Source organism: Thermostichus sp. MS-CIW-23 (assembly GCF_054059455.1).
Map to the genome: position 1 here is coordinate 1 of NZ_JBSSCC010000016.1, position 55,605 is coordinate 55,605.

At 58.9% G+C, this 55,605-nt stretch carries 52 protein-coding genes, 2 tRNA genes and 1 pseudogene (1 of these 55 only partly in view); 22 read left to right on the forward strand and 33 right to left on the reverse strand.

Annotated elements, in window-relative coordinates; translation table 11 throughout:
• Nucleotides 1–98 precede the first annotated feature (98 nt).
• Nucleotides 99–1,613 (reverse strand): glycoside hydrolase family 3 protein, encoded by a 1,515-nt coding sequence (locus ACVW0B_RS07330; RefSeq protein WP_457491327.1) that lies wholly within the window; start codon nucleotides 1,611–1,613, stop codon nucleotides 99–101.
• A gap of 575 nt (nucleotides 1,614–2,188) precedes the next feature.
• Between ACVW0B_RS07330 and ACVW0B_RS07335 the strand changes: the two genes are divergently transcribed.
• Nucleotides 2,189–3,088, forward strand: coding sequence for a hypothetical protein (locus ACVW0B_RS07335; RefSeq protein ID WP_457491328.1), 900 nt, complete (start codon nucleotides 2,189–2,191; stop codon nucleotides 3,086–3,088).
• Between the two features lie 35 nt (nucleotides 3,089–3,123).
• Here the strand turns inward: ACVW0B_RS07335 and ACVW0B_RS07340 are convergent, their stop codons facing one another.
• From ACVW0B_RS07340 to ACVW0B_RS07365, 6 genes are all read right to left on the reverse strand, one after another.
• Entirely contained in the window at nucleotides 3,124–4,407 is a 1,284-nt protein-coding gene (locus ACVW0B_RS07340) for a class I SAM-dependent methyltransferase (protein WP_457491329.1), read from the reverse strand.
• Nucleotides 4,408–4,414: 7 nt separating this feature from the next.
• Nucleotides 4,415–4,588, reverse strand: a complete 174-nt coding sequence (locus ACVW0B_RS07345; RefSeq protein WP_414344869.1) for a hypothetical protein — start codon at nucleotides 4,586–4,588, stop codon at nucleotides 4,415–4,417.
• 47 nt (nucleotides 4,589–4,635) lie between these two features.
• Nucleotides 4,636–5,187: an NAD(P)H-quinone oxidoreductase subunit J gene (locus tag ACVW0B_RS07350; protein ID WP_011433902.1), complete on the reverse strand. Its 552-nt coding sequence runs from the start codon at nucleotides 5,185–5,187 to the stop codon at nucleotides 4,636–4,638.
• A gap of 1 nt (nucleotide 5,188) precedes the next feature.
• The gene (locus tag ACVW0B_RS07355; RefSeq protein WP_457491330.1) at nucleotides 5,189–5,923 is read right to left on the reverse strand and encodes an NADH dehydrogenase subunit K; all 735 of its coding nucleotides are present in this window, start codon (nucleotides 5,921–5,923) and stop codon (nucleotides 5,189–5,191) included.
• Nucleotides 5,920–6,282, reverse strand: a complete 363-nt coding sequence (gene ndhC / locus ACVW0B_RS07360; protein WP_457384246.1) for a photosynthetic/respiratory NAD(P)H-quinone oxidoreductase subunit C — start codon at nucleotides 6,280–6,282, stop codon at nucleotides 5,920–5,922. Before ndhC ends, ACVW0B_RS07355 begins: the two co-directional genes overlap by 4 nt.
• Before the next feature lie 100 nt (nucleotides 6,283–6,382).
• Entirely contained in the window at nucleotides 6,383–6,631 is a 249-nt protein-coding gene (locus tag ACVW0B_RS07365) for a hypothetical protein (RefSeq protein ID WP_011433899.1), read from the reverse strand.
• A 403-nt stretch (nucleotides 6,632–7,034) separates the two neighbouring features.
• On the opposite strand from ACVW0B_RS07365, the gene ACVW0B_RS07370 reads away from it, so the two are divergent.
• The 3 genes from ACVW0B_RS07370 (at nucleotide 7,035) to ACVW0B_RS07380 (ending at nucleotide 9,305) form a co-directional block, all read left to right on the forward strand.
• Entirely contained in the window at nucleotides 7,035–7,694 is a 660-nt protein-coding gene (locus ACVW0B_RS07370; protein WP_457491331.1) for an XRE family transcriptional regulator, read from the forward strand.
• A 151-nt stretch (nucleotides 7,695–7,845) separates the two neighbouring features.
• Nucleotides 7,846–8,673 carry an OmpA family protein gene (locus tag ACVW0B_RS07375; protein WP_457491332.1) on the forward strand — a complete coding sequence of 276 codons (828 nt, stop codon included), beginning with the start codon at nucleotides 7,846–7,848 and terminating at the stop codon, nucleotides 8,671–8,673.
• A 119-nt stretch (nucleotides 8,674–8,792) separates the two neighbouring features.
• Nucleotides 8,793–9,305: an ATP-binding protein gene (locus ACVW0B_RS07380; RefSeq protein ID WP_414421911.1), complete on the forward strand. Its 513-nt coding sequence runs from the start codon at nucleotides 8,793–8,795 to the stop codon at nucleotides 9,303–9,305.
• On the opposite strand, the gene ACVW0B_RS07385 is transcribed toward ACVW0B_RS07380, so the two are convergent.
• A complete protein-coding gene (locus ACVW0B_RS07385) occupies nucleotides 9,282–10,412 on the reverse strand; it encodes a geranylgeranyl reductase family protein (protein ID WP_011433895.1) in 1,131 nt (376 codons plus the stop codon). The two genes, ACVW0B_RS07380 and ACVW0B_RS07385, sit on opposite strands and share 24 nt — an antisense overlap.
• A 110-nt stretch (nucleotides 10,413–10,522) precedes the next feature.
• Here ACVW0B_RS07385 and ACVW0B_RS07390 point away from each other — a divergent pair, with 110 nt between their 5' ends.
• The 3 genes from ACVW0B_RS07390 to ACVW0B_RS07400 all read left to right on the forward strand — a co-directional run bounded on the left by ACVW0B_RS07390 (nucleotide 10,523) and on the right by ACVW0B_RS07400 (nucleotide 11,736).
• Nucleotides 10,523–10,843 carry a hypothetical protein gene (locus ACVW0B_RS07390; RefSeq protein WP_457491333.1) on the forward strand — a complete coding sequence of 107 codons (321 nt, stop codon included), beginning with the start codon at nucleotides 10,523–10,525 and terminating at the stop codon, nucleotides 10,841–10,843.
• Nucleotides 10,844–10,954: 111 nt separating this feature from the next.
• The gene (locus ACVW0B_RS07395; RefSeq protein WP_011433893.1) at nucleotides 10,955–11,242 is read left to right on the forward strand and encodes a hypothetical protein; all 288 of its coding nucleotides are present in this window, start codon (nucleotides 10,955–10,957) and stop codon (nucleotides 11,240–11,242) included.
• Between the two features lie 182 nt (nucleotides 11,243–11,424).
• On the forward strand, nucleotides 11,425–11,736 hold the full coding sequence (locus tag ACVW0B_RS07400; RefSeq protein WP_414399467.1) for a hypothetical protein: 312 nt from the start codon (nucleotides 11,425–11,427) through the stop codon (nucleotides 11,734–11,736).
• 91 nt (nucleotides 11,737–11,827) lie between these two features.
• Here ACVW0B_RS07400 and ACVW0B_RS07405 read toward each other — a convergent pair.
• From ACVW0B_RS07405 to ACVW0B_RS07415, 3 genes and pseudogenes are all read right to left on the reverse strand, one after another.
• Nucleotides 11,828–12,011: pseudogene (locus tag ACVW0B_RS07405) on the reverse strand (hypothetical protein); the annotation flags it as partial.
• A 227-nt stretch (nucleotides 12,012–12,238) separates the two neighbouring features.
• Nucleotides 12,239–12,329, reverse strand: a tRNA-Ser gene (locus ACVW0B_RS07410).
• Nucleotides 12,330–12,484: 155 nt separating this feature from the next.
• Nucleotides 12,485–13,033 carry a hypothetical protein gene (locus ACVW0B_RS07415; RefSeq protein WP_011433891.1) on the reverse strand — a complete coding sequence of 183 codons (549 nt, stop codon included), beginning with the start codon at nucleotides 13,031–13,033 and terminating at the stop codon, nucleotides 12,485–12,487.
• A gap of 836 nt (nucleotides 13,034–13,869) precedes the next feature.
• Here ACVW0B_RS07415 and ACVW0B_RS07420 point away from each other — a divergent pair.
• A complete protein-coding gene (locus tag ACVW0B_RS07420; RefSeq protein WP_011433889.1) occupies nucleotides 13,870–14,853 on the forward strand; it encodes a PhoH family protein in 984 nt (327 codons plus the stop codon).
• Nucleotides 14,850–15,575 (forward strand): HAD-IA family hydrolase, encoded by a 726-nt coding sequence (locus tag ACVW0B_RS07425; RefSeq protein ID WP_457491334.1) that lies wholly within the window; start codon nucleotides 14,850–14,852, stop codon nucleotides 15,573–15,575. The genes ACVW0B_RS07420 and ACVW0B_RS07425 overlap by 4 nt, the downstream gene beginning before the upstream one ends.
• Here ACVW0B_RS07425 and ACVW0B_RS07430 read toward each other — a convergent pair.
• Genes ACVW0B_RS07430 through ACVW0B_RS07440 form a run of 3 tightly spaced genes read right to left on the reverse strand, consistent with a single transcriptional unit; the run spans nucleotide 15,553 to nucleotide 18,247 of the window.
• Complete coding sequence (locus tag ACVW0B_RS07430) at nucleotides 15,553–16,368, reverse strand: alpha/beta fold hydrolase (RefSeq protein ID WP_457491335.1); 816 nt, start codon at nucleotides 16,366–16,368, stop codon at nucleotides 15,553–15,555. The two genes, ACVW0B_RS07425 and ACVW0B_RS07430, sit on opposite strands and share 23 nt — an antisense overlap.
• Nucleotides 16,365–17,114, reverse strand: a complete 750-nt coding sequence (locus ACVW0B_RS07435; protein ID WP_457491336.1) for a lysophospholipid acyltransferase family protein — start codon at nucleotides 17,112–17,114, stop codon at nucleotides 16,365–16,367. The genes ACVW0B_RS07430 and ACVW0B_RS07435 overlap by 4 nt, the downstream gene beginning before the upstream one ends.
• Nucleotides 17,114–18,247, reverse strand: coding sequence for a cob(I)yrinic acid a,c-diamide adenosyltransferase (locus ACVW0B_RS07440; RefSeq protein WP_011433885.1), 1,134 nt, complete (start codon nucleotides 18,245–18,247; stop codon nucleotides 17,114–17,116). Before ACVW0B_RS07440 ends, ACVW0B_RS07435 begins: the two co-directional genes overlap by 1 nt.
• Before the next feature lie 215 nt (nucleotides 18,248–18,462).
• Here ACVW0B_RS07440 and ACVW0B_RS07445 point away from each other — a divergent pair, with 215 nt between their 5' ends.
• From ACVW0B_RS07445 to ACVW0B_RS07465, 5 genes are all read left to right on the forward strand, one after another.
• A complete protein-coding gene (locus tag ACVW0B_RS07445; RefSeq protein ID WP_011433884.1) occupies nucleotides 18,463–19,365 on the forward strand; it encodes a PLP-dependent cysteine synthase family protein in 903 nt (300 codons plus the stop codon).
• Between the two features lie 168 nt (nucleotides 19,366–19,533).
• Nucleotides 19,534–20,304 carry a hypothetical protein gene (locus tag ACVW0B_RS07450; protein WP_457473593.1) on the forward strand — a complete coding sequence of 257 codons (771 nt, stop codon included), beginning with the start codon at nucleotides 19,534–19,536 and terminating at the stop codon, nucleotides 20,302–20,304.
• 436 nt (nucleotides 20,305–20,740) lie between these two features.
• On the forward strand, nucleotides 20,741–21,859 hold the full coding sequence (cax, locus tag ACVW0B_RS07455; RefSeq protein ID WP_457491358.1) for a calcium/proton exchanger: 1,119 nt from the start codon (nucleotides 20,741–20,743) through the stop codon (nucleotides 21,857–21,859).
• Between the two features lie 38 nt (nucleotides 21,860–21,897).
• The gene (locus tag ACVW0B_RS07460; RefSeq protein ID WP_457491337.1) at nucleotides 21,898–23,139 is read left to right on the forward strand and encodes a hypothetical protein; all 1,242 of its coding nucleotides are present in this window, start codon (nucleotides 21,898–21,900) and stop codon (nucleotides 23,137–23,139) included.
• 130 nt (nucleotides 23,140–23,269) lie between these two features.
• Nucleotides 23,270–23,779, forward strand: coding sequence for a mechanosensitive ion channel family protein (locus ACVW0B_RS07465; RefSeq protein ID WP_414522167.1), 510 nt, complete (start codon nucleotides 23,270–23,272; stop codon nucleotides 23,777–23,779).
• A gap of 96 nt (nucleotides 23,780–23,875) precedes the next feature.
• On the opposite strand, the gene ACVW0B_RS07470 is transcribed toward ACVW0B_RS07465, so the two are convergent.
• Nucleotides 23,876–24,115 carry a DNA-directed RNA polymerase subunit omega gene (locus ACVW0B_RS07470; RefSeq protein ID WP_011433877.1) on the reverse strand — a complete coding sequence of 80 codons (240 nt, stop codon included), beginning with the start codon at nucleotides 24,113–24,115 and terminating at the stop codon, nucleotides 23,876–23,878.
• Between the two features lie 242 nt (nucleotides 24,116–24,357).
• Nucleotides 24,358–25,041: a DUF2232 domain-containing protein gene (locus ACVW0B_RS07475; protein ID WP_011433876.1), complete on the reverse strand. Its 684-nt coding sequence runs from the start codon at nucleotides 25,039–25,041 to the stop codon at nucleotides 24,358–24,360.
• Between the two features lie 226 nt (nucleotides 25,042–25,267).
• Between ACVW0B_RS07475 and ACVW0B_RS07480 the strand changes: the two genes are divergently transcribed.
• The 3 genes from ACVW0B_RS07480 (at nucleotide 25,268) to ACVW0B_RS07490 (ending at nucleotide 29,629) form a co-directional block, all read left to right on the forward strand.
• A complete protein-coding gene (locus ACVW0B_RS07480) occupies nucleotides 25,268–26,278 on the forward strand; it encodes an ArsJ-associated glyceraldehyde-3-phosphate dehydrogenase (protein ID WP_457491338.1) in 1,011 nt (336 codons plus the stop codon).
• 25 nt (nucleotides 26,279–26,303) lie between these two features.
• Nucleotides 26,304–27,590 carry an organoarsenical effux MFS transporter ArsJ gene (gene arsJ, locus ACVW0B_RS07485; protein ID WP_457491339.1) on the forward strand — a complete coding sequence of 429 codons (1,287 nt, stop codon included), beginning with the start codon at nucleotides 26,304–26,306 and terminating at the stop codon, nucleotides 27,588–27,590.
• A 407-nt stretch (nucleotides 27,591–27,997) separates the two neighbouring features.
• Nucleotides 27,998–29,629, forward strand: coding sequence for an alpha-D-glucose phosphate-specific phosphoglucomutase (locus tag ACVW0B_RS07490; RefSeq protein ID WP_457491340.1), 1,632 nt, complete (start codon nucleotides 27,998–28,000; stop codon nucleotides 29,627–29,629).
• 44 nt (nucleotides 29,630–29,673) lie between these two features.
• Here the strand turns inward: ACVW0B_RS07490 and ACVW0B_RS07495 are convergent, their stop codons facing one another.
• The 4 genes from ACVW0B_RS07495 to menA all read right to left on the reverse strand — a co-directional run bounded on the left by ACVW0B_RS07495 (nucleotide 29,674) and on the right by menA (nucleotide 37,283).
• Complete coding sequence (locus ACVW0B_RS07495; RefSeq protein ID WP_457491341.1) at nucleotides 29,674–33,156, reverse strand: hypothetical protein; 3,483 nt, start codon at nucleotides 33,154–33,156, stop codon at nucleotides 29,674–29,676.
• Nucleotides 33,138–34,316 (reverse strand): LptF/LptG family permease, encoded by a 1,179-nt coding sequence (locus ACVW0B_RS07500; RefSeq protein WP_457491342.1) that lies wholly within the window; start codon nucleotides 34,314–34,316, stop codon nucleotides 33,138–33,140. Before ACVW0B_RS07500 ends, ACVW0B_RS07495 begins: the two co-directional genes overlap by 19 nt.
• Nucleotides 34,317–34,393: 77 nt before the next feature.
• Nucleotides 34,394–36,187: an LptA/OstA family protein gene (locus tag ACVW0B_RS07505; RefSeq protein WP_457491343.1), complete on the reverse strand. Its 1,794-nt coding sequence runs from the start codon at nucleotides 36,185–36,187 to the stop codon at nucleotides 34,394–34,396.
• Between the two features lie 154 nt (nucleotides 36,188–36,341).
• The gene (menA, locus tag ACVW0B_RS07510) at nucleotides 36,342–37,283 is read right to left on the reverse strand and encodes a 2-carboxy-1,4-naphthoquinone phytyltransferase (RefSeq protein ID WP_457491344.1); all 942 of its coding nucleotides are present in this window, start codon (nucleotides 37,281–37,283) and stop codon (nucleotides 36,342–36,344) included.
• A 343-nt stretch (nucleotides 37,284–37,626) separates the two neighbouring features.
• On the opposite strand from menA, the gene ACVW0B_RS07515 reads away from it, so the two are divergent.
• Together ACVW0B_RS07515 and thrC are read left to right on the forward strand one after the other, a co-directional pair.
• Entirely contained in the window at nucleotides 37,627–39,198 is a 1,572-nt protein-coding gene (locus tag ACVW0B_RS07515) for an isochorismate synthase (RefSeq protein WP_457491345.1), read from the forward strand.
• A 116-nt stretch (nucleotides 39,199–39,314) separates the two neighbouring features.
• A complete protein-coding gene (gene thrC / locus ACVW0B_RS07520; RefSeq protein WP_457384265.1) occupies nucleotides 39,315–40,427 on the forward strand; it encodes a threonine synthase in 1,113 nt (370 codons plus the stop codon).
• Nucleotides 40,428–40,544: 117 nt separating this feature from the next.
• Here thrC and ACVW0B_RS07525 read toward each other — a convergent pair whose 3' ends face one another.
• From ACVW0B_RS07525 to ACVW0B_RS07570, 10 genes are all read right to left on the reverse strand, one after another.
• On the reverse strand, nucleotides 40,545–41,459 hold the full coding sequence (locus ACVW0B_RS07525) for an alpha/beta fold hydrolase (protein ID WP_457491346.1): 915 nt from the start codon (nucleotides 41,457–41,459) through the stop codon (nucleotides 40,545–40,547).
• A 184-nt stretch (nucleotides 41,460–41,643) separates the two neighbouring features.
• Complete coding sequence (locus ACVW0B_RS07530) at nucleotides 41,644–42,594, reverse strand: LysR substrate-binding domain-containing protein (protein ID WP_414383566.1); 951 nt, start codon at nucleotides 42,592–42,594, stop codon at nucleotides 41,644–41,646.
• 597 nt (nucleotides 42,595–43,191) lie between these two features.
• A complete protein-coding gene (locus tag ACVW0B_RS07535) occupies nucleotides 43,192–43,839 on the reverse strand; it encodes a thermonuclease family protein (protein WP_457491347.1) in 648 nt (215 codons plus the stop codon).
• A gap of 450 nt (nucleotides 43,840–44,289) precedes the next feature.
• Complete coding sequence (locus ACVW0B_RS07540; RefSeq protein WP_414329713.1) at nucleotides 44,290–44,763, reverse strand: YqeG family HAD IIIA-type phosphatase; 474 nt, start codon at nucleotides 44,761–44,763, stop codon at nucleotides 44,290–44,292.
• Between the two features lie 24 nt (nucleotides 44,764–44,787).
• Complete coding sequence (locus tag ACVW0B_RS07545; protein ID WP_457491359.1) at nucleotides 44,788–46,017, reverse strand: RNA-guided endonuclease InsQ/TnpB family protein; 1,230 nt, start codon at nucleotides 46,015–46,017, stop codon at nucleotides 44,788–44,790.
• Between the two features lie 132 nt (nucleotides 46,018–46,149).
• Nucleotides 46,150–47,292: an endolytic transglycosylase MltG gene (gene mltG, locus ACVW0B_RS07550; protein ID WP_457491348.1), complete on the reverse strand. Its 1,143-nt coding sequence runs from the start codon at nucleotides 47,290–47,292 to the stop codon at nucleotides 46,150–46,152.
• Between the two features lie 361 nt (nucleotides 47,293–47,653).
• Entirely contained in the window at nucleotides 47,654–48,415 is a 762-nt protein-coding gene (gene pyrH, locus ACVW0B_RS07555; RefSeq protein WP_011433861.1) for a UMP kinase, read from the reverse strand.
• 98 nt (nucleotides 48,416–48,513) lie between these two features.
• Nucleotides 48,514–48,663: a hypothetical protein gene (locus ACVW0B_RS07560; protein WP_011433860.1), complete on the reverse strand. Its 150-nt coding sequence runs from the start codon at nucleotides 48,661–48,663 to the stop codon at nucleotides 48,514–48,516.
• A 115-nt stretch (nucleotides 48,664–48,778) separates the two neighbouring features.
• A complete protein-coding gene (locus tag ACVW0B_RS07565) occupies nucleotides 48,779–49,114 on the reverse strand; it encodes a TMEM165/GDT1 family protein (protein WP_011433859.1) in 336 nt (111 codons plus the stop codon).
• 57 nt (nucleotides 49,115–49,171) lie between these two features.
• Nucleotides 49,172–49,711 carry a TMEM165/GDT1 family protein gene (locus ACVW0B_RS07570; protein ID WP_457491349.1) on the reverse strand — a complete coding sequence of 180 codons (540 nt, stop codon included), beginning with the start codon at nucleotides 49,709–49,711 and terminating at the stop codon, nucleotides 49,172–49,174.
• Nucleotides 49,712–49,809: 98 nt separating this feature from the next.
• Between ACVW0B_RS07570 and ACVW0B_RS07575 the strand changes: the two genes are divergently transcribed.
• Nucleotides 49,810–49,882 (forward strand) — tRNA-Ile (locus ACVW0B_RS07575).
• A gap of 154 nt (nucleotides 49,883–50,036) precedes the next feature.
• Here ACVW0B_RS07575 and ACVW0B_RS07580 read toward each other — a convergent pair.
• Both ACVW0B_RS07580 and ACVW0B_RS07585 read right to left on the reverse strand, forming a co-directional pair.
• Nucleotides 50,037–51,371 (reverse strand): D-alanyl-D-alanine carboxypeptidase, encoded by a 1,335-nt coding sequence (locus tag ACVW0B_RS07580; protein ID WP_457491350.1) that lies wholly within the window; start codon nucleotides 51,369–51,371, stop codon nucleotides 50,037–50,039.
• 45 nt (nucleotides 51,372–51,416) lie between these two features.
• Nucleotides 51,417–51,797 (reverse strand): hypothetical protein, encoded by a 381-nt coding sequence (locus tag ACVW0B_RS07585; protein WP_457491351.1) that lies wholly within the window; start codon nucleotides 51,795–51,797, stop codon nucleotides 51,417–51,419.
• Nucleotides 51,798–52,183: 386 nt separating this feature from the next.
• On the opposite strand from ACVW0B_RS07585, the gene ACVW0B_RS07590 reads away from it, so the two are divergent.
• Together ACVW0B_RS07590 and ACVW0B_RS07595 are read left to right on the forward strand one after the other, a co-directional pair.
• Nucleotides 52,184–52,630, forward strand: coding sequence for a Fur family transcriptional regulator (locus ACVW0B_RS07590; protein ID WP_011433855.1), 447 nt, complete (start codon nucleotides 52,184–52,186; stop codon nucleotides 52,628–52,630).
• Nucleotides 52,631–52,807: 177 nt separating this feature from the next.
• The gene (locus tag ACVW0B_RS07595) at nucleotides 52,808–55,189 is read left to right on the forward strand and encodes a M48 family metalloprotease (RefSeq protein ID WP_457491352.1); all 2,382 of its coding nucleotides are present in this window, start codon (nucleotides 52,808–52,810) and stop codon (nucleotides 55,187–55,189) included.
• Nucleotides 55,190–55,239: 50 nt separating this feature from the next.
• Here the strand turns inward: ACVW0B_RS07595 and ACVW0B_RS07600 are convergent, their stop codons facing one another.
• Nucleotides 55,240–55,605: the 3' portion of a phosphomannose isomerase type II C-terminal cupin domain gene (locus ACVW0B_RS07600; protein WP_011433853.1), read on the reverse strand. It continues 78 nt past the right edge of the window; 366 of the gene's 444 nt are visible here — the last part of the coding sequence; its start codon lies beyond the right edge, outside the window; its stop codon occupies nucleotides 55,240–55,242.

Consider the following 55,605-nt stretch of genomic DNA (forward strand, 5'->3'; position numbering starts at 1 on the left):
CGGGATACCGCCATTCTGGTTGGAAACAAACAGAATGCTATCGCTGCATAGTTGAACAGTGATGTTCAGCAGTGTTCAGCGTAAATGTATCAGCTCCGCTAACGCGACCAGGATCCCTCCAAGTGGGATCCAACCGGCAAGCGACCCTGGGCCGGGATCTGTCCCAACAACACCTGCAGCAACGCCTGTAGAGAGACGGGGGTAGTGCCGTAGCAGGCCAAATAGACCGGGATCTGGGGCAGGGCAAAGGCGTCGTAGGGGGATCCCAAGGCCAACCCAATCACCTTTTCCGGCGGAAGGGATCCCAGTAAGTCCGCCAGCAACTCCTTCTGAAGCGGGTAACGAAACAGATCAAGGGATCCCACCAGCACTTGGTCAGCTCTTGACGCCCCTTGCAGGGTTGTTTGCAAATCCTCAGGGGTAGGCTCTGGGCTGATCTTGAGAACCTGAGCACCGGGCCAGACATTTTGGAAAAGATCCCCCAGAAGAGGTACAGGGGTGATAAGCAGCGGGTCAGGGGCCAAGGGAGGTAGGGATCCCCGTACTAGGGTGATGCTGTCTTGGGCGATTTGGCGGGCCAGTGCCCGGTGGTTTTCCAAGCCGGCAGGGGGGAAAGGGGGGCAGGGGGATCCCAATCCGTAGCGCCGCTTCAAGGTCAAAATTCGCTCCACTGACCGATCCAACTGCTCAACCGACAAACGACCGGCACGGAACTCCCGCAGCAGATGGGCATAGGCTTCTTTTTGGATGGCCGGGCTAAAGCCGGGATCTGCCCCAAACACCAGCACATCGGCTCCTGCCCTAAAGGCCAGTTCTGCCGCTTCGGGAATGCCGTAGGTGCGGGCAATGGCCCCCATGGTCAGGGAATCCGTCAGGACAAGACCCTGGAAACCCAGCTTCTGCCGCAGCCAGCCGGACACCACCTCAGGGGCCAGCGTTGCCGGTTGCACGGATCCCAGAGCCGGCATCACCACATGCGCCGTCATCATCGCCTCTGCCCCTGCCCGGATCAAAGCCTGAAACGGGCGCAATTCCGTGGTCTGTAGCGCCTCCAGAGGGCGATCCACCCGCGGCAACCCCAGGTGGGAATCCATATCGGTGTCCCCATGGCCGGGAAAATGTTTGGGCGTACAGAGGATCCCGGCTTGCCGATAGCCGCGCCACAGGGCGAGGCCGTAATCTGTCACCTGTTTCGGGTCTGACCCAAAGGCTCGGATGCCGATGATGGGGTTGTGGGGGTTGCTGTTCACGTCCACAACAGGGGCGAAGTTGAGGTTAAACCCCAAACTTTTCAGCTCCGTTCCCACCGCACGGGCCATAGCTTCCGCCTTTGCCAGGGATCCCGCTGCTGCCACTGCCATGGCGCTGGGGAACACCGTCACCCCCTCGGTAAGGCGCACCACCGGCCCCCCCTCTTGATCAATGGCTATCCACAGGGGGACAAGGGCTTGTGCCTGAGCCGCGGCAATGAGCTGGGCCACCTGAGGCAACGTTTGAATGTTGCCGGCAATCGAATAGAAGATCAGCCCGCCCACGTGGTAGTCCCGGATCATCTCCTCGAGAGCGGAGGAAAACTCAGCTCCCTCAAAATAAACCAGAAACAGCTGCCCCACTTTCTCCTCAAGGCTCCAAGCCCTGGGATCCACTGCGGCAGCGGGACGGGGTCCTTTCGCGTCAGCGGGACGGAGTCCTATCGAGCATGTCAAAGCAGATGTCCTTGGGCGTCGCTGCCAAGAAAGCCGGTCAGGATGAGCGTAAACTACCCGACATCAACCGCTAGGCGGTACGGAGCGGGCTTTTAGTAGCCCTGCAGTTAGCAAGCCAACCACGAGCCTCTGGGGTGGTTTACAGCACCCCCAATCGACCGTTACCAGTGCCTTAAACAACCGTTTCTGATGTCCGCAGTATTATTATAGCATTCCTCCCGACACCGACCCTACGGGTACAGTGCGGGGCTCCTGCAATTTCTAGCTGAAGTGGCTCTTGCAGGTTTAGAGTGGCGATTGACTTGTAGTTGTGGCCATACTGGAGGGATGGCGTAAAGAACTGTAACCTCAGCAGTACACCAGAGTCATCTTGAAGTGCAGTGATGAAGTGCAGTGAAATAGTGCAGTAAAATTGTCTCTAAGGCGTTCTTTGTTCTTTGTGTTGGTTCTAGCTCCCCTTTCTCCTTAAAAAAAGAGGAGTTGTGAGTGAGAGAAAACCTACCCAAACATTACCTATGGTCAAAACAATCTTCAAGACAATCTCCTCTTCCACCCTGGGGTCGATGATGTTGCCTTTCTCCTGCCGCCAGCTTTGGATAACTGCCTTTCCCGCGTTGGCCGGAGTTACGGTGGCTATTGGCGGCCTTGGGGCGGGAGGATCCCTGTGGCAGGCAGGAGCAGCAGGTTTGGCTACGGGGATGACGGGCTATGTGGCTTCTGCTCTATCTGGGAGCGAGGCCAAAGCCAAAATCCAGCTTCTGCAGCACCTCGAAAATCGACAGAAGCAAAACGAAATCACTCCTTCAGACCTACAGCAACTGCAAAGCGAACTGGCCAACCTGCGTGCTGCCCTTGAAGATTGGGCAAAAGTCCAGCAGAAGGGGGTGGCTGCTGCCCAACCTTATGATGAGGCTCGTTCGCAAGCTCAAACTCCTCAGCTTCATTTTGAAACAGAGATCCAGATCCAATCTCAAGAAGAACGACTTCCTCAGTTACGCGCAGAAGAGCAAAGTCTGAAAGCCTCGATTGGAGATTTACAAGCCAAGAAAAAAAGGCCCATTCAGTCCCTCAAAGAGGGCATAGCCAAGGTAGAACAACTCCAATCAAAACAGAATCTCCTGAAGCAGGATACTGCCCGCTTAACCCAGGCTTGTCGGTCAACAGGCTCTAGTAACTCCATTAAACGGTCACCTATGCCCGCGAAAGGATCTTCAGACGTATCTCTTGGCTCGGCCCGCATGACCAAAACTGCCGCCGGCGTCGCATGGGCCGACAAATATGACGAAGTCTTTGCAACCCTCGAGGAGCGAATCGACAACCTGGAAGATAGCGCCAGAGCAATGGCAGAACTGGCATCGATGGAAGGCAACGGTAGCCGATAGGGGCAGACATCCCATCCCAATAGCACCGAAACGGTTCACAGCTCTGGCTCGCCAAAGCCCCGTAGAGGGTGAGCGTGTTCTGAGGGGATCAAGCCCTTGGCCTGCACCAATACCCCAAAGCCCCCCAACCCCATGGGATCCAGCAGCGCGTGAAGAGCGGATCGCCGCCGCAAAACCTGGCCCACATCCACAGCTTCGCCGCCAACCGGGTTCCCCATTTGGCTAAGGGCGGCCAGCCGCTCGGTCAATCCCAGGTTGACCAAAAAGCTGCTTTGCCGGGTGAACCCCAGACATTTTAGCCCCAGAGATTCTCCCACTTGCTCTAGGGTGGTAAAGTCCACATGAGCGGTGAGATCCTGGGATCCCACCCGAACATAGGGATCCGTGTAGCTGCCGTGCTGTCGGTAGGCCAAGAGCGTACCTTGGGCGCGGTGGGGGCTGTAGTAGCTCTGGGCGGTGTGGCCATAATCGATGGTGAGCACGTAGCCTCGCCGCAGCTTACGGGCCAGCAGCTGCAGCCACTCCAAGGCTTTTAGGTTCACCTCGGTTTGGTAGCCCGACGGATAGGTTTCTACAGGGATCCCCAAGCGGGCAAAATACTCCCTCAGCTCAGGAGTGGACAGATCCCCCAGCACTTCCCGGAAGTTGGCTTCTGCAGCCTCGCCGCAATCGACATAGATTTCCCGCAAAGCCCCATCCTGCACCTGCACCCGATGCACCGGAAAAGCATCCACCAGCTCATTGGAGAAGAAACAGCCTGTGACCGACTCATCCGGGATCCCGTCCCAATCCAACCAGCGCACCTTCTCCCCAAAAGGAGCCAATCGCTCCTGTTGGAGCCGCCGCAGGTGGGCAGAACGCTCCAGGATCCCATAGTCCAGTGCCTGCCAAAAAGAGGGCTGTTCGCGTAAGCGGGCCGCAGGCCTTGCAGAGCGCACGTAGGTCAGCCAATCCTGGGCCAAGCGACCGCTGCCCGCCCCCATCTCGATGACCGTGAAGGCAGAGGGGGATCCCAAAATGTGCCAGAACTGGTGGATTTGCTCCGCCAACAGTTGGGCAAAGTCCGCCGCCAGGTGGGGAGAGGTGAGGTAGTCGGGGCCAATCGGGGATCCCTGCTCGTAATAGCCCAACCCTGGCTCGTAGAGAGCCCACTCCATAAACTGGGCAAAGGTCACCGGTCCCTGAGCGCGAATGCGGCTGACAATCAACTCCCGCAACTTCTGCGTGGCCTGAGGTGTCGATAGAGAAAGACTCGGGTCGCGTAGGTGTTGCTCAGGAGCGATCACAGGTGAGGATTCCAGGGATCCAGACTTACTCAACTCAAACTTACTTGTTCAGGGGACGACGCCAATTTTGGCGAAACTGACGGTTCGAGACCAACAACACAGGCCAAAGGGCCGATACCACCCACTTCCCGGAGCCCGAATAGATGCGATCCGCCTTGCGGGCCGAGTACCAAACTCCACCTGCATAGATTGCCAAGAGCAAAAAAGGCCACATCTCAACCCATCCTGTTCAACGCTGCTCACCAGGTCAGGGATCCCCAATCAGTAGGCATCCTGCAGCTCATAGAAGTCAGGCGTGATGTAGTCCTTGCGCAGGGGCCACCCTATCCAGTCTTCCGGCATTAAAATCCGCTTCAGGTTCGGGTGTCCCTCGAAAACAATGCCGTACATGTCGTAGGTTTCCCGTTCCTGCCAATCCGCCGACTTCCAAATCCAGTATACGGAAGGCAGCCGTGGATCCTGGCGAGGCAACTTCACCTGGAGCCGCACCTCCTGAGGGCGATCCGCCCCGTCTGACAGCTTGATCAGGTGGTAAAGGCTGACCAGGGGCTGCCCTGCCCCCAGGTCATATCCGCACTGACACTCCAGGTAGTTAAAGCCGTAGGCATAGAGGGCGGTACACAGGGGCAGAAGAAAGTCCCGCTCCACCTCCAACAGCTCTACCCCCGCTGCGTCTCTCCCCAAATACTGGTGCTCGAAGCCGTTGTCGGCCAGAAACTGGGAAACCGGGCCCCGCTCCAACGTCACCAAGGGTTCCGACTGCTCGCCTGCGGATGGCGGCGCTTGTTTTTCCTGGGCATTTTCCTCTGCCATCTCACACTCCTCCCTGCAAGGCTTTGAGCTGCTGTTCCGCCTGCTTAAAGTCGGCAGTTTGCAAGGCCGGGGGCACCGGCAGGCCGATGGCAGCAGCCAGCTCTGGCGGGGGAGCTTGGCGGGTCTCGCTCTCCAGATACTTGCCGGTGATGATCTCCGGCACAGGCTTGAGGTTGTGCTTAACCGTGTAGTAGCGGTGGGTTTGCTGCAGACGGCCCCGCTCCCGCATGTCCTCGGCGGCGATCTTCTTGCGCAGCTTGACAATGGCATCCATGATCGCTTCTGGACGAGGAGGGCAGCCGGGAATGTACACATCCACCGGGATCAGCTTGTCCACCCCCCGCACTGCCGTGTAGGAATCGGAGCTGAACATGCCACCGCTGATGGTGCAGGCCCCCATGGCGATCACGTACTTCGGCTCAGCCATTTGCTGGTAGAGCTTGACCAACGCCGGCGCCATTTTCATGGTGACCGTACCTGCCGTGATGATCAAATCAGCCGTGCGCGGCGAACAACGAGGCAGCAGGCCAAAGCGGTCGAAGTCGAAGCGGGATCCCAGCATGGCGGCAAACTCGATGAAGCAGCAGGCGGTGCCGTAGAGCAGCGGCCAGAGGCTGGACATCTTAGCCCAGTTGTACAGGTCGTTCACCGTCGTCAGAACGACGTTGTTGGAGAGGTCGGTAGTCACCTGGGGGGCAGCCCCCGGAAACAAGACTTGCGATTTCTCAGACGTCATGACCATTCCAATGCTCCTTTTCTCCAGGCGTACACAAGACCCACCACAAGGATGGCGATGAAAATCAGGGCCTCCACAAAGGCCAACAGCCCCAAGCGGTGAAACGCCACTGCCCAGGGATAGAGGAACACCGTCTCTACATCGAAAATGACGAAGACCAGTGCGAACATGTAGTAGCGAATGTTGAACTGGATCCAGGCTTGCCCAAACGGCTCCATGCCCGACTCGTAAGTGCTGCGCCGCAGGGATCCCCGCCGCTTTGGCGCTAAGAGTGCGGAAGCCCCCAGAGCCAAAATCGGCAGCAGAGAGCAGAGGATCAGGAAAACCAGCAAATACTCGTAGCCGGACAGAACAAACACGACGCCAGACTGCCTCAGGTGCTCAACATTTAGATACGTTTCCAGTATAGAGCCAGTCTGGGGCTCCCCTGCGCCACGGGATCTTCAGTTCTATTGATGATCATGATTGTTGGGAGCGGCGTTTTTCCAGCCAGCCCCACACTCCGCTCACCACCGCCCCGGCCATCAGGATCCCCAAAGCCGGCTGAAACAAAGGCAGCCAGAGCCGCATCCAAAGTTTGTAGCCCAGTGGGATCCCAAGAAAAGCCCCGGTTACGGAAAAGACAAACCAGACAAACCCGGCGAACACCAGAAAGACAACGGCAATCAGGAAGTTATCCAGCCAGCGCTTGAGGTCAGAGGAAACCATAGGGATTGAGGCAGAACAGCTTGAAGTAGACCCAGAGGCAATCTGGGAACCGAACCTTTTGGGCCGCTAATGCCGATATCTCAGCATCTTTCACCCAGACAGACTGCCGGAATAAGTTCAACAGACAGGGTAGCTTACCCCAGCACTTGGTGAAGATCCCACGTGCACCTTTTTGGGTAGAGTAAGCTGTGCCGGCCCGCTGCTGACCCGCTGTGAACACAACCCAAAACCACGGTAGCGCCAGTAGGATTCCCCAGCCAGCCTGCTAACAATAAGTGAGATTTCCCTTCTGCCGCTTGGTCAGCTCAGGTTGAAGATTCTCCCCAAATGGCTGCACCGGTTGTTGACTTGTCAAGATATAGTGGTAAAAATCTGCTTATACACAATATGTAGCGTTAAGCCGATGTCCATCTCCTCTGGCTCTTCTTTTGCAGACCGCTTGCGATGGGTGATTGGCGATGAAGCCGTCTATGCGTTTGGGCGACGGGCCGGAATTAGCGATACGGCCTTGCGCAGCTACCTGAAGGGATCCGTGCCCAGCATTGACAAGGCCGTGAAAATTGCCCAAGTGGGCCAGGTCAACCTCAATTGGCTGATTACAGGGGAGGGATCCCCGCAGTTGCATCCCGACGCGAAAGCAGAGTATGTGTATGTGCCTTTTGTCGATGTAGCCGCCTCTGCCGGAGCGGGGGCGTTGGTGCGGGAAGAATCGATCGAATCGGTGGTTGCTTTTGAGCGAAACTGGCTGCGGACATACTTGAAGGGAAATCCTGCCGAGCTGAGCCTGATTCGGGTGCAGGGGGATAGCATGTCTCCCACGTTGGAGGATGGCGACTGGATCTTTGTGGAACGGCAAGAGGGCGGGGATCTAAGCTGTGAAGGCATTTACGTCTTTCAGATGGATGGGGATCTGTTGGTCAAACGACTGCAGCGCCTGCCTGGGTCCCAGGTGAAGGTGATCAGCGACAACCCCCGCTTTCCCCCCTTTGTGGCGGATTTGGCGGATCCCATCAACGGCCTAACCCTCATAGGGCGTTATCGAGGTCGCATCAGTTTTGATTAGCCTCTGGCAGCAGATGGCGGAAAGTGGCAGCTTGACCGACCGAGAATCCCCTTGGCGAGATCGGGTCGCCGGTTAGGATGGGTCTTGAGGGTTGAGTTGAGAGGAGTTCCTGCTCCTTGCCTGCGCCCATCCAGCCGGGGGTTTGCCTGCAATGGCTCGTTCGTCCCAGCTCCTAACAGTCGCTCTCCATTCCCTAAGCGGGATCCTCTTGGTCAGCAGCGGAATCTGGGTCGGGATGGTGCTTCCCCAGCAGGCCCAACCTCAGCCCCAGCCGGAGACCAACATCTCTCCCACTCAACCCGCTTCTCCCACACCACCGATCCTGCCCACCTTGGCCCCGCCCCAGGCCAATCCTCCGGTGGCCAGCCCAACAGCAGATGCAGATCCAGAGGAAAATCATGAGAGCCCCACGGATCTGGAGGCAGAGATTCGGGAGATCCGCCAGCAGGTGATCCAGCTCTTGATCAGAATTGAGGAATTGGAGTCGCGGCTGCAACGGCTGCGTTCTCAAACAGGCCCTGAGCCTATCAGGGAATCTTCCACTGCTGCTGAGATCGCTCCAGGGGCAGAAAGCGCCTCTGCGCCCACCCCGGCTCCGACCACAACGCCAACCTCCTTTCAGGTGGGAACCCAAACCATCAGCCTGCCGGGCGATTTGCTGTTCGATTTTGACAAAGCCGAGATTCGACCTGAAGCAGCCTCGCTGTTGGCCCAGGTGGCCAAGTCCTTGGAAGCTATGCCCGGCGCCCGCGTTCAAGTGAATGGCCACACCGATAACATCGGGCCCTTAAACTACAACTTGGCTCTTTCCCTGCGCCGCGCCAATGCGGTTAAGGACTATTTGACGAAGCTGCTGCCGGAAGGCCATCCCATCAGTTGGACAACCTCTGGCTTTGGTCCCACCTTGCCCGTTGCCGATAACGACACAGAAGCCGGACGGCAGCGGAACCGCCGTGTGGATTTGGTCATCGCTCCCTAGCTGCACCCCCCAAAGTGGGGGATGACACGTTCTAGCAGGGCTCTGGTCTAGAATCTAGTAGGGTCAATCCGGCCAGGATTGATGGGCTTGAGTTCAATCCTCATCGTTGGGGTTCGGTTTTGAACGCGGCAGGGATCCCTCTGGACAAGAGGCAAACGTTTGCGCTGAGGGTTGACACAACCCTGGACGCGCTTGACCAGGTTTTGACCTGGTTTGAGTCTTTCCGAAATGCGGGCATCCCGGATCCCATTTGGGCGGAATGTCAGTTGGCTTTGGTAGAGGGGTTTACCAACGCCGTTCGCCACGCCCACCGCGCTCTGCCGGAAAGTACGCCCATCGACATTGAGCTGCTGCTGATGCCGCAAGGGCTGGAGTTGCGCATCTGGGATCAGGGGCAGGAGTTTGATCTGGAGGGATTTGCTCGGAACTTGTCGGATCCCACATCGCCCAACGCCAATCTTGAGTCCGAGGGGGGACGGGGTATTTTGCTGATGAAAGCTCTCTCTACTCACCTCAGCTACAGCCGCCAAGCGGATGGTCGCAACTGCCTGGTGATCGGCAAGCGCTTCGACGATCCTGGATCTCGCCCGCGTCTGTCGGTGCCGGGCTTAGGCGAGCAGACCACCGCTTAACTTGCGAATAGCTGAGCTGGCCACATCGCTGTAGCGCAGTTCACCGGCCAAGATCTGGCCCATGCGCCGAGTGGCTCCCGGTCGTTTGACGCCCACCCTGTAGCCCACGCCCGGAAAGCGATAGAACAACGCCGCAATCCGCTTAGCCCAGCGCATTTCTGAGCCCCATTCCTGCTGCACGCGGGCAGAGTAGTTCGCCAGAGCTTCTGTATCCCCGCCTAGAGCTTGATCGATGGCCTGGGCCGCCAACATGCCGGTGAGAAGGGAAGGGCGGATCCCTTCAGCCGTAAACGGATCGATAACGCAGGCGGCATCTCCCACCAAGAGGGCATTTTGGGTGTGAAGCGGTTGATCTTCGTCCCAGAGGCAGATGGGATGGCCAAACGGCTTGACCGACTTCAAGTCTACGCCAAAGCTTTGGGCATATTGGGCGGCAATTTCCCGCAGGTTTTGTTTTTCTCCACCCCGAAAGGTGCCGGCTCCAATCGAGTAGCCATCAGCCTTGGGGAAGTTCCAAATGTAGCCATTGCTGACGGCGCCGAAGTCAAAATGGGCGGCTGCAGTTTGCGGCTGCAGGAGAGGCACTTCTGCTTCCAAGGCGGCAGCCAAGCGACGGCGGCGTTCCTGAAAGCCCAGCCACTTGGCCATTGAGCCTTTTGCCCCATCGGCCCCGATCACGTACCGACCCCAGACCGGGCCGGCGGTTGTCATCACTTGCCAGCGGTCGCTTTGCCACTCGAGGCCAGAGACAGGGCATTCTGCCTGGAGCGCTGCCCCTTGCTTTTGCGCTTGCTGAATCAGGTAGTGGTCGAAAACATCCCGCCGCACCATCCAAACGGGCTCTTTCAAATCCAAATCGACCACCACCGGATCGCCGCCGCGCCAGGTGTAGCGGATTTGCCGGATCTTGAGGGAAATGGCGGGGCCAAAGTCGAAGTCAAACCAAGCCGCCACCATAGGAGAAACGCCGCCCCCACAGGGTTTGTAGCGGGGCAAGGGATCCTTTTCCAGAACCAGCACCGAGCGTCCCCGCTTGGCCAGATGGTAGGCGGCAGATCCTCCAGCAGGGCCGGCGCCGACGATGACACAGTCGTAGAGTTGCGGCATGGTTTTCGATACTCCAGGCCCCCCCATCCTGGGTTCTGCTCACCAGCTTCTAGCCTATTATGGCTACAGCGAATTGCCTGCACGTTGCTTGCCTTTTTGTCGGGAAGACCATGCGAATTCGCTGGCAGCGCCTTGCCAACCAGCCCTCAACTTGCTACTGTGCCGCCTGCGGAAAGCGTTTTGCGGGCGGGAAGCGAGTTCGTCACCTATTCAACGATAAGGGGTTGGATCTCGGCCCCCTTTGCCCAGCGTGCTTTGCCCTTCCCCCAGAGCAGTTGCGAGAACAGATCCGCCGCTACGCCTATTTGATTCGCCTAAATCGTCTGCGGCATCCCGGCATCCAAGACCACGCCCATCATCTGGAGCAAGCGGCCCAGGAGCGCTCCATTCGGTATCCGGGCCTGTGGGGCTGGCTGCGGCAGTGGTGGTAGCGTTGGCAAGGGGATTGGGCATTCTGGAAAAGATGCAGGAAAATCAGGAGAGGTTGCCTTCGGGATCCCAGACCCGTTGGCTTGTTTGCTCTCGTTGATTGAGGAGCCCCCATGCACGACCTGGACAGTTTGCCAGAACCAGTAGCCGATGCCTTGATCAAAAGCCTGCTTACGGACGTGGAGCGGCTGATCAACCAGCACGGACTGTCAGAGGTTCTGGTGGGGTTGGCCATGTATTGCAACGTGCAGTTCAAGGCCAAGTTCAATAAGCCCAACCGCACGGAGAAGGATGAGGAGTTGGGGTTTTATTTCCGCGACGCCGCCAAAGCTCTAGAGGTGGCTGCCAGCCTCACCTATCGCACCATCGACCGCTCTCAATCTGCCCGGCCCAGCACCTAGCCACTGGGATCCCTTTTTGGCCTCCACCCCCAAGCCCCTCTCCCAGGGGGAGAGGGGGGCAGGCATTTAACCAGCAAGCCGTTTCACCGCAATGGGAAGGGAAGGAACGCGGCATCTTGGGGTGGCAAGGGATCCCCCTGGGTTTTTATGCTGGTGGGCAACAAGTTGCATTGAGGCTGAGCGTGAGAATTGTTTGGGAACGCAGCATTTACGCGGGCAATGGCCGAGTGCCCTGCATTATCTGCGGGGGATGGGCCAACCCCATCCAGAAAAAAGGGCACCAAGTGTTGCTGGCGGTGGTCTACAACGACCGCGGGCAAATCTACGGGGAAGTCTGCCGCAGTTGTCTCAGTTTGGGGGCCAAAGGCATCAAAGAGTGCCTGCAAGAGCGGATTGCCCGCCTGCGCAAGCAACTGGAAGATTTGGAAGAGCTGGAGCAGGGAGAGGTGCAACTGCCTACATTGGAGCAGGAGTTGAGCGCCTATTTGGATTGAGGACTACACCCCTCTGAAAAACTTACGAAACCCCAATAGGAGGTGACGTCTGATACATTTACGCTGAACACTGCTGAACATCACTGTTCAACTATGCAGCGATAGCATTCTGTTTGTTTCCAAACAGAATGGCGGTATCCCGCAAAGCTTTGAGTAGAATACCCAAAGCGCAGTTTCCGTGTCGTCTTACTACCAATTTTCTGCTTTGCTTTGGCTACCATGTTGGCAGACTCGAAAGTAAACAGAAAGATCAACTGGTAGTAATCCGTACTGAACATATTATACATTATTTTCAGTATAGTTGAGCTTATTATTGACTAGAGTCATGCTCTGATTTCTTCCTGCTTCCACGACCCATGACTGGTAGCGGAGTTGGCCTCTATGGTCGTTTCAGGTTAGTCTGAGACGCCCGAGCTACTGAGAAAAGCCCCGCCCTACCGCTATGGGGAAGTAAGCTAACGGCGCGCAGAGGACGTCAACAACCTTGGTCAGCAAATATGGACGGAGAGGGAGGGATTCGAACCCTCGACGGAGCTTTTGGGCCCCGTAACTTCTTAGCAGGAAGCCGCTTTCGACCACTCAGCCACCTCTCCAGGGCCAGGAAGGGCAATGGCAAGCTGGGATCCAGCCACCAGTTCACTCATTGTAGGGGATGGGATCCCACCCGGCAACTGCCCCCTGACCCGCCCTGCAAAGACTCCGTCCCGCTATCGCGATCAGCCGGGATCCCTCCTGGGGTTGGGTGAGTCTAGCTCACCACCTGCAGGTAAATATCGAAGCTGCCGCTATTGTCGCCGTAGCTGCCCTTGGCGTCATTGATGTTGAAGGCAATATCCAGGTTGGGATCCAGATCCACCTCCTGGGGCTGCTCTGGCGAGGACTCGAAAACCTGATGGGCCACCAGTTGGGCGTTGGGTTGAAACAGCACAATCCCGTAGCGGCAGAGGCCCGGGTAGCGCCACTCCTCAGGGGTCGGGATCCCTTTGCCAAGGGGCGAGCGGATGCTGGTGGAAAACGAGAAGCCATAGCGCCAAGCCACATTCCTGGGGAAAAAGCGGATACGGCTGGCCCGCAACGGACGCCCTTGCCAGCGTAAAATGTTGCCCGCCTCTTGGTTCACCCGCAGGTCACGGAAAGCCATCCAAGCCTGTAAAGCTTCTTCTTCAGGTTGGATCCCTTCGATGGCCAGGGCCTGGCTCCAATCCAAGTCACTGCCATCGCAGGTGATCTGCCGCGGAATTTGCGCCAAATCCAGTTGTGCCAACCCCAGAGTATCAGACGCAGATTGGGTAAACATCTATCTCTGATACATTTACGCTGAACACTGCTGAACATCACTGTTCAACTATGCAGCGATAGCATTCTGTTTGTTTCCAAACAGAATGGCGGTATCCCGCAAAGCTTTGAGTAGAATACCCAAAGCGCAGTTTCCGTGTCGTCTTACTACCAATTTTCTGCTTTGCTTTGGCTACCATGTTGGCAGACTCGAAAGTAAACAGAAAGATCAACTGGTAGTAATCCGTACTGAACATATTATACATTATTTTCAGTATAGTTGAGCTTATTATTGACTAGAGTCATGCTCCTTTTTCCATCTGATTTTTCAAAGTGACTCCAGAAGGGATGAGCCTCTTGCTCAGAAATTGAGGAGTCACAGGGATCCCAAAAATGTGTCTAGGGAAGGGTTGTAAGAGACCAACCTATCCACATCTCCCCTGCTGAGTAGAGAATGTCAGATGCACGATGCCCAACGGAGCTGAAAACCTCAAGCTCTTGCCCGACCGACGAGAGACTGGGAGTTCAAGCTCCTTTAGCAGATAGATCAACGTTACTTGATGAATAAAAGCTATTCCCGAAAAGATAGCCCTTTGCAATACTTTTTTAGGAAACCTTAGGGAGTTGTTAATTCCCTGTGACTCGGCTGCGAATGAAGGCCAGAACCCAAATCCAGGTTTGCTGCAGATCTTCCAGAAGCTTGTATTTTGGAACACATTAATGGTGTAATCGCCTGTTAAGCACTCTTGCGCTCGACCCCTGGGCTCTGCAGCGGCTTTCCACAGCCCAGAGCGCCCTGACAAGCGTTTTTGGTAAGATCACCCCTACAGGTCTCCCAGGGTGCCCGGCGCCCACGGCATGCACGACAACCCTACTTCCCTCTCTTCTGATTTCGAAGTCATCTCTCTGTCCAATCCTCAACAGGCCATGTCTTTGGCGGGCACTCAGGAGGCCAACCTGAGGTGGATCAGTCGCTCCAGCGGTGCTTCTGTAACGCTGCGCGGACAAGACCTGTACCTGAAAGGCACTCCCCAACAGCGGCAGCAGGTGCGGCAATGGCTAGAATTGCTGAGGCCGCTTTGGCAAACTGGGCACCCCGTCACTGTGATCGATGCAGAGCAAGCTTTTCGCGCCCTCTCCGGACAAGAGGTTGCCGCCTACCAGCAAGCACAAGCAGGGATTTTGGCCCGCACCCGCAAAGGGGAGCTTATCCGACCGAAAACGCCCCGCCAACAGGAGTACGTGCGAGCCATTCGCACCCACGACCTCTGCTTTGGCATTGGACCGGCGGGCACAGGAAAAACCTATCTGGCTGCCGTTGTGGCCATTGCTGCCCTACAAAACCGGGAGTACGAGCGTTTGATCTTGACTCGCCCGGCTGTGGAGGCGGGAGAAAAACTGGGGTTTTTGCCGGGGGATCTGGTGGAAAAGGTGGATCCCTATCTGCGGCCCCTTTACGATGCCCTGTTCGAGTTTATCGACCCGGCCAAGCTGCCGCAGTTGATGGAGCAGGGGGTGATCGAGGTGGCGCCGCTGGCCTATATGCGAGGCCGTACTTTGAGCAATGCCTTCATCATTTTGGACGAAGCCCAGAACACCACCCCCGAGCAGATGAAGATGGCCCTCACGCGGCTGGGATTCCGGTCGCGTATGGTGGTTACCGGGGATCTCACCCAAACGGATCTGGGCAAACATCGCATGTCCGGCCTGGCAGCGGCAGAGCGTATTCTGACAGGGGTAGAGGGGGTTGCCTTTTGCTACTTCGACCAGCGGGATGTGGTGCGCCACCCTCTGGTGCAGCGGATTGTCGATGCCTACGCCCGCTACGAGGGGCAGTCGTGAAGCTGAGGGTGCTCTTTTTCGACGCTGTGGGCACTTTGTTTCGGGTGCGGGGCAGCGTGGGCCAGGTTTACAGCCAGGTGGCAGCGGAGTACGGGGTGAGGGTGGATCCCCAGGCCTTGGATCGCGCTTTTGGCCGAGTTTTTGCCCAGGCTCCAGCCCCGGCCTGCCCAGGATTGACGGGATCCCCTTTGCGGGAGTGGGAGCGGACCTGGTGGCGCCAGGTGGTGCGGGAGACTTTTGCCCGGGTGGGATCCCTGGCTGCCTTCGGAGAGCACCGGTTTGAAGACTTTTTCGCCCAATTGTTTGAGCACTTTGCCGGGGCGGATCCCTGGGAGCTGTATCCCGAGACGCTGCCGGCTTTGCGGGCCCTGCAGCAGGAAGGGATCCGGCTGGGGGTGATCTCCAACTTCGACAGCCGCTTGCCCAGGGTGCTGCAGCAGTTGCAGTTGGATCCCTACTTTTCCACCCTCACCCTCTCCACCCAAGTGGGCTATGCCAAGCCCGATCCTCGCATCTTCCAAGCTGCCCTGGCAGCCCACGGGATCCCCCCCGAAGCTGCTGGCCACATTGGCGACAGCCGCCGCGACGATTATCAGGGGGCAAAAGCAGCAGGCTTGCGAGCCCTTTGGCTGGATCGAGAGGGGAAGGAGAGCTCCTGCCCAGAGCGGATAGAAGATCTGTGGGGATCCCTGTCCATGCTCAATGGGCCGAAGCAGAATTGAGCAGCAGAGGGGCAAAAAGGCCATCCGGCTTGAGCAGGTAACGCCGCAGGTTCATCCGCCGCTCCAGCAGACAAGCATGGCCGCTCTGGGGCGAGATTTCTACCTGCGCCTGGGGCAGCCGTTCCGCCAGCCAGCCCACCTCCTGCACCGAGGGCAACAGGCGATCCCGCCCCCCCGCCACCAGCAAAGTTGGCAGGGTCATCGACTCCAGGGGCAGCTTCTCCACAGCAAAGGATCCCAGCAAAGCCAAGCGCCGAGCAGCTACTGTGGGCTCAACACTGTGAACCGCCTGGCGCAGCCGCTCCCGATCCGGCGGCTCCATTTGGCTGAGCTCCGCCAAAACCCCCAACCCCCGCTCCGACAACTGGTGATAGAGCCCCGGTGGCAAAAAAGGCAGGAGAACATGCCCTGCCCACCACCAGGGCCTACGTTGCAGCGACGAGGCTGGATTGACCAAAATGAGGCCGCGGCACCGTTCCGGCCATTGGGCGGCCACCAACAAGGCCAGGCAGGCCCCAAAGGATTCTCCACACAAGTACGCCCCCGCTTCTAGCTGGGATCCCACCCAATCGGCCAGGGTTTCCCAGCTATCCCCCGCTTCCGGGTGGTTCAAACTCAGGGGGCGAATGCGAAACTCCCGCTGCAGAGCCTGCGCCTGCCGGTAAAACAACGTACCTGTGCCATCCATACCGGGCAAATACAGCAGCAGGGGCCGCTCCTGACCGACCGCTCCCGTTGCCGGGCTGACCAAGCTAGAGGCAGATGCTACCGGCTCGCCACTCAACTTTCTCATCTCTCTGCCAATCCCAATCGCACCTGTTCTCGGGCCGCTGCAGTTAGCTCTTGAATGACCTGCATTCGCTCGCGTCGGGATCCCTGGCGCTGCTTCCTGCCCACCCAAAGGGGGGATCCCACCCTGAGCACCACCCGCCGATACAACACCACCGGATGTCCCCCTTCCTGTTGAAATCGGGGTTCAGTGGGGTCAAACCAGCGGAAAAAAGCCATAGGAATATCTACTCCCCGCCATTCTTCCTGCGCCCACACCGCCACCGGCAGAATCGGCAAGGGATCCACCGCTGCCGCCAGCGCCAGGTGGGCAAAACCTGGCTGAAACCGCCCCACCTCCCCAGGCGAGGTCTCACGGGTGATCTGCTCCGCCCCTTCTGGGAAGATCCCCACACCCACCCCCGCTGCCAAACTGGCCTGCGCCTGGCGAAAAAAATGGATTTGCTGTCGGGATCCCTGCTTGAGGGGAATGCAGTCCAAAGCCAAGGCGATCTCCCGCAGCAGCGGCACCTGAGCCAGGTAGTAATGGCAGGCAAAGCGAATCGGTCGGCCCAACCCCGCGATCAGCACCGGTGCATCCAGAAAACTGCGGTGATTGCTCACCACCACCAGCGGGCCGGCGGGAACGTGCTCCTTGCCCTCCACCCACACTTCCGTCTGGAAAAGGGTAAGCAACAACTGGGCCAGCATCCTGGGATCCGGTGGCCAAGAGAGAGCAGAATTGGCTGAGAACGCTGCGAAGGATCCCATCAGTAGTCCACCCCGCGCCGCAGATCGGCCCCCTGCTCGGCATAGTGCTTGTGGCTCACCATTTCCGAGTGGACAGAGGCCAGCTCAAAGTAAGGTAAGGGGGCATGGCACCGCCCCGTGATGATGATCTCCGTGTCCCGCGGCTTGCGCAGCAAAGCCTGGACAATCGGCTCCACGTCCAGCAGCTCCAGATCCACCGTCGGGTTCAACTCATCCAAGATGATGGTTTTGTACAGGCCAGAAGCGATGGCTGCCCGTGCCAACTCCCAGCCCCGCTCCGCTTCTACATAGTCGATTTCCTGTTGTTTGCCCCGCCAGACAATGGCGTCCCGACCGCAACGCTGGTGATCCACCAAATCGGGGTAGCTTTCCCGCAGGGCCCGAATGGCTGCATCCTCGGTGTAGCCCGTTCCCCCCTTCAGCCATTGCATGATCAGTACACGATGGGAGAGATCCTTACTGATGCCGCGTCCAATGGCTTGCAGAGCCCGACCCAGAGCGCTGGTGGATTTTCCCTTGCCGTTGCCGGTGTAGATCTCGATGCCGCTGCAAGGGGGTTGGCCGTTTTGGGGATCCGTCGCCCGCCGGACACTGCGCATTTCCGAGTGCAAATCCGCCAGGTCGATAATTTCCTTGGGAGCGCCGCGCCCGGTGATGATCACCTCCATGGCCTCCGGCTTTTGCTTGAGGGTACTGACCACCTCCTCCACAGGCAACAGGCCCAGATCCAGCACCGGGTTGAGCTCATCCAGCACCACCACCGAGTAAAACCCCGACGCCAAAGCCCCTTTGGCCACATCCCAACCGCGGCGGGCCTCCTGACGGTCAAACTTGGTGATCTCGTCTGGGCCGAAAAACTCTCCCCGCCCGGTGCGCAATTGATCGATGAGATGGGGGAAGCCTCGCTGCAGAGCCGCAATGGCCGCATCCTCAGCATAGGTTCGGCCTGGCCCCTTGAGAAACCGCACCAGCAACACCCGGCTGGGGGCCGCCTTTTCGATCCCCAAGCCGATCGAACGCAGCACAACCCCCAGGGCCGCCTGAGACTTGCCTTTGCCCTCGCCGTCGTAGACATGGATCTGGCCCCGTCGCCGGTCGAACTGCTGGGCAGTCACAATCCCGATTTCTGCCATGCCCCTCCGCGTCACCCCGCTGTGGGAAGATCCCGCTCTTCTACCCCCATCTTAGAGCCTAGCCAGAGCTTGGGCAGGAAAGAGAAACCTAAAAAGCTCCCAAGAGGCCGGAAAGACCGGGGTAAGATGAGCAATGGTTGTCCAGCCGATGCCTGTCTAGCGAGGGATCCCCCTTGTATCCGACTGCATTTTCTTCTCGCCCGTTACTCCCTGCTGTGGATAGCCCTATTGAGCTGGTGGGGGGGACGCCGCTGATCCGTCTGCGGCGGGTTGCTGCCGATTTGCCGGAATCGGTACGGGTATATGGCAAGGCAGAGTGGTACAACCCTGGGGGTTCAGTCAAGGATCGCCCGGCCCTCAACATGATTCGCGCTGGCGAACGCCAGGGCAAGCTTACCCCCGGCAAGATCATCCTCGATGCCACCAGCGGTAACACCGGCATCGCCTATGCCTGGATCGGGGCGGCCTTGGGCTACAAAGTCAAGCTGGCCCTTCCCGCCAACGCCAGCCCGGAGCGCAAGAAGATCCTGGCTGCCTATGGCGTGGACTTGGTTCTGACGGATCCCGCTCTGGGATCCGATGGGGCCATCGAGAAAGCCCGCGCCCTCTATGCGGAAAACCCCGAGCTTTATTTCTACCCTGACCAGTACAGCAACCCCGCCAACTGGCAAGCCCACTACGAAACCACTGGGGTGGAGATTTGGGAGCAAACCCAGGGGCAGGTCACCCATTTTGTTACCGGGCTAGGCACCAGCGGCACCTGTATGGGGGTGGGGCGGCGCCTGCGAGAGTATCGCCCGGATATCCAAATCATTGCCATGCAGCCCGACTCTCCCTTCCATGGCCTGGAAGGGCTCAAGCACATGGCCACAGCTCTAAAACCCGAGATTTACGATCCCACCCTGCCTGACCAGCACATTGAGATCTCCACAGAAGCAGCCCAGAAAATGGTCAAGCGCTTGGCGTTGGAAGAAGGCCTGCTGGTGGGCATCTCTGCCGGCGCCAATGTGGTGGCAGCCCTAGAGGTGGCCCGTCAGCTCTCCTCTGGAGTGGTGGTGACCATCTTTTGCGACGGGGCTGACAAATATCTTTCCGAGCGTTTCTGGACAGAGGAGTGACATCCTCCCGGCGCTCGTCCTGCGGACAGGGCGCGGGCCACTCTTCCTGTCAGCGGGACGGAGTCCTTGAAGCCTGCACTCTCTCGCTTTGGCGGCGCGGAGCGCTTTGCGTCAGCATGAGTGTGGGAGTATGTCACGTACCTTTAAGGCTGAGCGCAGAGGGATCCCATGGCGATCATCGTCCTGAAAGCCTGGTATTTGGATTCGGTGTTGTCTGCTTCTCAAGTCCAACAGAGGGCCCCCGACCTGCGCCTAAGCCGTACCGGCCTCTTGAAAACGGCGATGCGGGCCGACTTTCTCGACGATGTGGAGCAGGTGAAGGCTTCCGTATGGTGGCAGCGCTACCTGGAAGGAGAGCTGGTGGAGTTTTACATCGAAGGCAGCGGCGCCTACAGCATCTCCAACCTCGATTTGATCAGCCGTGAGATCTACTTTAATAAGCGGGCCACCCTGAACATGACCGAGCCGGTCATCTACTTCTGCGGCCAATCGGATTACCCCGACTCCAGCGCCACTCTGCACCGGGCATTGCAAGCCGTGGTAGAGACCCTCAATCGCAACCACGGGCCGGTTGTGCCCCTACAGCTTCAGGGATCCCTTCCCGCTGAGGCTGAGACCCCGCTCATCGATGCGGCCTTGATTCGCAAGCTCAAGCACGCGCTGCTGGTGGTGGCCGATGTAACCCCTGTGCAGGTGAATGGCCGGGGGCGTCCCCTACCCAGCCCTCAGGTCTGTCTGGAGTTGGGCTATGCCCTGCAATCGAAGCGCCCCGAACAATTGCTGCTGGTACAACTCCCCCGCGACGGCATCGAGGGATCCTTTCCCTTTGAGGTAGAGGGCAGCAGTTTTTTGAAAATCACCGATCCCCAGCGTCTGGTCGATCACCTGGGAGCCGAGATCGCCCGGCAGTTGCAGCGCAACCGGGTTATCTCCCTCTAGCCAGCAGCACCTATCCAACCTGATACATTTACGCTGAACACTGCTGAACATCACTGTTCAACTATGCAGCGATAGCATTCTGTTTGTTTCCATTCGCGTTAGCGGGACGGAGTCCAAACAGAATGGCGGTATCCCGCAAAGCTTTGAGTAGAATACCCAAAGCGCAGTTTCCGTGTCGTCTTACTACCAATTTTCTGCTTTGCTTTGGCTACCATGTTGGCAGACTCGAAAGTAAACAGTAAAGATCAACTGGTAGTAATCCGTACTGAACATATTATACATTATTTTCAGTATAGTTGAGCTTATTATTGACTAGAGTCATGCTCCATCGTCGCTACCTTTTCTCCCCTTGTGAACCATGACCCTGGCTAACGCAAATCCTTTGGTTTCGCCGGATCGCTCTGCGGCAGGTTGGCAGAGAGGTCTGAACAGCATAATGTTCCTGCTGCTGTTGGGGGTTCCCCTATCTTGGGTGGGGCACTTCCGGGGCTGGGATCCCAACCTGGTCTTCCTCTGTGCGGCTTTGGCGGTGGTGGCCTTGGCAAAGTTTATGGGTCAGGCCACGGAAGAGATTGCAGCCTTGACAGGGCCGACAGTCGGGGGGCTGATCAACGCCACCTTTGGCAATGCGGCGGAGTTAATCATCGGCTTGGTGGCACTGCGGGCGGGGCTGGTGGATGTGGTAAAAGCCTCCATCACCGGCGCGATCATCAGCAACCTGCTCTTGGTGGCCGGCTTGGCCATGTTTTTGGGCGGGATCAAGTTTCGGGAGCAGAGCTTTCGACCCGAGGTGGCCCGCATGAATGCCTCGGTGATGAACCTGGCGGTGGTGGCCTTGATCTTGCCCAGCGTGGTCACCTATGCCGATGCCAACTTGGGGGAGATCTCCATCCAAGAGCTATCCACGGCGGTAGCCCTGGTGCTGATCGGGGTTTACGGTCTCACTTTGCTGTTTTCCCTCAAAACCCACAGCTACCTCTACACCCTTCACGAAGCGGAAGCCGCAGAAGATGAGGCGGCCAGTCGCCTGGCCCCCAATCCGGTTTTGCAGGCGGAGGGATCCATTCCCCAAGTGCTGACGGCTCCACCTGAGCGGGCCGGTTTGGGGTTTTGGGTGCTGATCCTCTTGGGGTTGACGGTGCTGGTGGCGCTGGAGTCGGAACTGTTGGTGAGCACTCTAGAGGATACGCTGGAACACTTTCACATGACGCCGCTGTTTATGGGGGTGATTTTGTTGCCGATCATCGGCAATGCAGCAGAACATGCGACGGCGATCACGGTGGCCATGAAAGACAAGATGGATCTCTCCTTCTCGGTGGCGCTGGGCTCGACGATGCAGATTGCCCTGTTTGTGGCACCCCTGCTGGTGCTGGCCGGGGATGTGCTGCATCAGCCCATGAACTTTAACTTCGGCATGGTGGAGTTGGTGGCCATTGCAGTCTCGGTGCTGCTGATCAATTCCGTCAGCAGCGATGGGCGCTCCAACTGGCTGGAAGGGCTACTGCTCTTGGCCACCTATGCCATCCTCGGGATTGCTTTCTTCTTTCTGGAGTGAGGCGTTAAAGTGTTCTGCACCGCTGACGCAAACGGCTCATGCTGCGAAGCTGCGAATGGTGCCCCGCACCGCTGACGGGAACGGTAGGCAGGCCGAAGCCGAGGAAAACGGGATCCCTGTTTTGGCCTCTCCTTTTCAGTGCATCTCTTGCCCTATCCCCCATAAGCGGGCCCGCATGGGGGCAGGAAACTGCTGAAAACAACGGCACCGCCCCCAACCTGCCTTTGCTCAACCGTTTGGATGCCCTAGAAGAGCTGCGGCAAGCGCTTAGCCTCCCCACCTCTTCTATCCAGGCGGAGGCCGTGACGCTGGATGGGCGGCGTTTGTTCGTGGTTACCGCACCGCAGGGGGATCCCGGCAGCCTGCCGCCGGTGTTGCAGCGGGTACGCTCCATTGAACAAACCCTGCACCAGTTGGCCAGCGCCGGATTCGATCCAGAGGCGCTGCAGGTTGAAGTCACCCTAGACGGCCAGACCAACCAGCCTGTTATCCGGGTGAATGGGCGACATTTGCTGACCATCACCTCCCTCGATGCTCAATTCCAGGGCGCCCAACCCATGGACTGGGCTGAGCAAGTAGCCGGCATTGTCGAGGAAGCGCTGCGCACCTCGCAACGGGAACGGCAGCCTCAATTTTTGCGCCGCCAAGCGGTGATTGCCCTCGGCATCCTGGCCGTGGCGGGCAGCCTGAGCCAGCTCTGCCAGCGAAAACGGCGACGGCTGCAGCAAAAACGCGATGCCCTGAAGACGGAATACCAGGCCATCCAAGCAGAGATTCAGGAGCGCCTAGCGGGGGAAGAGCAGCCGGGCGTGGATCCCGTCCTGGTCGAACAACAGGCCGGACGCAAACGGCAGGAATCCTACTTGGAGCTGCAAATTCGCCTGCTGCGCCTGGTGCAAATTGGCCTGTGGGTGGGCGGAGTTGGGGTGAGCTTGGGCCTTTTCCCACAAACGCGACCCCTGCAAACGTTTTTCCTGGTTTCGCTGCGCGGCCCTCTGTTGCGGTTGACAGGGGTGGGTCTGGCCACCTATGGCAGTGTTTGGCTGAGTGGACTGGTACTGGATAACCTCTTTGCTGCCCTGCGCCAAGAGCAAAATGCCCCCACCTATCGCCTCAGCAAACGCCTCAGCACCTTTGCCAGCGTCTGTGACATACTCCCATCACTGACCCTACAGGTACAGCGTGGGCTTCGCGCTTCAAAGTGCTACGCACCGCTGACACGAACGGGGAGCTACTGCAAGAACCCTCCACGCGCAGACACGGGATGTCCCACCGCGTAGCTGTACCAGATTCCGGCAAAGCCGTTTTGTACAGCCATGTTGATTATGGCACAGGATATATACGCCTTTCATCCCGACCCTCCTGCTGTTGCAGAGAGTGCGGGGCTTCCCGGCGGTTTAGCTAACCCAGTTGCGCAACACCGAAGGCAGCTTGATCTCCATTCCCAACAGTGCCATCCGGGTGGTGGAGAACCTCTCCAACGGCTGGTCACGGGTGGATCTGGGGATCATGATTGCCTATGAAAATGACCTGGAACAGGCGATACGCATCACCGAGCAGGTGGCTCTGCAGATGTACCGGGAGCCAGCTTGGCGGGAACAAATCCTCGAGCCCCCCGAAATGCACGGTGTCGATGATCTGGGGGAGCGGGGGATCACGCTGCGCATTTGGATCAAGGTGCAGCCCCTGCAGCAGTGGAGGGTGGCGCGGGAATACCGCCGTCGCCTCAAGCACGCCTTCGATCAAGCAGGGATCCAGATTCCTTTCCCACAGCAGACCCTCTGGTTCCACAGCCCCTTGGAGATGCGCATCCAGGGTCTCAGCCCAGAGGAGACCCACCGCTTGCTGCACCTGATGGAATCGCGGCTCGAGGCTCGCCTGCGGGAAAGGGATCCCGTTGCAAACGACTTGACAAATTGACAAAATAGGCGGCTGCCGAAAGCTTCTACCCTTAGCCGCTCAGCCGGCTAGCAGTTTCAACAGGGCGGTCGCGCCAGCAGGCCGCAAGTCTAGTGACTACTCATCGCCGATGATTTCCGGCTCAGTCAGTTCATCCGACATTTCGATGACAGCGCGGCGGATTGGCTTCATCCAGCCATCTTCTATATCATCCGGATCCTCGTAGCGGCGGCGCTTGGCGCGGTTGGCCACCTGTACCGTGATGCGATAGCGATTTTTGGAAGCGTTGATCAGAGCCTCTACCCGACGCATCAGCTCGTCATTGTCAATAGCCAGTTGATTCTTGCGGGAAGCCATAATCGCAGTCTTAAATCTTGATATCTTGTTGCCACCAGGATCCCAACGAGACTCCGTCCCGCTAACGCGAAAGGACTCCGTCCCGCTACCGCGATCCTAGCAGAGAACCTTCCAGTTCTTGCATTCCTGTAGCGTTGCATGGCAATAGGGTGGGACTTTTGCCAAGAACTCATTTGTCAAGATTTGTCAAGAACTCATTTGTAGAGCAGCTTGCTCTGCTCTTGTACAACTCACAGGGGCTGCTAATCCAGCAAAAACTGTACCCACTTCGGCGGGGGTGGCAGCGGGCAACGAAAGTGCTCCATCACCAGGGCGGCCACCAAATGCACCGTGAATACGTAGATGAGGGAATTGAAGGCAATAAATCCCACCACCACCACCTGAACCATCCAGGGTTCTGCCACCCAGTAGACGCCCCATCGGCTGAGGGACACATCCAGGAGCCAGTTGGTTAGGCCGGTAAGTTGAATGGTTACGTAGATCCAGAGGTTTTCCCCCACCAGTAGGGAGGAAAGCACCAACTGAAAGATCAAGCCCAGGGCGCTGAGCACAGCCCCGCTCACCACCGAGACGTACCAGGAAAGACGCTGCTGCCACAGGCGGGCACACCAATAGCCCAGCAGACCATAGGGAATGACATAGAGAATGCTGCGCGTGGGCCCTATCAGCACCGTCAGCAACAGGCCGGAGACCACCAGGGCCATTGCCCCTGTGCGGGGATCCCAGCGCATCACCGCCAGCGCCACCGGAATGGGGAAAAACAGACGTATAAAGGGGGCCAGCGGCGTGTAGCTCAGGATCCAGATCAAGGCCGCGGTACTGGCCAAAAAAGCCGTTTCCACCACCCTCAAAGCCGGAGAACGGGGAGGTGGGGGGGGTAAGGGAGGAAAGTCATCCTGCACAGAAGGCTGAGGCGGCGGGGGCACATCCAGAAAAGCACAACTTTTCCCAGCTTAGGCCACCGGTTGCCGGGCTGGGCGCAATTGTTGCTTGGAGGTGTGGATTTGGACTGCAAACCGACCCCCATCGGCCAGTCTCTCCTGACCCTACCCATCAACTTGTCTTGAAACGACTAGGGCGTTCTGATAAAGTCGAGGCGGGATTTGCCCTGAGAGAGCGGGATCCCTTCTGGACAAGTCTAGGGTCAATGCTATGGCAGTGCGGGTGGGCATCAACGGTTTTGGCCGCATTGGACGGCTGGTGTTGCGGGCTGCTTGGGGCTGGAAAGATCTGGAATTCGCCCACATCAACGAGATCAAAGGGGGAGCGGCGACGGCAGCCCACCTGTTGAAGTTTGACTCGGTGCAGGGCCGCTGGGCTATCGACATTGAGGGATCCGATAACCGGCTGCGCATCCAAGAGAAAACCCTCACCTTCAGCGAACACAAATCCCCCGGTGAAGTGCCCTGGGCAGAGTTGGGGATCGAGCTAGTGCTGGAATGCTCGGGCAAATTTGTCAAGGCAGCGGAGCTGGATGCCTACTTCAAAGCGGGGGTGCGCAAGGTGATTGTGGCTGCCCCTGTCAAGGACGAAGAGGCCCTCAACATTGTTATGGGCGTCAACGATCACCTGTACGACCCGGCCCGGCACCATTTGCTCACGGCGGCTTCCTGCACCACCAACTGCCTGGCTCCTTTGGTGAAGGTCATCCACGAGGGAATCGGCATTGTTCACGGGGTGATCACCACCATCCATGACGTCACCAATACCCAAACCATAGTGGATGCCCCCCACAAAGACCTGCGGCGGGCCCGCTCCGCTCTGCTGTCTCTGGTGCCCACCACCACCGGCTCGGCCACGGCCATTGGGCTGATTTACCCCGAACTCAACGGCAAGTTGAACGGCATTGCCGTGCGCGTGCCCCTCTTGAATGCTTCCCTAACCGATGCCGTGTTTGAGGTCAGGCGGCCCACCACTGTGGAGGAGGTTAATCACCTTTTAAAAACGGCAGCCGAGGGCCCACTCAAAGGCATCCTTGGCTATGAGGAGCTGCCCTTGGTCTCGGTGGATTTCAAAGGGGATCCCCGTTCCAGCATTGTGGATGCGCCCTCGACGATGGTGGTGGATGGCGCCCAGGTGAAGATCCTGGCCTGGTACGACAACGAATGGGGCTACGCCAACCGCATGGCGGAACTGGCCCGCAAAGTGGCCCGCAGTCTATAGAAACATCTCCCTTGGAGACCTGCCCATGACTTCTGTTTCGACGGCTCAAGCCTCTGCGGTTCGCAACTATGCCCTGGTTACAGCGGCCTATTGGGGGTTCACCATCACCGATGGCGCCATCCGCATGTTGGTGCTGCTGCACTTCCACAAGTTGGGCTTTACCCCGATTCAAATTGCCATGTTGTTTCTCTTCTACGAGATCTTCGGGGTTATTACCAACTTCCTGGGCGGGTGGATTGGATCCCTGTTTGGCCTGCGGCTGACCCTCTATGGCGGCATTGCCATCCAGATCTTGGGATTGGTGATGCTGGGCGTGTTGAACATGCAGTGGCCGGTCTGGGGTCAGGTGGCCTACGTGATGACCGCCCAAGCTCTGGCCGGGATCGCCAAAGATCTCACCAAGATGAGCTCCAAAAGCGCCATCCGCCTGGTGGTGCCCAAAGAAGCGGAATCCCGCCTGTTTCGTTGGGTGGCTATGCTCACCGGATCCAAAAACGCCCTCAAGGGGGTGGGGTTCTTTGTGGGAGCGGCCCTGCTGCAGATCTTCACCGAAATCTACGGGGATCCCATGGGCTTCCGCATGGCCAACTTTGTGCAGGCGGGGGCGCTGGCTTTGATCTTCTGTTCGGGGGCGCTGCTGCCTGCAGACATGGGCAAAATCAAGTCCAAGATCCCCTTCAAGCGGCTGTTTTCCAAGAGCAGAGAGATCAACATCCTCTCGGCGGCCCGCTTTTTCCTGTTTGGGTCGCGGGATGTGTGGTTTGTGGTGGCCCTGCCGGTGTTTCTCTACGACGAGCTGGGCTGGACTTTTATGCAGGTGGGCAGTTACATGGCCATCTGGGTGATTGGCTATGGGTTCATTCAGTTTGTAGCGCCGCAACTGCTGGGTGGGGGTCGCCCTGGCCGTGCTCCCAAGGCCCGCACCATCCAGATTTGGACCTTCGTGCTGACGGCGGTGCCGGCGATCATTGCCACAGCCTTCATGGCCGGGCTGGCACCGGAGCTGGTGATCACCGGCGGCTTGATCCTGTTCGGGATCGTCTTTGCCTTCAATTCGGCAGTGCATTCCTACCTGGTGCTGGCCTACACGGAAGACGACGACGTAGCCCTCAATGTGGGCTTTTATTACATGGCTAATTCCGGCGGGCGGCTGTTGGGGACGGTAACTTCTGGGATCCTCTTCCAGTTCTACGGATTGGAGGGCTGTCTTTGGTTTTCCACCCTCTTGATCTTGGCGGCGGGGCTGTTCTCGTTGAAATTGCCGGATCCGAGCAAAACCCCGGTGGAGTGGGTGGTTAAGCCAGGGGATTGAGGATGGAGGGCTACCAGCGGAGATCGATGCATCCATTCAACCCATCCACAAATGGGTGGAGGGGAAAGAACTCTGCTCAGCACAAACGAGAGGCCCAACGATGAGATAGTAGAGGAGCATGCCTCTAACCCCCAAAACCCTGAACTTTGCTGAATTTACTGAGCTTTAGGCGGTTTGGCAAAAGTCATTGAGAGGGATATAGTAGACCAAGTTTCCCCCTGATCCTTGAGTCCACCGCAACGGTTGCCGGGAAGTGAAGGGGGAAAGCGCTCGGGGGGTATTCCTCAGGGCTTTGCGGGATACCGCCTTCCTGCTCAGAGATAGGCAGGATGCGATCGCTTCTTTCCTGAACCATGTTCAGGAGAGTTCAGCGTGAATGTATCAGCAAGCAGCTTTTCCGGCAGCCTATGAGCCTGCGCATTGTTCCCACGACGCCCTTTCCCGGCCAAAGACCCGGCACCTCTGGCCTGCGCAAGCCGGTATCGGTGTTTCAGCAGCCCCACTACCTGGAAAACTTCGTCCAATCCATTTTTGATGTCCTGGAGGGATCCAGCGGCCAAACCCTGGTGGTGGGGGGAGATGGCCGCTACTACAACCGCGAGGCCATTCAGATCCTGCTCAAGATGGCAGCGGCCAACGGCATCGGGCGAGTCCTGGTGGGCCAAGGAGGGATCCTCTCCACGCCGGCGGTTTCCTGTCTCATCCGCAAGTACGGCGCCTACGGGGGGATCATCTTCTCCGCCAGCCACAACCCCGGCGGCCCCCAGGGGGATTTCGGCATCAAGTACAACATCGGCAACGGTGGCCCTGCCCCGGAGAAGGTGACCGAGGCCATTTACGCCCGCACCCAGCAGATCCGGGAGTACCGCATCCTGGAAGCTCCCGATGTCGATCTGGATCGCTTGGGCGAGCAACGGCTGGGGTCCCTCACGGTGTCCGTCATCGACCCGGTGGCCGATTACTTGAGCCTGATGCAGCGTCTGTTCGATTTCGAGGCCATCCGCGACTACCTGGCCTCTGGGATCCGCATTGCCTTCGACGCCATGCACGCCGTCACCGGCCCCTATGCCCACGCCATTTTGCAGGGATCCCTGGGAGCACCAGAGGGCAGTGTGCTCAACGGGCAGCCCCTGCCGGATTTTGGCGGCGGACACCCGGATCCCAACCTGGTGCATGCCCGCTCATTGGTGGAACTGTTGTTTCGGGAAGATGGGCCGGACTTTGGGGCCGCTTCCGATGGGGATGGGGATCGCAATCTGATCCTGGGCCGCCAATTTTACGTGACCCCCAGCGACAGCTTGGCAGTCTTGGCTGCCAATGCCCACCTGGTACCCGGCTACCGAGAAGGTCTGGCGGGAATTGCCCGCTCCATGCCCACCAGCCAGGCAGCGGATCGGGTGGCGGCCAAGTTGGGGATCCCTTGCTACGAGACCCCCACCGGCTGGAAATTCTTCGGCAACCTGCTGGATGCCGGCAAGGTCACCCTCTGCGGGGAAGAGAGCTTCGGCACCGGATCTCACCACATCCGGGAAAAAGACGGGCTCTGGGCCGTCCTGTTTTGGCTGAACATTTTGGCCGCTCGACGGCAGCCGGTGCGGCAGATCGTGGAAGAACACTGGCGCACTTATGGGCGCAACGTCTACTCCCGTCACGACTACGAGGGACTGCCGGTGGAGGTGGCCGAGGCGCTGATGGCAGACTTGCGACGCTCCCTGTCCGGGTGGGTGGGCCAGCGCCTGGGATCCCACACAGTGGCTTATGCCGATGACTTCAGCTACACCGATCCCGTGGACGGCAGCACCACCAGCCACCAAGGGATCCGCATTGGCTTTGAGGATGGATCCCGCATCATCTACCGGCTTTCGGGAACCGGCACCCACGGAGCCACCCTGCGGGTGTACCTGGAGCGATTGGAGCTGGATCCCGCCCGGCATGGCCTGGATCCCCAAGTGGCCTTGGCCGAACAGATTCAACTGGCCGATCACCTTGCCCAGATTTGCGCCCGCACCGGTCGGCAGCAGCCAGACGTCATCACCTAGCCCGTCGCAACAGTGGACAGGGAGCCTTCCCAGGGAAGCGGGGATCAGGGCCTGAGGCCATCCCAGCCGGTCGCGTCGGCGTCGCGGAGCAAAAAGGTGCCGATAGGGGAGGTGATGGGAGAGGTCAGCTGAAAATCTCCCCGCTCTTGGGTGAGGCCCACCGGGCGACTGGGGAAAGCCACCAGGATCCCTTCCAGGCGCAGCGACTCGGCTACCGGATCGTAGGCCAGGCGCAGCTCAAAATCCCGCAGGTCGCGGCGAACTTCCACGCGGCGGATCCCTTCTTCCGTCAGGCCCAAGCGCAGCCGCCAGTGATTTTGCCATCGCGTGCCGAGGGTGGCATCCAGCTCCAGACCATAGGTAGAGAGCTGGCCCAACCGGGGATCGTAAACCGCCTGCAGCGCATAGCTGATCCCCGGCTCATACACATCCAGGCCAGAGCGTTGATCCCGGTTAAATGTGGTGCTGCTGCGTCCCCGATACTCCAGACGAACGGGTTGGAGCTGTCCCTGGTTCAGGTCGTAGGCCGTCTGCAACTGAATGTTGAACAGATCAGGGGCGGTGCTCCAGGTGAAGTTGGCGTTGAGGGTATCCCACTTCTGGGTGATGAAGTCGTAGCCAAGGCTGGTGTCCAGGCGCACCAGGTTTTTCACCTCTGCCTGCAGCTCCTGCAAGTTGCGGGAGGCAATCGCTGCCAAATCCTCCGGGGTATCGTCGGGGAAGGTCAGGGCTATCGGCAGCTCGCCGGGCAGGTCATCTTCAAAGGCAATGTAGCCTGGGGGGACATTGGGCAGAAGATCGCGGGGCGTAAAGAAGCTGATGTTGGCATTGATGCGATCCACATCTTTAGGGCTGGTGGAGAGGGTTTGGAAGGGCACAGAATTGTTGCCGTAGAAGGTGCGGCTGTAGCGCAGGTCGATGGTATTCCAGTCGGCAGGTCTGAGACTGAGGCGAGGGTTGAGGCTGACGGTAGACTCCTGGTCAGGAGTGGAGTAGAGGACTTGGGTGTAATCGATAGAACCCGGCATGAAGGTGATCCAGGGAGCCGGTTGAATATCGTTGAACTGAAGGCTGGAGCGCAGCTCGTAGCGATTGAAAAAGTGGAGACCTGCCCCCACCTCTTGATCCGGCTGTTGCTCTTGAGTCAGGGTGAGGGCGCTGCTGAGGGCAATATCGGGCGTGATGCGAATGAGGTCGGGGTTAAAGGCCAGCTCGAAGTTGCGACGCGGCTCGTTGTCGCCATTGGAACTGCTGTAGGCACGGTAGGCCAGGCGATAGGTACCTCCCCAACCGGGTGGGGTCAGTTGAGTGCCCAGCGTCAACCGCGCATCGGCAAAGTCGGGGCCATCTTTGACGCTCACCCGCTGGTTGTAGTCCAAGCGCAGATCCGATCGCAGCCAATGCACGCCCCCGTAGCGCTGAGTGTGGCTGAGGGTGAGGGGGAAGCTGTAGATGCCCCGCTCCTGGGATCCGGTGCGGCTGATGTTGAGGGTGGTGGTGGAGAGATCCCCCTGAAAGGTGGCGTTGAGGCGGAGATCGGCGTTGTCGTTGCGTCCGCCGGCAGGACGGTAGGTGTTGTCCAGGTTGAGGTTGAGCTGTCCCCGCAGTTGGCCTTCCTGCCCAAAGAGGTTGGCAGCGTAGAAGTCGAAGTTGTGGTCGATGCGGAAACGGCTGGAGAAGCGCTGTTGGTCGGCTTCGGTCACCAAGTAAAACTGGGCTCGCCCGTAGTTGACACTGTCCGGGATGGGCAGGATGTAGTCATGCAAGAAACCAATGCCCACCCCTTTTTTCTGGATGGCATCCAGCCGCAGGCCGCCGAAGTTGTATTCGTCGAAGCGGTAGGCCCAACTGGATTTGACAAACACCCCCTCTGTCTCGCTGCGCCCCGGCAGCACCCATTGGTGATCTCGCAGGCTGTAGATGAACAGGGGGAAATAGGCGATCTGAAGGCCCGCCCGCAGATCCCCTGCTTCTGTCAGCTCGCCGCCGGCAAACACGCGGGCGTCGTAGACGATCACCCGGTCATCGGGAAACACCTCCACCCGATCCCCTTGCACGTAGTGGGTGATGGGTGGCTCTGGCGAGGTGGTGACGGTGGCTTTCTCGAAAAAGATCTGATCCCCCAAAATGGCGGTGGTCTCTTGGCTGCGCACAAAAACCTTAGTGCCCGGCTCCTCCCCCGGCAGAATGACCAGCGAGCTCTCAAATTGGGCGGTGCGACCGGGGATATCCAGATCCAAATTTCGCCCTTCGATTTGCCGGATCCCCCGCCCTTGGGGGCCAGGGGGCTGCTCCATGCGAAAAGGGCCCTCGCTGCGCAGGCGTCGCTCCCGCCGATAAAACAGCAGCCGGTCGCCGGTGATGCGGGTGCCGTCAGCCAGTTGGATCAAGGCGTTCCCCTCGGCAATGCCCAGGTCTTGTTCGGCGATGTAGCTGAGTACATCCCCGCTGACGTTGATTTGATCCGGGTCGAGGGGAATTTGCCGCTGCGCGGTGGCCGAGAGCTGCTGGCGAATCTGGGATCCCTGGCTGCCGGTGCCAAGATTTTCTGCCGCTGAAACGGCATCTGCACCAGTGCCCAGATCCTGTAGGAGCGGGAACCGCTCCAGCAGCTGAGGAGCCAGGGGTGAGCCAGCGGTGGGGATAAAGGCTTCCCTGCCCCTTTGAGTGGCCATGGGGGATCCCGTCAGCCCCGACGCAGGGGCGGCATCTGCCAACACAACACCGCCCAAATCCAAGCTCCCACCGGCTTGGGAGATCAGGGGAGGAATGGTCTTGGGGGAAGCTGGGATCCGGTGCAACCTTGCCTCTGAACCAGCTTCACCTTGCAGTTGAGCCGTAGCCGGGTTCTCGGCATTGGGTGCCGAGGTGGGAGCAGGCAATTGCACAGTGTTGGTGGGGCGCAGCCAGGGTTGCTCTTCCACCTGCAGGGCTTCAGCCTGAGAAGTCATGGGCTGGGAAAGCCGAAGGGAGTTCAGGCTGGGAACTGCCGCGGTGGGCGTCGCCGGTGAAGGGGGTTGGGGAGAAGGTGTTGCCTGGGCCTGCTGCGCCTGTCGCCGAGCATGGGCTGCTGCCCCTTCGGCCAACAGCCGTTGTAGCCGCTGTCGGTTCAGTTCTTCTGGCGTGAGGGGCTTTTCAGGAGAGTTGGCAAGGGGAGGGGATCCAAAGTCTGAAACCGGGGCCGTAGGGGGTGGGGTTGCCGCAGTCAAGGCTGTAGCAGGCAGAGAAGATTGCGCCTCGGCCAAGGTGATGGGCTCCTCATCGGCGGCAGCCATCGGTTCTGGGCTGGAAGCCCGGCGGGCCAGTTGCAGGCGCTGAGCAAGTGTTTGCGCTGACCGAAAGCGCTGGTAGCCCTCCAGAGAGAACTCCGTCCCGCCGACGCCAACAGTGGGCGGGGGATCCAACTGGGCGAAGACGGCCTCCCCCGTCCCCAACCACAGGGAGCCGCCCCAGCAAAGAGCCAACCACTTTGCCCAAGGGCTGAAGTCAGGGGGGAAGTTGCAGGATTTCACCGTAAAAACCGCCACAGTAAAGAAAGGCCTACCCCACCGAAAATCATATTCGGCAACCAGGCAGCCAGCCAGGGATCGATGTGCTCAACTCGACCCATCGCTCGTCCCAGGCTCATCAGTACATAGTAAATAAACACCAGAACAATCGCTAGCGCCACGCCGCCGTAGCGCCCAGTTTGCCGCACCGTTTGCAGGCCCAAGGGGGCAGCCACCAAGATGGCGAAAAAGCTGGCCAAAGGAATGGCGAACTTGAGGTGGTATTCCGTCAGGCAGCGAGCCACATCGGCAGAAGGACGTTGCTCCGCTCGATATCGCTGGCACTGCTCCCACAGCTCCCCCGCCCGTTGCTCTTGGGGCACCTTTTCCGCGTACACCAGGCCCACCAGTTTGTTGACGATGTTGAGCTGCATTTCTTCCACCTGGCCTTCATAGTAGGTGCGCCCCTGCTCGTCATAACGGCGGATCACCACATCTCGCAGTTGCCACGATTGGCCCACCTGCTGCGCGGTTTGAGCGGAGATCACCTGCGGATAGCGCAGGTGGCCGGTCTCAGCTTTGCGATCCAGGATCAACAAATCCTGCATCAAGCCGGTCTTCGGGTCAATCGATCCGACATGAAACCAGAGATCATCATCCACCCGCACGATCTCTTCTGGATTAAACAAAAGAGCATCTTGAGCCAAGATGAGGTTCTTGTTCAGGATTTTCACCTTTTGGTTGGTTTCCGGCACAATCACTTCATTGGTCAACAGCGCCAAGCCGCTGATCAGCAGGCCAATACAGAGCACGGGGATAAACACTTTGCGATAGGGGATCCCAGCAGCACGCAGGGCGGTGATCTCGCTGTCGGCTCCCATTTTGCCCAGGGTGAGCAAGGTGGCAAAGAGGCCGGCAATGGGAAAGGTGACCACCAAAATGGCGGGCAAATTGAGGAGGAGAATGTGCAAAATGGTTAGCGGAGGAGCGCCCTTTTTCACCAGCAGATCGGCGTAGATAAAGAGCTGGTTGCCCAGCATCATCACCGTGCCCCCGGCCACCCCCAGAAAGAAGGGGCGGATCATCTCTTTGAAGAGATAAAACTCCAAAAAGGCAGCTCCCAATCTCAGGGATCCCCAAAAGCTGCCCGCTTGAGCAGGGGTTCTGCGCAGTTTGCCCTCGGCGAGTGGAGCCGTCATGACATCACCTCGGATCACAACCTCAGCCAAACCTGGACGATCAAAAACCACAGATGGCTCCCCGAGGGGGGATCCCATCAGAGGGCGTCGGTGATGCGAAACTGAAACATGCCCTGCTGTTGCCCGTCCCCTTCGACGGTGTATTCATCTTGTTTTATGTTCAGGGTAACCAGCTTGCCACTGAGGCGATTGGCGCCCCGGCACATCTGATCCAGCGCGTTGCGGCCCGGCAGAGCTTGGGTGCTCTCCCCGGGAAGGCGGCCGACCTCTCCCCGATCGCAGAGCACCACAGGAGCCTGTTCGGCGCTGATTTTGAAAATTTGTTCTCGGTCAAAGTAATCGGCGCGATCCCCTTCGATGGCGCGGTTGGCCTGCACAATAACCACATTGCCAAAGAAGCGGGCATCGCCGCTGGCTTGGTCGATCTCCACCCGGTCGGCGTAGATCACCGTCGGCTGATCCACATCGGCCTGGGTCTCCGGGTTTTGTAGCCGCCGCGCCAGCCACTCCCCCTCGATCTGCTCGATCACCACCTCTCCCCGCAGCTCCACTTTCTCAGGGGTGATGGTGGCCTGGTTGGCCTTGGCCCTACGTCCCCGCTGGATAAACTCGACGGCATCGCTAAACTCGGAAGTACCGGTGCGGGAGTTGTAAACCAGGCGGGCAGCCCGCACTTCGGTTTCGGCTTGGCGCAGTTCTTCCGTCAGGGATCCCCCGCCGGGCGTGGGGGTAGAGGTAGCCATCTGCCGGTAAAGGACGTTCTCTTCAAAGAAGAAGATCTTGTCGCGGTGGTTGCCCTCTAGGCGGGCTGAGGTGAGCACCCGTCCGGGCTCTTCCAGGGTGACCCCTCCGGTCAACAAACTTTGGGATTCGCGGCGGCGGTAGGTGCCCTGGGCCGCCTGGATGATGGTTTCCCCCTGGCGGATCTCCAGGTTGCCTTCGCCTTGGGCAATTTGTGTGTTGCGGTCGTACGTGAGGCGGTCGGCAATGATGGTGACTTCTTGATCCTGTTGGTCTGGGGTCGCCTCCGGGCCGGGAGAGGCCTGGGCCAAGCGCAGATCGGCCAACAAGGGATCCCGGCTGCTGTCGCCGGCCACCTCTTGCAACACCACACCGCCGGAGAGAATGCTTTGGGCCTGTTGCCGCAGGTAGGTGCCCTGGGGAGCGCGAATCTCGATGCCGCGTTCGCGAATGCGCAGGTTCCCTTTCCCCTCGGCCACCTGGTTGGTGCGGTCGTAGGTGATCTGGTCGGCGGTGATGGTGGTGGAGGTGGGTGCCGAGCCGTTTGGGGGCAACACTATCAGCTTGCCCTGCTCGGCCCTGAGAAGGGCAAATTGAAAGTTAAACGAACCGGAGCGGCCCTGCAGCACCATTTCCCGGCCTTTGAGGGTGAACTCCGCCGGCACCTCGATGCGCTCTTCAGGGGTGACTCTCAAGGCGCTGGTCAAGAGCAAGCTGCCGTCGCCGCTCCTCACCTCCACCTCCTCATCCAAATACAGCTCATCGGCGGTGGCATTGTAGCGGGCTCGCTTGGCCCGCCAAGTCATCTGCTCGCTGCTATCAAAAAAGGGATCCGGCACCCCTTTTTGCCGGTCGGCACCTTCTCCGTAGAAGTAGCCGTGTGCCCCCTGCTCAAATACCTGTTGCCCGGCTGCCAGATCCACCTGCTCGGCGATCAGTCGCCACCGCTGATGGCCTCCCCGACGACCCAAGATGTCTACCCTGCGGCTGACCGAGAGGGGCTGATCGGGGGAAGGAGACTCCACCTTCACTTCCTCGATGTCGATCGACAAGGCCCAGCTCACCAAAGCAGCCAAGATGCTGCTCCCCAACAGCGCCACCCCCAGGTTGGAATTGAAGAATCGCCGCATCCTGTTTTCGCTGCCGCCTCACCTCGACCCGAACCGATGACTCACCTCAGAGGCCATGCTCTGACCTAGCGCACTAGGCTGTAGCTTATCTCATTTTGCCGGCTGCACCGGGGGGATCCCGCGCACACCTAGCCTTAAGCCGACTTTTCAGCCTTCAGCCATAGCGGCTGAGGATGAACCCTAGCCCCAGAAACAGCCCCAGCCAAAAATGGAGACTGACGGCGATGAACTTGGAGTGGCTAATCCGCTGCGGCTGGTCATGGTAAGCCCCCAGCAGGCGGGAAAGCCGCACTGCAAACGGGATCCCCGCCAAACTCAGCAGTGTCCAAGCCGGAAAGATCCCCAGCCCCACAAACAGCAGCATCAGGCCAAAAAGGCTGCCGCAGAGCCAGGGGATGAGGCGGGCCGAGCGCAAAGTCCCCAGGCGGGCCACCGGCGAGCGCTTGCCGCAGGCTAGGTCATCCTGCACTTGATGGAAATGGGAACAAAACAAAATCAAGCTGGTCGCCATCCCCACCACCAGTGAGGCCGCTAACCCCGGCAGCGACCAAGTCTGGCTTTGGCTGTAGTGGGCAGCCGAGACCGCCAGCGGCCCAAAGCCGAAAAAGCAGAGGATCTCCCCCAGGCCCTGGTAGCCCAGGCGCAGGGGCGGCCCTTGGTAGGCATAGCCCAGCCCACAGGCCACCAGCACCAACAGCAGCACCGTCGGATCCGATTGCCGCCAGCTCAGCCACAGGATCCCCAGCAGACCCAGGGCCAAAAAGGCATTCCCCACCCAAAACACCTGCCCCGGCTTGCCCGTCAGGTTAACCAGGGAGTGGAGTTTGTTTTTGTCCACCCCTGTCTGGGCATCGAACACGTCGTTGCTGAGGTTGACCCAGGCCAAGATGCAGATGGCAGCTCCCCAAAACACCCCCAAAACCCCCAAATCCAGTACCCCTGACTGGGCGTAGGCAATGGCGGATCCCACCCAGATGGGCATGATCGCCACACTGTACATGGGGGGCTTGAGGGCAGCCATCCACAATTGCCGGCGGGAGGGGTCACTCCATGCGACCTCTGCTGGTGGCTGCACTTGGCCGACATCTGGATGCATGCGAATTCTCCTTGGGGAGCAAGCCTGCTCTGGGGCCCGTCTCCGGATCTGTCTATATCTGTTCTGTAAGGTAGAGCGCCTTAGGAAGCATTCTCCAGGATGCTAAGAAACTTTGCAGTCCGTGAAGAAGCTCCTCAGATCTGGCCCCCAAAAGCCCGGGCTGCCGGCTCTTCTCCTAATCTCTTATCCTAAAGTCATCTCCTGCCGGTCTCCATCGACAGGTGTCCTGTTTTCGGCCAAGGTGGGATCGTTCTCTTTGCTCTTTCGCATGACCTCTTCTCTTTCCCCTCGGAATGCCCACGGTACGCTTGAGTGCCTGGAGTGGCCGAGAGCATGGCCGCCGATGCGCACTTCTGCTTGGACAGGCGAGACGGGGAATCGGCGCCACTGGGATCCCTTCCTAGCCGCCTGCCAACAGATGGCGCGGGCGCGGGGTGTTCCCCAAATCCTCAGCTTGTCGCAGCCCATCCCAGAGCTGGATCCGCTGGCGGTGCTGGCCCAGAGGCTGGGTTCGCTCCCCACAAACCGATTCCCGAGCTACTGTTATCTCTCCCACAAGGCCCACGGGGAAAGGGTGCGGGTGTTGGGATGGGGATCCCTGCGGCAGGTTGATCTCGCGGGAGAAGGGGGCTTGCGGGCGGCACGGAGCTTTGTAGAAGAGCTGCAGCCCCACGTCCATGCCGCTTGCATTGGCAGAACGGAGCCCTCGGAAGTGGGAAGATTCCCAGACAGCCGGCAGGAACGCCCCCTGTGTTTCTGTCGCCTCAGTTTCAGCCCCAGGAGCAAAGGGGGGGCAGCGCTGGTGCTGCCACGTTGGCAACTGTTGCAGGTGCCAGACTCCTGGGGATCCCTGACGGTAGCGCGGCTCAATCTGGAAATCGACCCCGAGAGCGACCTAGCAGCTTTGGCCGGGCAGATCACCGCCTTTTTTGCCCAAATGGAGCGCCTTTCTCGATCCCCCTTGCCCTCGTGGGAATTGCAAGCTCCTGTGCCAGTGAACTTGGAGGAAGCCCCCCTCTTGGCGCGCATCCAAAAAGCCCTGCAGGTGATTCAGGCGGGATCCCTGGAGAAAGTGGTGCTGGCCGAAGCCGTGGATCTGCACTTGCCTGTCCCGCCGTCAATCCCGTCCCTGCTGGCCTACCTGGAAAAAGATCATCCCGATTGCAGCATCTTTGCCTTTGCCGCTGGCGTCAGCGGGCCGAAGTCCTTGGAGGCAGATGCTCGGGGGAATTTGCCGGCCAGTCCTCTCCCTCTGACCCAAGAGGGGATCTCTCCCCAGGTTTTCTTGGGGGCCACCCCGGAGCGCTTGCTTTCCGTGTGGCAAGGCCGGGTGCAGATCGATGCCTTAGCCGGCTCCGCCGCCCGCGGCGCCACCCCTGTCCAGGATCGCCAGTTGGCCGAGGAGCTGCTCCGCAGCCCCAAAGACCGCCGCGAACACCAGTGGGTGGTGCGCTCGATCCGGGAGGCTCTGAGTCGGTTGGGAATGGATCCCTGCATTTCCCCGCAACCGCGGCTGCTCCGTCTAGCCAACATCCAGCATCTGCAAACCTTGATCGAGGCGGAGCTCCCCGCCGATGTACATCTGTTCGATCTGCTGGCCCAGCTCCACCCGACGGCAGCGGTGGGAGGGTATCCCCAACAGGCGGCGCTGCAGTGGCTAGAGCGGTTGGAACCCTTTGATCGCTCCAGCTATGCCGCTCCCTTGGGCTGGGTAGACTTACAGGGCAATGGCGAGTTTGTGGTGGGGATCCGCTCCGCCCTAATTCGGGGGAATTGGGCCCGCTTGTATGCCGGTGCCGGGATTGTGGCTGACTCCAACCCAGAGCAAGAGCTGGCCGAGATTCGTCTGAAGTTGCGCTCTCTGGTGCAGGCTCTGGCCTTGCGACCTGCAGCTCCTCCGCTCCCCAGCTTCTGAAGAGAGGGGATCAGGAAGATGTTTCTGCCGCCGCTGCGGGAGGTGGATACGAACCCCTCCACGAACAGCTACAGTGAGAAAGCCGGTCTTTGATTAGCCTCGGTGTCCTCTGCGGCATGGCGACCCTGAATCCCACCCATCCCCCTCGTATAGCCGGATCCCGCGCGCAAGTGGGGCTTTGGCCCGGCCTGATCCAGCACTATCGGGAATGGCTCCCCGTCAGCGCCAGCACACCTGTGGTCACGCTACATGAGGGTAACACGCCTCTGGTGCCTTCCCCGGCTTTGAGCCAACGGCTGGGGCGAGACTGTCAAGTTTACCTGAAGTTGGAGGGCCTCAACCCCACCGGTAGTTTCAAGGATCGGGGTATGACGATGGCCGTGTCCAAGGCCAAAGAGGCAGGGGCAGAGGCGATCATCTGCGCCAGCACCGGCAACACCTCGGCGGCGGCTGCTGCCTTTGCGGCCAAAGGAGGTCTGCGGGCCTATGTGCTGATCCCCGATGGCTACGTGGCCAAAGGCAAACTGGCCCAAACCCTGATGTACGGGGCGGAGATCATCGCCGTTCAAGGCAACTTCGACCAAGCGCTGGCTATGGTGCGGCAGCTGGCGGAAACCTACCCGGTGGCCCTGGTGAACTCGGTCAACCGCTTCCGCTTGGAAGGGCAGAAAACCGCCGCCTTCGAGGTGGTGGATGCTTTGGGGGATGCCCCCGATTGGCTCTGTATTCCGGTGGGCAACGCGGGCAACATCACGGCTTATTGGATGGGGTTTTGCCAGTACCGCCAGCAGGGCAAGGCTACCCGTCGCCCTCGTCTCTACGGCTTCGAGGCTGCCGGTGCTGCCCCCATGGTGTTGAACCGGGTGGTGGAACACCCAGAGACGGTGGCCACGGCCATTCGCATCGGCAATCCTGCCAGTTGGGTGAAGGCCAAGGCGGCAGTGCAGGTGAGCGGCGGTCAGGTGGATAGCGTCACCGACGAGGAGATTCTGGCAGCCTATCGTCTCCTGGCATCCGAAGAAGGGATCTTTTGCGAGCCGGCCAGCGCGGCCTCGGTGGCAGGATTGCTGAAATGGCGAGAGCAGGTGCCTGCTGGAGCACAGGTGGTGTGCGTGCTGACGGGCAATGGCCTTAAGGATCCGGACACGGCCAGCCACCAGGGATCCGCTCCTATCCACACCGGCGTTGTCCCTGAGCTGTCCGCTGTTGCTCGTCTGATGGGTTTCTAGCAGAAACCGCCCGCTGGTTAGGGTCAGGCGTTCCCCTTGGGCGGCGCTCCGTCGCCTATCGGGCATCGCCATCTGGCAAGCGGCATTCCTCTCTCGGCCATACGCTACAGCCCCAGCTCAAAGCCCGCATTGTGCGGAAAGGGCTGTGTCGAGAAATTCCCGGATCAGGGGCAGCACTTGTTCCCCATGCAAGGCAGGGATGGCGTGGCTGGCGCCGGGCAAGATCTTGAGCTGAGCCCCAGGGATCCCTTCTGCGTAGGTTTGGCAGTGCCAGAGGGGAATGGTGTCGTCCTGTTCGGCGGCGATCACCAGGGTGGGGGCCTGAATGTAGTTGAGATAACGTTCAACCGTATCGACGGCAGCTTGTGGGCGCAGACGTTGTCGGAGAAATTGCCGAGCGACCGGCTGCTGACGCAGGGATCCCCGCAACCACAAGAGCTGGGCCAGCTTGTCTTCCCAATGCCACCAGCGGGCCAGCGGAGCGATCGCCCGCAACAGCCAATCCACCCAAGCGCTTTCCCAGAGCAAGGGCCGCAAATGGTTGTAGCGTCTCACAAAGCTGTCGTCGCGGATCCCGGCAGGAGCCAACAAAACCAACCCCCGCAGCGGATACCGCACGGCGTAAGCTGCCGCCACCCATCCCCCAAAGGAATGGCCCACCAAAACCGGAGCAGCTAGGCCCAGCCTTTGGACAAATCCGCGCACAAACTCTACTTCTGCAGCGATGTCGTAGTGCAAGGCCGGTTGGCCGGACTGCCCGAACCCCAGTAAATCCAAGGCAATGCAGCGATATTCGTCTCCCAACCCTTGCATCAGCGGCCACCAGTTGGCGTGAGTGGCCATAAAGCCATGCAGAAACAGCAGTGGGATCCCTTTTCCCCAGTCTCGATAGGCAGCCCAACAGGACTCTGCCCCTGCGATGCTCAGCCCTTTCAATTCCACCCTGTGCAGCGGGATCTCTTGAACGCGGGCCTGTAACTCCGCCAAGCGCTGGGCCAGGGGGAGTCGTTCCAACAGCGTTTGCCTGGTCATCGGCTTGGGGTCAGTAGACACAGACAGATTCAGCAGATGCAGTTTCTTCCGGAGCAGCATTGGCTACAGCGAATGCACCTATACGGAAATATCTCTCGTATCTCTTTGAACAGGGATCCCACTTAACCCACGGAAATCTACCTGGGATCCCATCAACTCGGAAAAGGCCGTAACGCATCGCAACTTAGCCGATCAACTGCAAATGGGGCGGGGGAGTTTTCAGCCAGTCTTGGCGGGTCAGCAGCCCTTGGAGGAAGCGGGTGGCTGCCTGCGATTGATAGCGCTCTGGGTTAAAAGCCAGCCAGAGGGTACGCCGTATCTGTAGCCCTTCCACCGCCAGCTTCCGGAACCGCCCCTGTTCCACATCGGATCCCACTGCCACCATGGACAGAAAGGCCACCCCCAACCCCGCCTGGACGGCATTTTTGATCGCCTCAATCGAGCTGAGCTCCAGCCGCACATTCAATTGGGCCGGGTTAATGCCGTGGCGGTTCAGCACCCGATCGATGGTTTGCCGAGTGGAAGACTGGGGATCCAAGGTGATGAAGGGCAAAGCCAGCAGATCCACAAGAGCCGGAGAGTCGATGGCACACCCGGGAGCACCGACCAACACATATTCATCTTCCGCCAGAGCCATCACCTTCAAGTGCCGCTGCAGCTCAAAGGGGATCTCCCCGCCAACAATGGCCACGTCCAACTGGCCGTCCACCAATTTCTGGGCAATTCGCCGCGTGGATTGCACCAAGAGCTGTACGGAAATTTGTGGATAGCGGCGGTGATATTGGGCGATCAAAGAAGGCATTACATAGGTGCCCACCGTTTGGCTGGCCCCCAGAACCAGATGCCCCCGCTCCATTTCTTGCAAATCCGCCAGCGCCTCGATGGTTTCACGGCACAGCTTGAGGATGCGCTCGCTGTACTGCAGCAGCACTTTCCCGGCATCCGTCAACTCCACCTTGCGCCCACTGCGGTCGAACAACACCACTCCCAACTGTCGCTCCAAGTTCTGCACTTGCAAGCTGACGGCAGGCTGGGAGACAAACAGGCTATCGGCAGCACGGCGAAAACTACCCTGCTGGGCAATTGCCCGCACGATGAGGAGCTGATCTAGAGTAAACGGCAACTCATCCGCCATAGGGAACTCCAAACCCCACAGTGGGATCCCTTACGTTTCCCTGAAAAGCTGGGCAGCCCGCGTTTGGAAACCCACACGAGATCATCATAAACAAGCGAGAAATCCCAAGAGAGCAGCTCAACCCTTTCCCGGCAGCTCGGCTCTGGGGGGTGACCAGCCAAGAGTGGAGAGGAGAGCTCAGAATCTTCGGGCTGTTTCTCTGCCATTCGGAGCAGCTATGCCCACAATACCTACCTGATACATTTACGCTGAACACTGCTGAACATCACTGTTCAACTATGCAGCGATAGCATTCTGTTTGTTTCCAAACAGAATGGCGGTATCCCGCAAAGCTTTGAGTAGAATACCCAAAGCGCAGTTTCCGTGTCGTCTTACTACCAATTTTCTGCTTTGCTTTGGCTACCATGTTGGCAGACTCGAAAGTAAACAGAAAGATCAACTGGTAGTAATCCGTACTGAACATATTATACATTATTTTCAGTATAGTTGAGCTTATTATTGACTAGAGTCATGCTCTCACCGACCGGCGGAAGATGGCTGTTGAGATTATTCTCAACAAACAGGCCGGCAATTCCAGCTCTGGGTTTGGCTTGGTCTCTAGCGAGGGCCGTAGGTTGTCCAATAGCCGCGTCCTTGTCTTTTGGCTGCATCGGCAGCTTCAGTAAGAATGGGGCCGTACTTCAAGCCATCGGTTTGTGGCGACAACAGGCCATGCCCCAAAAACAGCATTTCCTGGTTGATGAGGGTGTTGGCTTGCCAAACGTAGGCAGGCAAGGTGGGAGCAGGGGCTAGGGCAGGATCCAACTCCAAAAACACCTCACGTCCCAGCAAAGCAGTCTGCAAATATTGGCCGGCATTGTAAACTGCCAAAGGGGTTTGTCCGCGCAACTCTGTCCAGTTGGGGTTGATCGGGTCAGGCAAGGGATCGATCCCAATCAGTTGCACCAGCCGCAAATTCAAGTCTCCTTCAAGCTGAACAACCAGGGTGTTGTAGTTGACCACCCGAAACACGGTTGCACGTTTGAGGTCGCGCAGATCCGGACGCGCCATCACTGTTAAAGCCCAAGCGGGTGATGTCGAGAATATCAACGGCAAGGCCAGAAAGCTGCCCAGCTTGATCAGGCTCCGTCCATTGGATGCCAGCAGGGATCTGGAGCGGGGGGAAGTCGGAGCAGAACGCAGGGATTTTTGCAGCATGGACTTTAGCCGTTGCATGGCGGACTTGACAATAGGGATGGTTCGCATGCTTGACCTTTGGATCTCACACCGCCCTCACACCGCCGCCTACTGGGCTTCAACGCGGGATCCGGCTCACCTGCCGTCACTCTACAAAAAATTGGGGCAGATGGGTCAGGTCTGGAAAATCTCTCTCGATTTTTGTCTTGATTTTTAGATGTGCTACCCATCCGGTCAGCAGTTGTCAGCGCTGACAACCTGTGGTTGGTCATTTCGATTCAAACTGGGACACTGTACCCACACCTAAAACATGCATGAAACATGCATGGGGCCACAGGGCTTTTCTCAGCTGCCCAGGCGTCTCACCCTAAACTGAAGTGACTAAGTCCTTCCGAGCAGCAGGATTGTCTTTTGGTCTTCTCTCTTTGCGAAGGAAAGGGGGAGTGCTTGGAAACCTTTTCAATTCAGTTTGAAACAATTACAGTTGTCCAACTCTCAAATCTCTCAAAAGCGCAGCCCCTAGAGGGTAGCAGGGTTCTTTTCGACTGCTTCGGACAAGAGGGAGTTGACCAGCACGGTTACCAACCCCAGTCGATTGCCTGCCAAAATATCCGTCAACAGGCGGTCTCCCACCATAGCCACTGCTTCTACCGGCAAGCCCATCTGGGCTACGGCCCGCCGCAAGGCCCGCCGTGAGGGTTTCCCAGCGCGGTGAATGTAGGGCAGGTTCAGGCTTTCTCCGATTTGTTGGATGCGGCTGCGATTGAGGTTGTTGCTCACCAGCCAAATTTGAAAGTGCGGGCGCAACTGCTCCAGCCAAGCAGCCACAGCGGGATCCACCTCAACCTGTCGGCTCGGCACCAGTGTACCGTCTACGTCAAAGATGATGCCTTTTACCTGCCAGGCCCACAGGTCTTCTGCCCGCAACTTTAAGACAGTGCCGGCCACCACCAGATCCGGTTGCAGGAGCTTGAACCAAGGTTTGTGTACCATCCGCTCCGAAAGACCTACGAAACGCTAACAAACACTGCCAGAGTGTTCAGTGCCTGCCGCGCTTCTGCTTCCTTCCTGCTTCAGCGACCCATGACTAGCGGCAGAGTTCACCCCCACCACCCCGCCAGAGGGATCTCCACAGGCGTCACTTCCCCCAGAGCTTGGGGTAGTTCTGTACCACCGCAACAGGTTTAGGGCTGCATTCAAGTCGCGGTCTAGCTCCAGACCACAACACGGGCAGCAAAACACCCTTTCCTGCAGTGGCATCTTCTGTCGGTGCCCACACCCTGAACACAGTTGGCTGGACGGATAAAACCTATCCGCCACCACCACCTGACAGCCGTAGAGCCGGGCCTTGTACTCTAGCTGTCGCCGTTCGCGATAGCGGGACGGAGTCCTCAACTCGTAGAACCCACAGTCTGACAGGGATCCCGCCAGCTTGCGGTTCTGGAGCAGGTTCTTTACCTGCAAGTCCTCTACCACCACCACCCGGTATCTCTTGGCCAGGTAAGTCGTCAGCTTGTGCAGACTGTCTTGCCGGATGTCTGCCACCCGCTTGTGAGCTTTGCCCAACTGCACCACCGCCTTCTTACGGTTGGCGGATCCCTTCTGCTTGCGGCTCAGCCGCCGTTGCAGCCTAGCCAGCCGCTGCCTGGCCTTGCGGTAGGGCTTTGGATTCGCAAATACTTCCCCGTCGGAGCAGGTGGCCAGGTGATGGATGCCTAAGTCCACTCCCACCACCTCTCCGGTCTTCTCCACCTGGGGTGTTGGAGCTTCGTACTTGAAGGAGATATACCAATGTCCAGCGCGAAGGCTGATGACCACGTTCTTGGGCGTGGTCGCCGGGAGCAGCTCTGCACAGCGCAGCCAACCAAATATGGGCACCTTGATGCGGTTGCCAGAAATGCGGATGCTGCCTTCTAGGTAAAAGCTGTCCTGCACCCCCTTGCGCTTGAAGCGGGGAAACTGACCTAGCCCCTTGCGCCAGCGCTTAAGGGCCTGCTCCAGGTTGCGGAGTGCCTGCTGAGGGGCGCATTTGGAGACCTGGTAGTACCAGGGATGCGCTTGCTTCACTTCAGCTACCAGGCGCTTGTGCAGGTCAATGGCGGTGGGGAGTTTTTGCTGGTTCTCCAGGGCTTGCCGACAGACCTCTAGGCCCCAGTTGTAGGCGTGGCGGGCTACCCCAGCATGTTGAGCTGCTAGAGTTGTTTGCTTGTGGTTGAGGATGAGTTGTGTTTGGAAGCCCAGTAACATGTCCGCCACACCGCAAAGCGTCCATGAGTTTCGTGCAACTTTTGGCTTGGCGCTCACCAGCCTCTTCCAGCTTTAGGTAGCCAATGTTGACTACTGTAAGGTTTTCGGCCTACTGCTGTCAGCCCTCCTCGGCTAAGGACTGGGTTGAGGACTATGGTGGGATCCCTGGGCAGCTTGCCGACGCTCTTGAATAATTTGCAATTGGGCTGCCTCGTGCTCTGCTAGGGTTTTGCTGAAAATGTGAGTGCCATCGTAGCGGGCCACGAAGTAGAGATAGTCGGTTTGCTCAGGCTGCAAAACGGCTTTTAGGCTGGCCAAGCCCGGACTGGCGATGGGACCAGGGGGCAAACCCGGGTTGAGGTAGGTGTTGTAGGGAGAGGGGGTGCGCACCTCCGCAAGGGTGAGGCGGCGGTCTGGGGTTTGCCGGATATTCAAGGCATATTCCACCGTCGGATCGGCTCCCAGGGGGATCCCTTTCTTAAGCCGGTTCAGAAAGACACCTGCAATCAAAGCGCGTTCTTCCGGCACCACGGCCTCCCGCTCCACAATGCTGGCCAGGGTAACCCACTCGTGCAGAGACAGGGAAGTGGTGTGCTGGCGAAACAGGGGCAGGGCCACCGCGACAAATCGCTGCAGCATGGCGTCGACCACTATTTGGGCCTTTTCCCGATCCGGCAGGGATCCCTCCACCTGTTCGATGGGGAAAAGATAGGTGTCTGGGAACAGGTAGCCTTCTAGAGAACTCAAGTGGGGGGGCAGCCAATCGAGGGGGGGAATCACCCGGGTCACGGCAATGAAGGCATCGGCTGCCAGCCAGTTGCGCTGGGCCAGAGCCTCTGCCATTTGCTCGATGCGCCAACCCTCCGGGATGGTCAGACGTCTTTGCAGGATCCTTCCCTGCCGCAGTTGCTGGGCCACGGCCAGCATGTCCTGGTTGGGATCCAAAGCGTAGGTGCCCGCCTGAAACACCCAGTCGCGCCCGAAGGTGCGGCTCCACAGCTCCCAAGCCAGAGCTGAGCGAATCACCCCTGCTTGGCGCAGTTTTTGCCCGATCAGACGGCTGCTGCTGCCCGGCTGGATTGTTACTTGGATCGGTTCTGGGCCGCCCACCGGCTGGAGCCAGGTCTGCCACTGCCAGTAGCCCAATCCCCCGACCAGAACCAACAGGAAAATCAAGCTCTGCAAAAGACGCCGACCCCAGCGTTCGCGTAAGCGTTGCGTAGCAACATGGGGTGACCTGGGTATAGCGCCTTGGGCAGCAGAGCATTTGGGCAAGACGGGATCCTTTTGGGCCGAATGCTGAACGTAAACTACCCGACACCAACCGCTAGGCGGTACGGAGCGGGCTTTTAGTAGCCCTGCAGTTAGCAAGCCAACCACGAGCCTCTGGGGTGGTTTACAGCACCCCCAATCGACCGTTACCAGTGCCTTAAACAACCGTTTCTGGTGTCCGCAGTATTGTTATAGCATTCCTCCCGACACCGACCCTACGGGTACAGTGCGGGGCTCCTGCAATTTCTAGCTGATCTGTCATTGCCTTTCCCTCCAAACGGCCTGAGCACACCCTTGAGCCAGGCTATCCTTCGGACTCAATCCTGGCTAGGGCGTCGCCGGACTCTCAAGGCCGATTTCCCCCCTAACTTGGGATCAACTCTCCTGGGCTGGGGATCCCGTTGTTCTCGACCGTCCGCTGTCCGATCCAAGTGCCGATAGGTTCTCCCTGCACCACTCGATAAATATTGCCAGGGGTAGTCAGGTCAAAGACCACGATGGGCAATTGATTTTCCTTGCAGAGGGCGATGGCGGTGCTGTCCATAACCCGCAGATCGCGGTTCAGCACATCCTGATAGCTGAGGACATCGTAGCGGCGGGCCTGAGGGTGAGTCTTGGGATCCGCATCGTAAACTCCGTCCACCTTGGTGGCTTTGAAAATCACCTCGGCATCGATCTCCGCCGCCCGCAAGGCCGCAGTGGTATCGGTGGTGAAGAAGGGGTTGCCAGATCCTGCCCCAAAAATCACCACCCGCCCCTTTTCCAGGTGACGAATGGCGCGGCGACGAATATAGGGCTCCGCCACCTCCTGCATGGCGATGGCCGTCTGCACCCGGGTGGGGATCCCGGCTCGCTCAATGGCATCCTGCAGGGTTAAGGCGTTGATGACGGTGGCCAGCATCCCTACGTAGTCGGCAGAAGCCTGATCCATCCCTTGGGCAGCCGCCTCTTTGCGCCCGCGCCAGATGTTACCCCCTCCCACCACAATCGCCACCTGCACACCGGCCCGTACCACTGAGGCCACTTCGCCGGCAATGGACTTCAAGACCTCGGGGTCGATCCCGTAGGGGCGCTCCCCCATCAGGGCTTCACCACTCAACTTCAGTAGAATCCGTCGATATTTCATGCTTATCCGCTCCGGCCCACCCCTGCATACGATAGCAGGTTTGTTGAACTAGCTCCGCTCACAGGATTGACCGACAGAGCATCTCGACAAAAACAACCTTACTGCTGTTCTTCGCCAGCGCTGGCCTCGTTGTCGCGGGGGGCAGAACGGAAGCGGCGGCCATTGCGAGCACGACTTTTTTGGAACTGTTTGGCATATTCGCGGTTGCGCTCGGCTTTTTCCCGCTTCAGATTGCGTTTTTTGGCCATGCTGGTTTTCCTGACCGGTTGTCCGGACTCAAGTGAAGGTCCTCAGTTTGAAGTGTCAAAGTGAGGCGCTCTTAATCCTATCACGCTTTGCCGAAGCCATCCTGAAGCCCTCTGCTCAGCCGGCTATGGGCAGGGATCCCCACAACAAGACTAGGCCCATCACAACAAACCCCACGCCTGCCAGGGTTTTGATCCAGCGAGGTGGGATCAGGCGGGCCACCCAAGCTCCTGCCCACACCCCAATTAGGCTGGTGCTGATCAAAGCAGCAGCAGCGCCCAAAAAGATTACCCCAGCGTTTTGCGAGCGGGCACTGAGGAGCAGGGTCGCCAATTGGGTTTTATCGCCCATTTCGGCCAGCAGAATCGAGCCAAAGCTCACTAGGGCGGCCCGTCCGGCCATTTGCCGCAGCAAAAAAGACGGGGTTCGGCTGTCGTTGTCTTGGATCAACACGTTCCTCGGTTGTTCTCCACTCTGTCCTGCCGGGTTGGCATCGGCTGCTCAGGGAGGCTAGCCCTCTGGGAGCTTGTTCCCCCGCCACTCCTGCCATAATACATAGCCCCCGATCATCAGGAACCCTGCACCCGCCAACCATTGTAGCCAGCCCGGGGGAATGACTTGGCCCAGACCTTCTCCCAGCACCACGCTGAAAAAACTGGCGGTCACCAAGGCACCGGCGGAACCGAAAAAGATCGCCCAAGGAGATTGGGATTGGGCACTCATGAGCAAGGTTGCCAACTGGGTTTTGTCGCCCATTTCCGCCACAAACACGGTTAAAAAAGTAACAAGCCAGAGCTGCAGCGGGGATCCCTCAGGAAGATTGCTGTCGGAAGAGGGGGGGGTAGTGAGGGGCAGTGCCGTCGGAGGCCCAGTACTGGGGGCGGGAGACAAAGCCAAACTCTCCCTGGCGGGCTTGAAATCCGCAGCGGATCCATCCCCGTAAAGATAGTGCTGCCCAACGGCCAAGAAGCCAAAACAGAGAGCCGAGGACAAGGCAATCAACCCCAAGCCCAGGGCCATTTGCCCCTGCCAAGAACGCGGCGCAGCCATGGCGTCAGATCCTAACCACCGACATGCAGCTTATCCTGTTTTCAGCCGCTTCTGGAGGAGACAAGGGCGCTAGAGTAAACGCTAGAGTAAAAGAATCAGGGGCGTTGGCCGAGCGGTTTAGGCAGCAAACTCATAATTTGCCTTACACAGGTTCGATCCCTGTACGCCCCATGGGGAATTGCTGGACGAGGTTTCTGGGTTGAGGGCTGTTGACAGCGGGCCAAGTCGATCTCAATTCCCAAACTGGGAGGGCGGACATAGGACTGCGTTCCGCTAACGCGACCGAGGTCACTCTGGGCTGAGAGAGAACCGGTTGGGCACAGTTTCAAAGACGCGGGTTCAGCTCCGTGCGGGATCCCGTATCCCCAGAGCGAGGGATCCAACGCTCAGGCAAGGTGGCAGGGGATCCCCATTGGGACTGGAGCTGGCTGAGGAATTGTCCCTGCTGGGTGCGAAAGCCGACCAGATCGGATCCGCCATTCATCAGGGCAAACCAGATGTCCCCCTGCTCGGTTGGCAATACACCCGCCAAGGTGCTGACGCTCCTCAAGGTGCCCGACTTGGCGATCAAGATCCCCGGTAACAGCCGCCGTTCCAACACCCCCACATCCTGGCCGACGACGGCAAAAGCATCGGCAAGAGAGAGCCCCTGCTCCTCCAGAAGAGATTGGATCGCTCGAAGCATAGCTACATTGGCCCGCGGAGAAATGCGGTTTTCCACCCCCAACCCGGAGCCGTTGATCAGTTGCAGCTCTTCTGCCGGGATCCCGGCGATGGCCCGGGCGATTTGGGCCACTTGGTCTGCTCCCCCCACCGCATCGGCCAACATCTCGGCCATGGAATTGTTGCTGTAGAGGTTCATCAGCTTGACCAAGTGAATGAGGGGGGGCGATTCATGTCTGAGCAAAACCTGGGCGGCAGGCGGGATCTGCTGGGCAACCCGTACCGAGCCCAAGATCTCCACCTGCGGTCTGGGTGTGCCGGGGGGTAAGGTTTGAAATTGGGCCTCCGCCTCTGGCGGCCAGCGCCGCCCATCCAGCCCCTGCCGCAACAGGGATCCCGATTGCGCCACATCCCGGGAAAAGTTCATGTAAAAGCGGCCCACCACCACCAGATCCCCGCGCACCTGGCGGATCCCATAGGCATTGAGCAGGTTGCCGACGGAGAAGGCTTCCTCCCAGACAAACAAGGGATCCTCCCCCCCCAGAACCCAGAGATCCTCCTGTAGAACTCCCTCAGCAGTTAAGGGGCCAGTGGCCAGCCAGGTGGTAACAAAGCGGTGCTGCGGGCCAAAGTGCTGCAAAGCGGCCAGGGTCGTTGCCACCTTGGTCAAAGAAGCAGCCGGCAAGGGTGTGGATCCCTGATGCTGTCCCAAAACGAGGATTCTGTCCCGCTGAGGCGAAGGATCCTCCATCTGCAGCCAAACCCCCTGAGCCGCGGGCGAAAACCCCCGACCGGCCAACTGAGCCAGATAGGTTTCCACCTGAGGTTGCAGGGATCCCTGCTCCGTCGCCTGGGAATGGGGAGACAAACCCAGCAACAGAATGGCCGCCGAGAACAGTCCAACCCAGCTGGAAACCAGCTGTCTGCTGGGCCAGCCCCGCAGATGTCGTTCGCGATGGCGGCGCGGTTCCCCTGCCATAGGCATAGCGCGTTTCACGGGAAGCCCCCTCTGAACATCCCAACGGTGGAGGGGACGGATCCCTCAGCTCATCAATTCCCAGCCACCCTCTTCCACGGGCTCCACATCGATGGTGCCGGGGGGCGTTTGCCGATAAAAACGTCCGTCTGCAACAAACAGCGGCTCTCCACAATTGGGGCAAAAGAAATGGCTGCCCTCAATGGCTTGCGATTCCGACCCACACACCGGGCAGCGATCGGTGGTAATCCAGCGGCGCGCCCACCAGCGAAAGGCCAGGAGCACCAATACCGGCAAGGACAGCAAAAACAGCAACAGAGCCACCAATCCGGCGACCAGCCACCCCAGCCCGACACTGGTCAGCAAAGCTGCCAACGCCAGGGATCCCAGCCAGAACCCCCAGCCACCCAGAGAAATGGAATAGGTTTTGGGCTGCTCAAACCGCATTTTCGTTTTCCTTCCCCGATCACTACGCTTGCCAACGCTGTCAGGATGCCGCGGGCCTTTTCTTGAGTATGTTAGCCTAGGCGCGCCCGAACACCAGAAACAGTCCGCCACATGGCTCTGCTCTGTAGGCTAGCTCATCCCGGATGGATGAGGGATTGGGTTTCCCGCACCCTTCCCGAGGCTCTCCCGGCAGCCCATGCGCCTCAGTTGCGTCCCTGTTCTATTGGGCCTCTCCTATTGAGCCTGTCCATTGAGCCTGAACAATGTCTTCAGCAACCAGTCTTCAGCAACCAAGTCGGGTGGCGTCGTCATAAATGAAGTTATTATCAATTACAGAACTTATTGACTGTTACGGCGACGTTGCCCAACAGCGGAGGGGCGGCATCATGGTCTACACCGAAGAGGCGTTCAAGGCAGAGCTCAATGCCAAAGGCTGGCGAGCCACTCGGCAGCGGGAGATCATCCTGCAAACGTTTCAAAACTTGCCTGAGGGCACGCATCTGAGCGCGGAGGAGTTGCACAAAAAGTTGCGGGAAGAAGGCCACAACATTAGCCTTTCCACCATTTACCGCACCGTCAAGCTGATGTCCCGCATGGGCATTTTGCGAGAACTGGAACTGACCGAAGGGCACAAACATTACGAGATCAACCAGCCGGCCCCCCACCACCACCACCATCTGGTGTGCGTCAAGACCAACAAGGTGATCGAGTTCAAAAACAACGCCATTCTTAACATTACTCAGAAGGTGGCCGAAAAGTACGGCTTCAAAGTGTTGGACTGCCAGCTCACCATCATCGGCATCAGCCCGGAGGGGCAGCGCTCGATTTTGTAGTCAAAAGTCCCTAGGGCTCAGGTTCTGAGGCTTTCCCAGCAGGGGAACCGTACTGGGCTGGGGAAGGATGGGGATCCCGTTGACGGGAGGAAATGCCAAAATAGCCCCTGTGAAGTCGAAAGCCATTGACAGTTGAAGCAATAGCTGAGCTTACCCCACCCAATCCGGGAGATGGCTATGAACGAGCAGGAAGTGGTGCAGTGGCTGGAGCAGGCGCTGGCCAATCCCCACCTTAGATTACAGGCCAAAGCCCAACCGCTCCGGGACAGCCCCAAGGCTTATGCCCTTGTCATTATGATCAACCGTCCTGCCGGCCTTTCTCTCAACTACGAGGAGTTGACGGCCTGGTTCCAAAAGGCAATCCCCACTCGTTACCCCCAAGTCAAACGGTTGGCCCTCTACAGCCGCCCCATGGGCCAGCAGGCTGCCGATTGGAAAACTCAGGTGAGGTTGGATCCGGAGCCGACAACGACCAGATGGGATCCCGGGATGGAGTTCTCAGAGAGTCTGGATCTAAGCCGCTACTGCTTTGTCAGCGATCGCCAGTTGCTTACTGCCGACCTTCCTCAGCCGCCTGGTTTGCTCCGCCAGGCGGTTTTGGGTTTTCACGGCCTCACTTCTGGGCAAAAACAGGAGGTTCTGCCCCTCTTGCCCACCTTGTTTCGCAATCCCAGCACCGTCTCGACGGTGATGCTGTCGGTGGAGGCAGCCCTGTGGCTGGAGCCTCTGAAAAGCCTGAATCCTCACGAGCTGCGTCTACTGAGCGTTTGGCTGAGCCGCTATTGCTTCAACCCCAGCCGCACCCTAGCGGAATTGGATCCCGCCACCTCAGGTCTCAAAACCGGACAAACCAAGCGCAGCTACCGCGCCCCTCAGGTGGGGGTTTCGCTAATGTTGGCCAGCTTTGCCGGCAACCTGACGGCGGCCTCAGGTGTGACCCTGAGCCTGATGTTCGGTATGGTGTTTGTGCTTTTCCTGACCGTCTTGGGCAGCTTAGAGGGGGGATTCTCTCTGGGCTCTTTCATCTTCGCCATTCTGCTCACCCTCGCCTTCAATGCCCTGATCTTCTTTTTGTCCCCTTGGCTGATGGACTGGATCCAGCACAGCCTCTATGGCACCGAGTGGGTAAGCTTGGCGGAAATTGGGCGTCGCAGCCCAGAGAGTGCAGAGGTGATTCAACGGGTTTGCCGCCAGTACAAGCTGAAGCAGCCGAAGCTGGGGCTGATCCGCGACCAAAACCCCACTGCTTTTACCTACGGCAGCCTGCCGGACACGGCCCGCATTGTTGTCAGCGAAGGGTTGTTCACCTACTTGGAAGATGAAGAGGTGGCTACGGTCTATGCCCACGAGCTGGGGCATGTGATCCACTGGGATTTCGCCGTCATGACCCTGGCTTCCACGTTGGTGCAGATTCTCTACCTTCTTTACGTCTACATGCGGGATGCGCGCGACAACGGCAAAAGGGGCAGCCTCCGCTCCCTGGCCTTGGTCGCCTACTTTTTCTACGTGGCTGGCTCCTATTTATTGCTCTATCTGTCGCGGGTGCGGGAGTACTTTGCCGACCACTTTGCTGCCGAAACCACCGGCAACCCCAATGGGCTCTCGCGGGCTTTGGTGAAAATTGCCTACGGCATTGTGCAAGAGGGAGAGCGGGAGCGGGATGAGGAAACCCGACAGCGCAGTGCTCGCCTGCTGGAAGGAACGCGGGCTTTGGGGATCTACGATGCCAAGGCGGCTGTTACGGCGGGGACGGCCTACCGGGTGGCGGCGGATCCCGGCCAGGTGGGCAGGGTATTTTTGTGGGATCTGTTTAACCCTTGGGCCTGGTGGATGGAGCTGAACTCCACCCATCCCCTCACGGGCAAACGGGTACGGGCGCTGAGCACCTATGCGGAGCAACTGGATCTGCCGGTGGAATTCGACATGGCCGACGTGGTCGCCCAGGGCAAGCGGCTCAACCGACAGCAGCTCTACGGGAACTTCCTCCTGGATGTGCTGCTGTTGAACGCCGAGTGGCTGGGGGCAATCGCGGGGGCACTGCTCGGGATCCCGGCTTTGCGGATGGGCTTCTATGACATCCTTGCCGGGCTGACCCTGATGGGGGTGGGCTTGGGCCTGCTGCTGAAGATGACGGTGATGTACCCCAGTCTAGAAAACCCGCCGGCGTTGACCGTGCTGAAGGCGATGAGCAATCCCTACGCCAGCCCTCTGCGTGGGCTGCCGATGCAGTTGGAAGGGCGGGTGATTGGGCGAGGGGATCCGGGCTATCGCTTTGGCTCCGATCTCAAGTTCCAGGATAAGACCGGCATGATCTTCCTACGCTATGCTTCCCGCTTTGGGCCGCTGGGCAACTTCCTGTTCGGGGCGTACCAGGCAGGGGGGTTGATCGGCCAAGAGGGATCCGCGGTGGGGTGGTTCCGACGGGGGGTGGCCCCTTACCTGGATCTGGCCCGCTTTCAAAGCCGCCATGGCCAGCTCATCACCAGCTACCATCCCTTCTGGCAGGCTATGTGGGCTGTGCTGTTGTTAGTGGTTGCCCTGCTGGTGATGCTGTTCTAGAGGATCGCGATCCTCAGCAGCGAAGAGCTCGCCTAGGCCATTGGGATTGGCTACTTTTGCCCACCGTTGACGCGGGCGTAGTCGTCGCTGAAGCGGACGATATCATCTTCGCCCAGGTACTGGCCATTTTGCACCTCGATAATCACCAGAGGGATGACGCCGGGGTTTTCCAGACGATGCTTGGTGCAAGGGGGCACATAGGTGGATTGGTTGGCCGTAATGAGCTTTTCTTCGTCTCCGCAGGTGACCTTGGCGGTGCCGGCAACGACGATCCAGTGTTCGCTGCGATGGTAGTGCAACTGCAGGCTAAGGCGATGCTTGGGCAGCACCACGATCCGCTTGATTTTGTAGCCAGGGCCCTCTTCCAGCACTGTAAAGCTGCCCCAAGGCCGACTTTCAGCATTGCTCTCGATCAG

What these genes read in the sequence shown, in the direction of transcription:
- ACVW0B_RS07345 (WP_414344869.1), bottom strand. Translation starts at nt 4,588, where the DNA reads ATGTGGCCTTTTTTGCTCTTGGCAATCTATGCAGGTGGAGTTTGGTAC.
- ACVW0B_RS07350 (WP_011433902.1), bottom strand. Translation starts at nt 5,187, where the DNA reads ATGGCAGAGGAAAATGCCCAGGAAAAACAAGCGCCGCCATCCGCAGGC.
- ACVW0B_RS07355 (WP_457491330.1), bottom strand. Translation starts at nt 5,923, where the DNA reads ATGACGTCTGAGAAATCGCAAGTCTTGTTTCCGGGGGCTGCCCCCCAG.
- ACVW0B_RS07365 (WP_011433899.1), bottom strand. Translation starts at nt 6,631, where the DNA reads ATGGTTTCCTCTGACCTCAAGCGCTGGCTGGATAACTTCCTGATTGCC.
- ACVW0B_RS07370 (WP_457491331.1), top strand. Translation starts at nt 7,035, where the DNA reads ATGTCCATCTCCTCTGGCTCTTCTTTTGCAGACCGCTTGCGATGGGTG.
- ACVW0B_RS07375 (WP_457491332.1), top strand. Translation starts at nt 7,846, where the DNA reads ATGGCTCGTTCGTCCCAGCTCCTAACAGTCGCTCTCCATTCCCTAAGC.
- ACVW0B_RS07385 (WP_011433895.1), bottom strand. Translation starts at nt 10,412, where the DNA reads ATGCCGCAACTCTACGACTGTGTCATCGTCGGCGCCGGCCCTGCTGGA.
- ACVW0B_RS07390 (WP_457491333.1), top strand. Translation starts at nt 10,523, where the DNA reads ATGCGAATTCGCTGGCAGCGCCTTGCCAACCAGCCCTCAACTTGCTAC.
- ACVW0B_RS07395 (WP_011433893.1), top strand. Translation starts at nt 10,955, where the DNA reads ATGCACGACCTGGACAGTTTGCCAGAACCAGTAGCCGATGCCTTGATC.
- ACVW0B_RS07415 (WP_011433891.1), bottom strand. Translation starts at nt 13,033, where the DNA reads ATGTTTACCCAATCTGCGTCTGATACTCTGGGGTTGGCACAACTGGAT.
- ACVW0B_RS07420 (WP_011433889.1), top strand. Translation starts at nt 13,870, where the DNA reads ATGCACGACAACCCTACTTCCCTCTCTTCTGATTTCGAAGTCATCTCT.
- ACVW0B_RS07430 (WP_457491335.1), bottom strand. Translation starts at nt 16,368, where the DNA reads ATGAGAAAGTTGAGTGGCGAGCCGGTAGCATCTGCCTCTAGCTTGGTC.
- ACVW0B_RS07435 (WP_457491336.1), bottom strand. Translation starts at nt 17,114, where the DNA reads ATGGGATCCTTCGCAGCGTTCTCAGCCAATTCTGCTCTCTCTTGGCCA.
- ACVW0B_RS07440 (WP_011433885.1), bottom strand. Translation starts at nt 18,247, where the DNA reads ATGGCAGAAATCGGGATTGTGACTGCCCAGCAGTTCGACCGGCGACGG.
- ACVW0B_RS07450 (WP_457473593.1), top strand. Translation starts at nt 19,534, where the DNA reads ATGGCGATCATCGTCCTGAAAGCCTGGTATTTGGATTCGGTGTTGTCT.
- cax (WP_457491358.1), top strand. Translation starts at nt 20,741, where the DNA reads ATGTTCCTGCTGCTGTTGGGGGTTCCCCTATCTTGGGTGGGGCACTTC.
- ACVW0B_RS07460 (WP_457491337.1), top strand. Translation starts at nt 21,898, where the DNA reads ATGCTGCGAAGCTGCGAATGGTGCCCCGCACCGCTGACGGGAACGGTA.
- ACVW0B_RS07470 (WP_011433877.1), bottom strand. Translation starts at nt 24,115, where the DNA reads ATGGCTTCCCGCAAGAATCAACTGGCTATTGACAATGACGAGCTGATG.
- ACVW0B_RS07480 (WP_457491338.1), top strand. Translation starts at nt 25,268, where the DNA reads ATGGCAGTGCGGGTGGGCATCAACGGTTTTGGCCGCATTGGACGGCTG.
- arsJ (WP_457491339.1), top strand. Translation starts at nt 26,304, where the DNA reads ATGACTTCTGTTTCGACGGCTCAAGCCTCTGCGGTTCGCAACTATGCC.
- ACVW0B_RS07490 (WP_457491340.1), top strand. Translation starts at nt 27,998, where the DNA reads ATGAGCCTGCGCATTGTTCCCACGACGCCCTTTCCCGGCCAAAGACCC.
- ACVW0B_RS07500 (WP_457491342.1), bottom strand. Translation starts at nt 34,316, where the DNA reads ATGACGGCTCCACTCGCCGAGGGCAAACTGCGCAGAACCCCTGCTCAA.
- ACVW0B_RS07505 (WP_457491343.1), bottom strand. Translation starts at nt 36,187, where the DNA reads ATGCGGCGATTCTTCAATTCCAACCTGGGGGTGGCGCTGTTGGGGAGC.
- menA (WP_457491344.1), bottom strand. Translation starts at nt 37,283, where the DNA reads ATGCATCCAGATGTCGGCCAAGTGCAGCCACCAGCAGAGGTCGCATGG.
- ACVW0B_RS07515 (WP_457491345.1), top strand. Translation starts at nt 37,627, where the DNA reads ATGCGCACTTCTGCTTGGACAGGCGAGACGGGGAATCGGCGCCACTGG.
- thrC (WP_457384265.1), top strand. Translation starts at nt 39,315, where the DNA reads ATGGCGACCCTGAATCCCACCCATCCCCCTCGTATAGCCGGATCCCGC.
- ACVW0B_RS07525 (WP_457491346.1), bottom strand. Translation starts at nt 41,459, where the DNA reads ATGACCAGGCAAACGCTGTTGGAACGACTCCCCCTGGCCCAGCGCTTG.
- ACVW0B_RS07530 (WP_414383566.1), bottom strand. Translation starts at nt 42,594, where the DNA reads ATGGCGGATGAGTTGCCGTTTACTCTAGATCAGCTCCTCATCGTGCGG.
- ACVW0B_RS07535 (WP_457491347.1), bottom strand. Translation starts at nt 43,839, where the DNA reads ATGCGAACCATCCCTATTGTCAAGTCCGCCATGCAACGGCTAAAGTCC.
- ACVW0B_RS07540 (WP_414329713.1), bottom strand. Translation starts at nt 44,763, where the DNA reads ATGGTACACAAACCTTGGTTCAAGCTCCTGCAACCGGATCTGGTGGTG.
- ACVW0B_RS07545 (WP_457491359.1), bottom strand. Translation starts at nt 46,017, where the DNA reads ATGTTACTGGGCTTCCAAACACAACTCATCCTCAACCACAAGCAAACA.
- pyrH (WP_011433861.1), bottom strand. Translation starts at nt 48,415, where the DNA reads ATGAAATATCGACGGATTCTACTGAAGTTGAGTGGTGAAGCCCTGATG.
- ACVW0B_RS07560 (WP_011433860.1), bottom strand. Translation starts at nt 48,663, where the DNA reads ATGGCCAAAAAACGCAATCTGAAGCGGGAAAAAGCCGAGCGCAACCGC.
- ACVW0B_RS07570 (WP_457491349.1), bottom strand. Translation starts at nt 49,711, where the DNA reads ATGGCTGCGCCGCGTTCTTGGCAGGGGCAAATGGCCCTGGGCTTGGGG.
- ACVW0B_RS07585 (WP_457491351.1), bottom strand. Translation starts at nt 51,797, where the DNA reads ATGCGGTTTGAGCAGCCCAAAACCTATTCCATTTCTCTGGGTGGCTGG.
- ACVW0B_RS07590 (WP_011433855.1), top strand. Translation starts at nt 52,184, where the DNA reads ATGGTCTACACCGAAGAGGCGTTCAAGGCAGAGCTCAATGCCAAAGGC.
- ACVW0B_RS07595 (WP_457491352.1), top strand. Translation starts at nt 52,808, where the DNA reads ATGAACGAGCAGGAAGTGGTGCAGTGGCTGGAGCAGGCGCTGGCCAAT.